The sequence below is a fragment of the Polaromonas sp. YR568 genome (genome assembly GCF_943369675.1).
In the GTDB taxonomy this organism is placed as follows: domain Bacteria; phylum Pseudomonadota; class Gammaproteobacteria; order Burkholderiales; family Burkholderiaceae_C; genus Polaromonas.
This window is the reverse complement of the sequence record NZ_CALROB020000001.1, coordinates 169403-224063: the sequence shown is the minus strand read 5'-3', so window position 1 is coordinate 224063 and position 54661 is coordinate 169403. Positions and strand designations below refer to the sequence as shown.

General features: G+C 64.8%; 54 protein-coding genes, 2 tRNA genes and 1 pseudogene (2 of these 57 cut by a window edge). 26 read left to right on the top strand and 31 right to left on the bottom strand.

The window, feature by feature from the left end; translation table 11 throughout:
• The 6 genes from ACLV8F_RS01065 to ACLV8F_RS01040 form a co-directional block, all read right to left on the bottom strand.
• Positions 1–529, bottom strand: partial view of an ROK family protein gene (locus ACLV8F_RS01065; RefSeq protein ID WP_411882392.1) — the start only. 668 nt of this gene lie to the left of the window's left edge; 529 of the gene's 1197 nt are visible here — the first part of the coding sequence; it begins with the start codon at positions 527–529; its stop codon lies off the left edge, out of view.
• 16 nt (positions 530–545) lie between these two features.
• Positions 546–1325 carry an ATP-binding cassette domain-containing protein gene (locus tag ACLV8F_RS01060; protein WP_411882391.1) on the bottom strand — a complete coding sequence of 260 codons (780 nt, stop codon included), beginning with the start codon at positions 1323–1325 and terminating at the stop codon, positions 546–548.
• A 146-nt stretch (positions 1326–1471) separates the two neighbouring features.
• Positions 1472–2602, bottom strand: coding sequence for a sugar ABC transporter permease (locus ACLV8F_RS01055; RefSeq protein WP_411882398.1), 1131 nt, complete (start codon positions 2600–2602; stop codon positions 1472–1474).
• A gap of 155 nt (positions 2603–2757) precedes the next feature.
• Positions 2758–3777: a D-xylose ABC transporter substrate-binding protein gene (gene xylF, locus ACLV8F_RS01050; RefSeq protein WP_411882390.1), complete on the bottom strand. Its 1020-nt coding sequence runs from the start codon at positions 3775–3777 to the stop codon at positions 2758–2760.
• A gap of 317 nt (positions 3778–4094) precedes the next feature.
• Entirely contained in the window at positions 4095–5144 is a 1050-nt protein-coding gene (locus ACLV8F_RS01045; RefSeq protein WP_411882389.1) for an Ldh family oxidoreductase, read from the bottom strand.
• A gap of 171 nt (positions 5145–5315) precedes the next feature.
• A complete protein-coding gene (locus ACLV8F_RS01040; RefSeq protein WP_411882388.1) occupies positions 5316–7268 on the bottom strand; it encodes a PhoX family protein in 1953 nt (650 codons plus the stop codon).
• Positions 7269–7549: 281 nt separating this feature from the next.
• Here ACLV8F_RS01040 and ACLV8F_RS01035 point away from each other — a divergent pair, with 281 nt between their 5' ends.
• Positions 7550–8218 (top strand): DsbA family oxidoreductase, encoded by a 669-nt coding sequence (locus ACLV8F_RS01035; RefSeq protein WP_411882387.1) that lies wholly within the window; start codon positions 7550–7552, stop codon positions 8216–8218.
• A gap of 15 nt (positions 8219–8233) precedes the next feature.
• Here ACLV8F_RS01035 and ACLV8F_RS01030 read toward each other — a convergent pair whose 3' ends face one another.
• Positions 8234–8578, bottom strand: coding sequence for a MoaF N-terminal domain-containing protein (locus ACLV8F_RS01030; protein WP_411882386.1), 345 nt, complete (start codon positions 8576–8578; stop codon positions 8234–8236).
• A gap of 212 nt (positions 8579–8790) precedes the next feature.
• Here ACLV8F_RS01030 and ACLV8F_RS01025 point away from each other — a divergent pair, with 212 nt between their 5' ends.
• Both ACLV8F_RS01025 and ACLV8F_RS01020 read left to right on the top strand, forming a co-directional pair.
• On the top strand, positions 8791–9519 hold the full coding sequence (locus ACLV8F_RS01025) for a glutathione S-transferase (RefSeq protein WP_411882385.1): 729 nt from the start codon (positions 8791–8793) through the stop codon (positions 9517–9519).
• Positions 9520–9675: 156 nt separating this feature from the next.
• The gene (locus ACLV8F_RS01020) at positions 9676–10641 is read left to right on the top strand and encodes a ferritin-like domain-containing protein (RefSeq protein WP_411882384.1); all 966 of its coding nucleotides are present in this window, start codon (positions 9676–9678) and stop codon (positions 10639–10641) included.
• A gap of 88 nt (positions 10642–10729) precedes the next feature.
• Here ACLV8F_RS01020 and ACLV8F_RS01015 read toward each other — a convergent pair whose 3' ends face one another.
• The 5 genes from ACLV8F_RS01015 to ACLV8F_RS00995 all read right to left on the bottom strand — a co-directional run bounded on the left by ACLV8F_RS01015 (position 10730) and on the right by ACLV8F_RS00995 (position 15317).
• Positions 10730–11062, bottom strand: a complete 333-nt coding sequence (locus tag ACLV8F_RS01015) for a hypothetical protein (RefSeq protein WP_411882383.1) — start codon at positions 11060–11062, stop codon at positions 10730–10732.
• Positions 11059–11238 carry a hypothetical protein gene (locus ACLV8F_RS01010; protein ID WP_411882382.1) on the bottom strand — a complete coding sequence of 60 codons (180 nt, stop codon included), beginning with the start codon at positions 11236–11238 and terminating at the stop codon, positions 11059–11061. The genes ACLV8F_RS01015 and ACLV8F_RS01010 overlap by 4 nt, the downstream gene beginning before the upstream one ends.
• Positions 11239–11329: 91 nt before the next feature.
• Complete coding sequence (locus ACLV8F_RS01005; RefSeq protein ID WP_411882381.1) at positions 11330–11563, bottom strand: hypothetical protein; 234 nt, start codon at positions 11561–11563, stop codon at positions 11330–11332.
• Positions 11564–11702: 139 nt separating this feature from the next.
• The gene (gene ligD / locus ACLV8F_RS01000) at positions 11703–14378 is read right to left on the bottom strand and encodes a DNA ligase D (protein ID WP_411882380.1); all 2676 of its coding nucleotides are present in this window, start codon (positions 14376–14378) and stop codon (positions 11703–11705) included.
• Between the two features lie 6 nt (positions 14379–14384).
• A complete protein-coding gene (locus ACLV8F_RS00995; protein ID WP_411882379.1) occupies positions 14385–15317 on the bottom strand; it encodes a Ku protein in 933 nt (310 codons plus the stop codon).
• Between the two features lie 239 nt (positions 15318–15556).
• Here ACLV8F_RS00995 and ACLV8F_RS00990 point away from each other — a divergent pair, with 239 nt between their 5' ends.
• The 10 genes and pseudogenes from ACLV8F_RS00990 to ACLV8F_RS00945 all read left to right on the top strand — a co-directional run bounded on the left by ACLV8F_RS00990 (position 15557) and on the right by ACLV8F_RS00945 (position 24864).
• Complete coding sequence (locus ACLV8F_RS00990; protein WP_411882378.1) at positions 15557–16018, top strand: CHRD domain-containing protein; 462 nt, start codon at positions 15557–15559, stop codon at positions 16016–16018.
• A gap of 125 nt (positions 16019–16143) precedes the next feature.
• Positions 16144–17826: an FAD-dependent oxidoreductase gene (locus tag ACLV8F_RS00985; RefSeq protein ID WP_411882377.1), complete on the top strand. Its 1683-nt coding sequence runs from the start codon at positions 16144–16146 to the stop codon at positions 17824–17826.
• A 17-nt stretch (positions 17827–17843) separates the two neighbouring features.
• Complete coding sequence (locus ACLV8F_RS00980) at positions 17844–18038, top strand: hypothetical protein (RefSeq protein ID WP_411882376.1); 195 nt, start codon at positions 17844–17846, stop codon at positions 18036–18038.
• A gap of 53 nt (positions 18039–18091) precedes the next feature.
• Positions 18092–19066 (top strand): Bug family tripartite tricarboxylate transporter substrate binding protein, encoded by a 975-nt coding sequence (locus tag ACLV8F_RS00975; RefSeq protein WP_411882375.1) that lies wholly within the window; start codon positions 18092–18094, stop codon positions 19064–19066.
• A gap of 41 nt (positions 19067–19107) precedes the next feature.
• Positions 19108–19566, top strand: a complete 459-nt coding sequence (locus ACLV8F_RS00970; RefSeq protein WP_411882374.1) for a MarR family winged helix-turn-helix transcriptional regulator — start codon at positions 19108–19110, stop codon at positions 19564–19566.
• A 43-nt stretch (positions 19567–19609) separates the two neighbouring features.
• A complete protein-coding gene (hmgA, locus tag ACLV8F_RS00965; RefSeq protein WP_411882373.1) occupies positions 19610–20920 on the top strand; it encodes a homogentisate 1,2-dioxygenase in 1311 nt (436 codons plus the stop codon).
• A 50-nt stretch (positions 20921–20970) separates the two neighbouring features.
• Positions 20971–21957, top strand: coding sequence for a Bug family tripartite tricarboxylate transporter substrate binding protein (locus ACLV8F_RS00960; RefSeq protein ID WP_411882372.1), 987 nt, complete (start codon positions 20971–20973; stop codon positions 21955–21957).
• A gap of 11 nt (positions 21958–21968) precedes the next feature.
• On the top strand, positions 21969–23240 hold the full coding sequence (gene fahA / locus ACLV8F_RS00955) for a fumarylacetoacetase (RefSeq protein ID WP_411882371.1): 1272 nt from the start codon (positions 21969–21971) through the stop codon (positions 23238–23240).
• A gap of 63 nt (positions 23241–23303) precedes the next feature.
• Complete coding sequence (locus tag ACLV8F_RS00950) at positions 23304–24482, top strand: cytochrome P450 (protein WP_411882370.1); 1179 nt, start codon at positions 23304–23306, stop codon at positions 24480–24482.
• 36 nt (positions 24483–24518) lie between these two features.
• Positions 24519–24864 (top strand): annotated as a pseudogene (locus tag ACLV8F_RS00945) (antibiotic biosynthesis monooxygenase family protein).
• A 1-nt stretch (position 24865) separates the two neighbouring features.
• On the opposite strand, the gene ACLV8F_RS00940 reads toward ACLV8F_RS00945, so the two are convergent.
• On the bottom strand, positions 24866–25264 hold the full coding sequence (locus ACLV8F_RS00940; protein ID WP_411882369.1) for a DUF2784 domain-containing protein: 399 nt from the start codon (positions 25262–25264) through the stop codon (positions 24866–24868).
• 167 nt (positions 25265–25431) lie between these two features.
• Between ACLV8F_RS00940 and ACLV8F_RS00935 the strand changes: the two genes are divergently transcribed.
• The 3 genes from ACLV8F_RS00935 (at position 25432) to ACLV8F_RS00925 (ending at position 29888) form a co-directional block, all read left to right on the top strand.
• The gene (locus ACLV8F_RS00935) at positions 25432–27822 is read left to right on the top strand and encodes a YgiQ family radical SAM protein (RefSeq protein ID WP_411882368.1); all 2391 of its coding nucleotides are present in this window, start codon (positions 25432–25434) and stop codon (positions 27820–27822) included.
• A 117-nt stretch (positions 27823–27939) separates the two neighbouring features.
• Complete coding sequence (locus tag ACLV8F_RS00930; protein WP_411882367.1) at positions 27940–28788, top strand: hypothetical protein; 849 nt, start codon at positions 27940–27942, stop codon at positions 28786–28788.
• Positions 28789–28976: 188 nt separating this feature from the next.
• Complete coding sequence (locus ACLV8F_RS00925; protein WP_411882366.1) at positions 28977–29888, top strand: DMT family transporter; 912 nt, start codon at positions 28977–28979, stop codon at positions 29886–29888.
• Between the two features lie 28 nt (positions 29889–29916).
• On the opposite strand, the gene ACLV8F_RS00920 is transcribed toward ACLV8F_RS00925, so the two are convergent.
• Together ACLV8F_RS00920 and ACLV8F_RS00915 are read right to left on the bottom strand one after the other, a co-directional pair.
• On the bottom strand, positions 29917–30615 hold the full coding sequence (locus tag ACLV8F_RS00920) for a DUF1294 domain-containing protein (protein WP_411882365.1): 699 nt from the start codon (positions 30613–30615) through the stop codon (positions 29917–29919).
• A 7-nt stretch (positions 30616–30622) separates the two neighbouring features.
• Positions 30623–31561, bottom strand: a complete 939-nt coding sequence (locus ACLV8F_RS00915; RefSeq protein WP_411882364.1) for a CoA transferase — start codon at positions 31559–31561, stop codon at positions 30623–30625.
• Positions 31562–31767: 206 nt separating this feature from the next.
• Here ACLV8F_RS00915 and ACLV8F_RS00910 point away from each other — a divergent pair, with 206 nt between their 5' ends.
• Both ACLV8F_RS00910 and ACLV8F_RS00905 read left to right on the top strand, forming a co-directional pair.
• Complete coding sequence (locus tag ACLV8F_RS00910; protein ID WP_411882363.1) at positions 31768–32337, top strand: DUF2975 domain-containing protein; 570 nt, start codon at positions 31768–31770, stop codon at positions 32335–32337.
• Between the two features lie 27 nt (positions 32338–32364).
• Positions 32365–32580, top strand: coding sequence for a helix-turn-helix domain-containing protein (locus ACLV8F_RS00905; RefSeq protein ID WP_411882362.1), 216 nt, complete (start codon positions 32365–32367; stop codon positions 32578–32580).
• A gap of 9 nt (positions 32581–32589) precedes the next feature.
• Here the strand turns inward: ACLV8F_RS00905 and pobA are convergent, their stop codons facing one another.
• Positions 32590–33759 (bottom strand): 4-hydroxybenzoate 3-monooxygenase, encoded by a 1170-nt coding sequence (gene pobA / locus ACLV8F_RS00900; protein WP_411882361.1) that lies wholly within the window; start codon positions 33757–33759, stop codon positions 32590–32592.
• A 112-nt stretch (positions 33760–33871) separates the two neighbouring features.
• Between pobA and ACLV8F_RS00895 the strand changes: the two genes are divergently transcribed.
• Positions 33872–34714 (top strand): IclR family transcriptional regulator C-terminal domain-containing protein, encoded by an 843-nt coding sequence (locus ACLV8F_RS00895; RefSeq protein ID WP_411882360.1) that lies wholly within the window; start codon positions 33872–33874, stop codon positions 34712–34714.
• A 22-nt stretch (positions 34715–34736) separates the two neighbouring features.
• Here the strand turns inward: ACLV8F_RS00895 and ACLV8F_RS00890 are convergent, their stop codons facing one another.
• From ACLV8F_RS00890 to ACLV8F_RS00850, 9 genes are all read right to left on the bottom strand, one after another.
• Complete coding sequence (locus ACLV8F_RS00890; protein ID WP_411882359.1) at positions 34737–35732, bottom strand: Bug family tripartite tricarboxylate transporter substrate binding protein; 996 nt, start codon at positions 35730–35732, stop codon at positions 34737–34739.
• An 82-nt stretch (positions 35733–35814) separates the two neighbouring features.
• Positions 35815–36546 carry an ABC transporter ATP-binding protein gene (locus ACLV8F_RS00885; RefSeq protein ID WP_411882358.1) on the bottom strand — a complete coding sequence of 244 codons (732 nt, stop codon included), beginning with the start codon at positions 36544–36546 and terminating at the stop codon, positions 35815–35817.
• Positions 36546–37295 carry an ABC transporter ATP-binding protein gene (locus ACLV8F_RS00880; RefSeq protein ID WP_411882357.1) on the bottom strand — a complete coding sequence of 250 codons (750 nt, stop codon included), beginning with the start codon at positions 37293–37295 and terminating at the stop codon, positions 36546–36548. The genes ACLV8F_RS00885 and ACLV8F_RS00880 overlap by 1 nt, the downstream gene beginning before the upstream one ends.
• A complete protein-coding gene (locus ACLV8F_RS00875) occupies positions 37288–38310 on the bottom strand; it encodes a branched-chain amino acid ABC transporter permease (RefSeq protein ID WP_411882356.1) in 1023 nt (340 codons plus the stop codon). The genes ACLV8F_RS00880 and ACLV8F_RS00875 overlap by 8 nt, the downstream gene beginning before the upstream one ends.
• Positions 38307–39170: a branched-chain amino acid ABC transporter permease gene (locus ACLV8F_RS00870; RefSeq protein WP_411882355.1), complete on the bottom strand. Its 864-nt coding sequence runs from the start codon at positions 39168–39170 to the stop codon at positions 38307–38309. The genes ACLV8F_RS00875 and ACLV8F_RS00870 overlap by 4 nt, the downstream gene beginning before the upstream one ends.
• A 9-nt stretch (positions 39171–39179) precedes the next feature.
• Entirely contained in the window at positions 39180–39806 is a 627-nt protein-coding gene (locus ACLV8F_RS00865; RefSeq protein ID WP_411882354.1) for a LysE family translocator, read from the bottom strand.
• Positions 39807–39910: 104 nt separating this feature from the next.
• Positions 39911–41098: an ABC transporter substrate-binding protein gene (locus tag ACLV8F_RS00860; protein ID WP_411882353.1), complete on the bottom strand. Its 1188-nt coding sequence runs from the start codon at positions 41096–41098 to the stop codon at positions 39911–39913.
• Between the two features lie 218 nt (positions 41099–41316).
• Positions 41317–42894, bottom strand: coding sequence for a benzoate-CoA ligase family protein (locus ACLV8F_RS00855; protein WP_411882352.1), 1578 nt, complete (start codon positions 42892–42894; stop codon positions 41317–41319).
• 90 nt (positions 42895–42984) lie between these two features.
• Positions 42985–43476, bottom strand: coding sequence for a flavodoxin domain-containing protein (locus tag ACLV8F_RS00850; protein ID WP_411882351.1), 492 nt, complete (start codon positions 43474–43476; stop codon positions 42985–42987).
• 157 nt (positions 43477–43633) lie between these two features.
• On the opposite strand from ACLV8F_RS00850, the gene ACLV8F_RS00845 reads away from it, so the two are divergent.
• The 3 genes from ACLV8F_RS00845 to boxB all read left to right on the top strand — a co-directional run bounded on the left by ACLV8F_RS00845 (position 43634) and on the right by boxB (position 47820).
• A complete protein-coding gene (locus ACLV8F_RS00845; protein ID WP_411882350.1) occupies positions 43634–44530 on the top strand; it encodes a helix-turn-helix transcriptional regulator in 897 nt (298 codons plus the stop codon).
• Positions 44531–44552: 22 nt separating this feature from the next.
• Positions 44553–46247 (top strand): 2,3-epoxybenzoyl-CoA dihydrolase, encoded by a 1695-nt coding sequence (gene boxC, locus ACLV8F_RS00840; protein WP_411882397.1) that lies wholly within the window; start codon positions 44553–44555, stop codon positions 46245–46247.
• 148 nt (positions 46248–46395) lie between these two features.
• The gene (boxB, locus tag ACLV8F_RS00835; protein ID WP_411882349.1) at positions 46396–47820 is read left to right on the top strand and encodes a benzoyl-CoA 2,3-epoxidase subunit BoxB; all 1425 of its coding nucleotides are present in this window, start codon (positions 46396–46398) and stop codon (positions 47818–47820) included.
• Positions 47821–47831: 11 nt separating this feature from the next.
• Here the strand turns inward: boxB and ACLV8F_RS00830 are convergent, their stop codons facing one another.
• Positions 47832–48218 carry a DUF488 domain-containing protein gene (locus ACLV8F_RS00830; RefSeq protein WP_411882348.1) on the bottom strand — a complete coding sequence of 129 codons (387 nt, stop codon included), beginning with the start codon at positions 48216–48218 and terminating at the stop codon, positions 47832–47834.
• A 120-nt stretch (positions 48219–48338) separates the two neighbouring features.
• Between ACLV8F_RS00830 and ACLV8F_RS00825 the strand changes: the two genes are divergently transcribed.
• From ACLV8F_RS00825 to ACLV8F_RS00815, 3 genes are all read left to right on the top strand, one after another.
• Positions 48339–48415 (top strand) — tRNA-Pro (locus ACLV8F_RS00825).
• A gap of 160 nt (positions 48416–48575) precedes the next feature.
• Positions 48576–48652 (top strand) — tRNA-Arg (locus ACLV8F_RS00820).
• Positions 48653–48795: 143 nt separating this feature from the next.
• Positions 48796–49245 (top strand): response regulator, encoded by a 450-nt coding sequence (locus ACLV8F_RS00815; protein ID WP_411882347.1) that lies wholly within the window; start codon positions 48796–48798, stop codon positions 49243–49245.
• 32 nt (positions 49246–49277) lie between these two features.
• Here the strand turns inward: ACLV8F_RS00815 and ACLV8F_RS00810 are convergent, their stop codons facing one another.
• Entirely contained in the window at positions 49278–49982 is a 705-nt protein-coding gene (locus tag ACLV8F_RS00810; protein ID WP_411882346.1) for a glutathione binding-like protein, read from the bottom strand.
• Between the two features lie 56 nt (positions 49983–50038).
• On the opposite strand from ACLV8F_RS00810, the gene ACLV8F_RS00805 reads away from it, so the two are divergent.
• On the top strand, positions 50039–50725 hold the full coding sequence (locus tag ACLV8F_RS00805) for a hypothetical protein (RefSeq protein ID WP_411882345.1): 687 nt from the start codon (positions 50039–50041) through the stop codon (positions 50723–50725).
• A gap of 19 nt (positions 50726–50744) precedes the next feature.
• On the opposite strand, the gene ACLV8F_RS00800 is transcribed toward ACLV8F_RS00805, so the two are convergent.
• The 4 genes from ACLV8F_RS00800 to ACLV8F_RS00785 all read right to left on the bottom strand — a co-directional run.
• Entirely contained in the window at positions 50745–52004 is a 1260-nt protein-coding gene (locus ACLV8F_RS00800) for an acyl-CoA dehydrogenase family protein (RefSeq protein WP_411882344.1), read from the bottom strand.
• A 52-nt stretch (positions 52005–52056) separates the two neighbouring features.
• On the bottom strand, positions 52057–53148 hold the full coding sequence (locus ACLV8F_RS00795) for a phosphotransferase family protein (RefSeq protein WP_411882343.1): 1092 nt from the start codon (positions 53146–53148) through the stop codon (positions 52057–52059).
• A 35-nt stretch (positions 53149–53183) separates the two neighbouring features.
• Positions 53184–53909: a Crp/Fnr family transcriptional regulator gene (locus ACLV8F_RS00790; protein WP_411881137.1), complete on the bottom strand. Its 726-nt coding sequence runs from the start codon at positions 53907–53909 to the stop codon at positions 53184–53186.
• A gap of 142 nt (positions 53910–54051) precedes the next feature.
• On the bottom strand, positions 54052–54661 hold the 3' portion of the coding sequence (locus ACLV8F_RS00785) for an oxepin-CoA hydrolase, alternative type (protein ID WP_411882342.1). The gene runs 170 nt beyond the window's last position; only the last 610 of its 780 coding nucleotides appear in the window; the start codon falls outside the window, past its right edge; its stop codon occupies positions 54052–54054.

The window sequence follows — 54661 nt, the reverse complement described above, 5'->3', positions numbered from 1 at the left end:
GCGGCAAAAAGTCCACGTTGCGCCAGCCAAGGTTGGGGGCAAAGCGGACCACGCCGGTGGTCTCGTCAAACGCGCCGGGTAGGCCGATGCCGACGCCCGAGAGTTGCGCGCCGCGCGACACCAGCTGCTCCTGGGCCAGCACCGTGAGCTGGGCTATCCGGCTGCAGACGTCCTGCGGCCGGGTGCTGCGCAAAGGCTCCTGCGTTGACCACAGCACCTCCCCCAGCAGGGACACGCAGGCCACACGCAAGGTGTCGACCGCCACTTCCACGCCGATCAGGCCGCGCGACCGGCCGTCGATCTGCAGGGGCGTGGAGGGCCGTCCGACGCCGCTGGCGGCGGCCATGCTGATTTCACTGAACCAGCCTTCGTCGATGAGTTCGCGCACCAGCAGGCTGACGGTCGACTTGGTCAGGCCGCTGTCGTTGGCCAGCTGCGCGCGCGAACGGCCCGGCTGGTTGCGCAGCAGGCGCATCAGCACGCTGCGGTTGATGCGCTTGACGAGTTGCTGGTCACCTGTGGTTTTCATGGCCGATGGCATGGTATCAGGCGATATGGCGCGGCGCCTGCGCGCGCCCTTCAGGTTGCTTGCCGGCGATGATCATGCCGAGAATCTGGTCTTCGTCCAGGTCGGCCGTGCGGTAAGTGCCTATCAGGCGGCCGTTTTTCATCACTGAGAGGCGGTCGCTCAGCGAAAAGACGTCCTGCATGTCGTGCGTGATCAGGAAAATGCCCACGCCTTCGGCCTTGAGCTGGAGCACCAGCCTGGCCACCATGGCGGACTCCTCCGGGCCCAGGGCGGCGCAGGGTTCGTCCATGATCAGGATGCGGGCATTGAAATAGATGGCGCGCGAGATGGCCACCACCTGGCGCTGCCCGCCCGACAGGCGCCGCACCGGGGTATGGATGTTGGTGAAGTTTTTATTCAGGCGGCCAAACACCTTGCGTGCCTGCGCCTCCATGAAGTAGTCGTCCAGGGTGTTCCATGCCGTCATTTTTTCCCGGCCCAGGAACAGGTTGGCCACGGCGTCCAGGTTGTCGGCAAGCGCCAGCGTCTGGTAGATGGTTTCGATACCCTGCTGCTGTGCATCGGCCGGGGTCCGGAGATTCACTTTCTTCCCCATCACATGGATCTCGCCGGAATCGATGGGGAAGGCGCCGGCCAGCATTTTCATCAGCGTTGATTTGCCGGCGCCGTTGTGGCCCAGCACGGCGACAACTTCGCCGGCGTACAGGTTCAGGTTCACACCGTCCACGGCATGGACGCCGCCAAAGGCTTTGCGGATGTCCTTGAACCGGACCAGGGGTTCGGTAATGGTTTGCATTTCAGTGATCCATTGCGCTGCGTGCCACCCGCGACACATGAAACCGCACGGCAAAGGCCAGGGACACCGCGGAACCGGCTTCGCCGGGCCGCTGGTGTCGCCCCCTTGAGGGGGAGGCGCCGAAGGCGCTTCGGGGGTGTTTCATCCTAGCTTTCCTGCGCCCACTTGCGATAGAGCACGTCAAACACCACCGCGACAATCAGCACCTGCCCGATGATGACCATGCGTTTTCCGATGGAGACATCCAGCAGCAGCATGCCGCTGTCCAGCGACTGCATGATGAGCGCGCCCAGGACCGAGCCGATGATGGTGCCGCTGCCGCCGGCCAGTGCGGTACCGCCGATCACGGCGGCGGCAATCACGAACAGCTCCATGCCGGTGCCCAGCGAATTGGTGCCTGCGTTCAGGCGGGCCACCGACACGATGGCCGCGATGGTGATGAGCACCCCCAGCAGGGCAAACAGCATCAGCGTGACCCGCTTGACCGGTATGCCGACCAGGATCGCGGCATCGGGGTTGCCGCCCATGGCGTAGACATAGCGGCCAAAACGGGTCCGTTGGGAGATGAAGGACATCACCACCGCCACGGCCGCCCAGATGAGCACCGGTATCGGGATGCCCTGGGGCGCGTCCTTGTTGGGGACCAGGTAGCTGTTCATGGCCGCGGCAAATGCGGCCAGCAGGGCCACAGGTGCGGCCACCAGCACCACATCCAGCCACAGGGGCTGGCTGGGCATCTCGTGGCGTGCCGAGGCGCGGCGGCGCAGCACCATGCGAAGCACCAGCACCAGGCTGACGCATGCGGTCAGGACCCAGGTGGCCGTCACACCGATACCGCCGTCATAGCCGCCGCCGAGTTGCAAAAAAATTTCATTGCTGACCGGCTGGGTCTTGCCGTCTGCGACCAGAAACGCCGCGCCGCGCAGGGACATCAGGCCCCCCAGCGTGACCACAAAAGACGGAACGCCGAGTACGGCCGTCAGCCATCCCTGGTACACCGACACAACGAGGGCCGCGGCAAGCCCGGCGAGTGATGCCGCCGGCCAGGACCATCCCAGGGTGTATTGGAGATAGGCGATGAGCACGCCGACAAAACCGATCACCGAGCCGACCGACAGGTCGATATGCCGCGCCACGATGATCAGCACCATCGCGGTGGACACAATGCCCACCACGGCGGTTTGCTGGGCGATGTTGTAGAGGTTTTCAGGCGACAGGAAAATGCCGCCCGACAGGACCTGGAATACGCCCGCCATGGCAGCGAGCACACCCCCCATGAATACCAGCCGCCAGTCGACGGCGGCGTTGCGCAGGGATCGAACGGAAAATTGCATGGTTTTGAGGATGCGGCGCTCCCAGGCAAGCGGCAGGCCGGTTGCCTTGCCTGCTTGCGCGGAACGCGGAGCGGTGGTGTGGGCCTGATTGCTTCTGATTACTTGCAGGCGGCGGCAACGTTGCCGGTGACGCCCTTGCAGAGTTCGTCCTTTTTAATCCAGCCGGCCTTCAGCACCACGTCGAGGTTGTCGCGGGTGATGGGCACGGGCTTCAGGAACTGGGCCTGCAGGGCGATTTTTTTCTCGCCTCCGTTCCAGGAGGACGCGCCGTCGACCTTTTTGCCCGCGCCCAGGTTGACCGCCGCGCTGGCCGCCTGCTTGCCAAGGTCGCGGGCATCTTTCCAGACCGACACGGTCTGGGTGCCCATGGCCACGCGGTTCAGGGCGGCAAAGTCGCCATCCTGGCCGGACACCGGCACACCCTTGAGGCCCTTGGAACTCAGCGCCGCCACGACACCGCCGGCGGTGCCGTCATTGGAGGCGACCACGGCGTCGACCTTGCCGCCGTTCCGGGTCAGGATCTGCTCCATGTTTTTCTGCGCGACTTCGGGCTTCCAGCCTTCGGTGTATTCCTCGCCCACAATCTTGATGTCACCTTTCTTGACGGCGGCCTCAATGATTTCCTGCTGGCCCTCGCGCAGGAAATTGGCATTCGGGTCGGTGGGTGAACCCTTGATCATCACGTAGTTGCCTTTGGGTTTGGCCTGGAAGACGGCACGCGCCTGCATGCGGCCGACTTCCTTGTTGTCGAAGGTGATGTAGAACACGCCGGGCGCCTCGATAAGCCGGTCGTAGGCAATGACAGGCACTTTTTGTTTGGCGGCCTTGTTCACGGCGGGCAGGATGGCGTCCTTGTCCATCGCCAGCACGATCAGGACCTTGGCGCCCTTGGCCATCAGCCCGTCGATGTCCGCCAGTTGTTTTTCAGGGGAGCCTGCGGCATCCGCGCTGATGTATTTGGCGCCCAGCTTTTCAAGTTGCCCCTTGATGGCGGCCTCATCGGTTTTCCAGCGTTCCTCCTGGAAGTTGGACCAGCTGACGCCCACCGTCACCTGCGCGAATGCGCCGGCGGCGGCCAGGCTGAGTGCCATTGCAGTGAGAGAAGTTTTTAATGTCATGGGTGTCTCCGAAGGTTCTGCCCAGATCAGGCATGTGGTTTTGAAAACTCAACTGAATCCCGGTGATCGTTCCGCTGCGAAGGCAGCACTTCCGAATTAGTTTGAACGACGCACTAATTATGTGAAGTGGGGGAATTCCGCGTGTAGGGAGAAACCCACGTGCATATGGGGCCCCAATTGGCGTTTGGACAGTTTTTCTAATGCGAAGGTTTTACCTGCCAGGCGCCGGCGGGTGTTTGCGCCTTTTGCACACGGGCGCTCCGCCAGCGGCGCGCCGGGCGGCCGGATAAGTTCTCTCGTGGAAAACCTGCTCCTCTTCAGGAGGCTGCGACCGGCTCCGTCACGCCGAGCTTGATGGCCCAGCTGGAAAGCGCCGGCAGGATGGACGGGTAGAGCGCCACGCCGGTGTCCTTTTGTTTTGCGGCCAGCGCGATACCTTTTTCGCCGGGTGTGCGCACGGCCGTGCCTTCACGCGCGGGGCGCGAGGCGCGGCAGGCGTCGGCGACGTGGCCGGTCTGCCGCTCGAAGGCGTCCAGGCCTGCGAAGGCGCGCGGGTCCATGATTTGCAGAAACACCGTGGCGCCCCAGCCTTCCTTGGCGTCGGCGCGGCCGTGGCCGGCCAGGCCGCCGGTCAGGGCCTCAACCAGCAGCGTGAGGCCGTAGCCCTTGTGGCCGGAATCCATGCCGCCCAGCGGAAGGATGGTGCCCTTGGGTTCTTCAAACAACACGGATGGGTTGTCGCTGGCAGCACCGTGGCCGTCCATCACCCAGGCGGCGGGCAGGCGTTTGCCTTCCTTGTGCAGCCGGTTGGTCAGGCCGTTGGTGGTGGCGGAGGTGGAGACGTCCATCAGCACCGGCACGCCGCCCGTGGGGATGCCGGCGGAGACAGGGTTGGGCGTGAACACCGCGTCCAGCCCGCCAAAGGGCGCGACGCTGGCGGTGTTGGGGTCCGAGCAGGCCAGCAGCATCAGCAGGCCCTGGTCGGTGGCGCGCTTGAGGTAAGCGGCCAGGCAGGCGATGTGGTGGCTGCGGCGTATCACCACGGTGCAGGTGCCCTGGGTGGCGGCGCGTTCGGCGGCCAGCGCCATGGCTTCCAGCACCAGCCAGGGGCCGGGCAGGCGGCGGCCGTCCCAGGTCATCGCTGCGGGGTGGTCGGCCAGCACGGTGGGCGCGCCCAGCTTTTCCATGGAGCCGGATTCGAGTTCGCCCAGATAGCCGGGCAGCAGCGCCAGGCCGTGGGTGTTGTGGCCCATCAGGTCGCCCTCAACCAGGATGGCGGCCACCGCTTCGGCCTTGGCCGGCTCCAGCCCTGCGGCGGTGAGCAGGGATTGCGCGTAGTGGAGCAGGTCGGCGTAGCGGTAGTGCATGGGGTTCCCGTTGGGCTGTGGTGCCCGGGCGATGGGCCGCGGACTTGCAGGGCATTTTAGGGAAGAAGGGTGCGCCAATGCGGTTCGCCCCGAGGCTGCCGGATTGTTTCGGCAAGCTCGGGGCGAACGGTAGTGAGATGGGTCGCAGCTCCTGAGAGAGCTGCTCCGCGCTTAACCCAGCTTGATGCTGCTTGGGTCGGCGGTCAGGTAGCCCACAGCCGCGCCGAAGCGGTCCTTGTAGTTCGCGCGCACCAGCGGGTCCAGCGTGGCCTGCACCTTGCCGTGCAGCGCGTTCCAGTCGCCGGGATGCTGGAAGTTGCTCATGATGTAGGTCCAGCCGTTGAGGTCGTCCACCACATGCAGGCCGGTGGCTTCGGCGCCCGCGGGCATGGACATCAGGCGCGACAGCTGCTTCGTGTCGACGTTGTAGGCCCAGACGAAGTTGTTGATGTGCGAGCCGCTGTCTTCACCGATGAAGAGGGTGCGCATTTTTTCGGAGAACTTCAGGTTGTCGGGGTTGGCGATCTTGTTGGGGTCGGCCTTGTTGCCCAGCACGTCGGCAGCGATGTCTTCGCCGATGATCAGGGCCTTGGTGTGCACAGGCATCCATTCGCTGTTGATGGCGCTGCCGCCCAGGTCTTTCTGGCCGCCTTCAAGCTTGTGCGCCATCACGCCGCCGGCGACCAGGGGCTTGTCCAGGGCGATGCCGCTGGCCGCGTTCCAGCCCTTGCCGGTCTTGACCATGGAGTCCACCATGTTCTGCAGCGCAGAGTAGGCGACCTTGTCCTTGATGTTGACGGTGGTGCCTTCCATCTTGGAAAAACCCATGCTGCCGCCCATGAGGTAGGCGTAACGGTGGGTTTCCAGGAAGGCGGCGGCTTTTTCCATGCCGGGCTTGACCTTGATCCAGTTCGGGTTGCCGTTGTAGAACACCTTGGTGAAGCTGGCGTCCGACGGGTCGGCCTTGAGCACCGTCATGATGTCGGCGGGCTTGAGCGTATCGGCCATTTTTTCGATTTCGGCGCTGTTCGCGTGGCCCAGCTTGATCCAGCTGATCTTCGCGCCCTGGTCGGCCGGGTTGACCGAGAAGCCGCTGCCCAGCTTGCCGACGTAGAGCGTGCCGGACGAGAGGTCTTTTTCGCGGTCGGCCACAAAGACGAAGAGGCCGCTGTTGGTGGCGTCGTCGCCCATCAGCACGGTGCGGTTGTCGGGCATGACTTGCACGAGTTCGTGCGAGATTCGGCCCATGTTGTAGTGCTTCTTGACGCTGCCGGTGCCGTCGGGGTGCACGGTGACTTCAGGCAGGTGGCCGTAGTGGTAGGGGTTGGCCTTGTTTTCGTCGCCGTAGACGTTCTTGCTGAACTTCTTGAACTGCGCGCTTTCGGCTGCGAAAGGCGCGTCGGGTTCGTACTCTTCGCTGGACAGGTGGGTGTTCCAGGGCGAGAGGCTGGCGCCGCAGGTGATCCACAGGCCGTGGGCCCTGGACATGTCGACGTTGTGGTACTTCACCAGGCTCAGCTTGCCGGTGGATTGGTCCTGGTCCAGCGTCAGCACGGCGATGGGCGAGGGCAGGTTGCCGTAGGCGTCGGCGCCGGACTGGTCGCGCGTGGTGTATTCAAACTGCACGACGGCGAAGACCGCCTTGCCCTTGACGCCGGGCACGTTGGCATTCGGCAGGCCCAGCAGCGAGGTGCCGTCCGGCGAGTCGGAGAAGATCTGGCGTTCCTTGCCGGGCACCGAGCGGTCGATGATGGGCTGGTTGTTGATGTCGACGTAGCCGCCGCTCAGGATGGTGCCGCCCTTGCCGTCCGGCACCATGTCGCCGGTGACGAAGAAAGGCTGGTAGGCCAGCTTGTAGCTTTGCGTGCTGTTGTCCTTGAGCTGGACCTGCAGGCTGGAGCCCACCGTGGTGGTGGCCATGGCGGCCGCGTTGGCCAGCGAAGGGGCGGCCATGGACGCGAAGCTGGACGACAGGTAGTTGCCCGCGGCGGCGGGGCCGCTGGTGGCGCAGCCCGACAGCAGGCTGCCGGAAGCCAGTGCCCCCAACGGCAGCATGGGCGCGGTCGCCAGGAACTTCAGTGCGGTGCGGCGTGAGGGGAGGGAGGGGGTGGCCAGGTCGGACATTGTTATGTTTTCCAGTGTTTCAGGTGGGGAAGGAATCGCGGAGCCGCTGCGCTGGCCACGCGCTCCGGGGGAAGGCGTGGGCATGCTGCGCTGCGGGAATCTTAGGAAGCTTGTGTGACAGTTTCTTGAAACGGGCTGCCACAGATGGCCCCGGAAGCCGGCGTGGAGCACGGATTAACCCCGTCCTGGGTACTTGAATATCCCGAAGCGAACCGCAAGCTTCCCTCTAGCGGGCCAAAATCCGGTCAGCACAGAACACAGCAACCTCCGAGGCCCATCCCATGACCACCCAACTCAAAATCGATTTTGTGTCCGACGTTTCCTGCCCCTGGTGCGCCATAGGCCTGAAGTCGCTGGACCAGGCGCTGGAGCGCGTGCGCGGCGACATCCAGGCCGAGCTGCATTTCCAGCCCTTCGAGCTCAACCCCAAAATGGTGCCCGAAGGCCAGGAGATCACCGAGCACATCACCGAAAAATACGGCATCTCGGCGGAACAGGCGAAAGCCAACCGCGAGAACATCCGCGCGCGCGGCGCGCAACTGGGCTTCAAGTTCAGCGGCGCCGACGAACCCGGCGGCGGACGCAGCCGCATCTACAACACCTTTGATGCGCATCGCCTGCTGCACTGGGCCGAACTGGAAGGCGCCGACAAGCAGAAGGCGCTCAAGGAGTTGCTGTTCAAGACCTATTTCACCGACGGCCAGAGCCCGGCCTCGCACGAGGTGCTGGTGAAGGCGGCGGTAGAGGCAGGCCTGGATGAGGCCCGGGCACGTGAAGTGCTGGCCTCGGACGAATACACGCGCGAGGTGCGTGAGCGCGAACAGTTTTACCTGACGCAGGGCATCCACTCGGTGCCGGCCGTCATCATCAACGACCGCCACCTGATTTCCGGCGGGCAGCCCGTCGAGGTGTTCGAACAGGCCCTGCGGCAAATTGCCGCCGCCGGCTAGGCGCGGGCTTCTTCTTTAGCGGCCGGCGCCCAGCACTTCAAAGGTGCCCGACTGCTGGACCCAGTCCTTGCCGTTGGAGGCAAATCCGATGGCGATGCCGGTCTCGAGGTTGAGCGCCACCGTCAGCGTGTAGCCGCTTTCCTTGGACAGATAAGACACCATGTGCACGTCGTCCGACACTTTCACGGCGGCGCTGGCGCTTTCGTGGTGGTCTTTGGAACCCGGCCCGGTGCTGCGCCAGGTGAGGGCGCCACCCTCCGAAAACGTGTGCTCAAAGGTGTGGCCCTTGGTCGGGCCGTCCTGGAAGGTCCAGCGTATGGTTTGTCCCTGCAGGGACACGGGAAGGGTGGAAGCTGTCATGTATGTCTCCGGAAAAAAGGCCTTGGTCGCGGCGGTGAGCAGGCCTGGATGGATGGGCGCCAGTTCAAATTAGTCCTGCGCCACAACGCGGCTTGTGGGATGGGGGCGAAATCTTCGTAGGACAAGGGCACGCGCCGGCTTTTGCCATGGATTCAAGCCCGGCTCTCACGCAGAATGAAATGCCAATCCAGCGCAAGCACAGGAGCTCATTCATGCCTTACGAACTTCACTACTGGCCGACCATCCAGGGGCGCGGCGAATTTGTCCGGCTCGCGCTGGAGGCCGCGGGCGCCGATTATGTGGACGTGGCGCGCGGCCCTGAAGAAGAGGGGCAGGGCATTCCCGCGACGATGCGCTTCATGGAAAGCCGCCGCGTGCAGCATCCACCCTTCGCGCCGCCTTTCCTGGTGGACGGCAAAACCATCGTGGGACAGTCGTCGGCCATCCTGCTTTACCTGGGTCCGCGCCTGGGCCTGGTCGACAAAAGCGAAACCCGGCGCCTCTGGACGCACCAGTTGCAGCTCACGATTGCCGATGTGGTGGCCGAGGCGCACGACACGCACCACCCGGTGGGCATAGGCCTGTACTACCAAGACCAGAAGAAAGAAGCGAAGAAAAGGGCGAAGGAGTTCAGGACCGCGCGCATCAAAAAATTCCTGGCCTGGTTTGAAACCGTGCTGGAGCGCAACCCGCGCGGCGGCACGCACCTTGTGGGCGGGAAACTGAGTTACGCGGACCTCTCGCTGTTCCAATTGGTTGAAGGCTTGCTCTATGCCTTTCCCAAAGCGGCGCGCCGCGCGCTCGGGAATGCGCCGCATGTGATGGCCCTGCATGACGGCGTCGCGCAGCATCGCCGCGTGGCCGCCTACCTTGCGAGTGAGCGGCGCATCGCCTTCAACGAAGACGGCATCTTCCGGCGCTATCCGGAACTCGACGCCTGAACGCTTGCGCGCAGCAGTCGTGCGCGGCCCTCTCCTACATGCCTGTCTGTGCTTGCCTGACCGCGGGGCACAACGCGGCACGCAACCATGGTGGCCTGTGTCCGGTGAATGTGATCCGGATGTTTTGCAACTGCGTTCCCTATGAAGGAGTACACCATGGCAGCCAAAGAATATGACTTGAACCTTGATCCGATCAGCAAAGAGCCGGGTGCGCACCCGGTGGGCACCGGCATAGGTGCGGCGATGGGCGGTGTTGCCGCCGGCGCGGCTGCCGGTCTGGTGGCGGGCCCCGTGGGCGCCGTCGTTGGCGGTGTGGCCGGCGCCATTGCCGGTGGCATGGGCGGCAAGGAAGCCGCCGAAGCGCTGGACCCCACGGCTGAAGAGGCCTACTGGCGCGAAAACCATACACAGGAAGCCTATTACGAAAACGGCCGCCCGTTTGACGACTACGCTCCAGCCTACCGCCTGGGCGTCGAAGGCCGCCGCGACTACCCCGCCGGTTCGTTCGAGGAAGCCGAAATGCGCCTTGCCGACCGCTGGGATAGCTACCGCGACAGCTCGACCCTGGACTGGTCGCAAGCCCGCCTGGCCAGCCGCGAGTCCTGGAACCGTGCGCACAGCCGGCTCGGCGCGTTTGAAACGACCACGGGCAATACGGTTGCAGGCGAAGTGGCCGACGACGAAGACGTGGTCGACACGCTCAATGACCTGCTCGAATCCTGCCGCGATGGTGAGTATGGTTTCCGTGAATGCGCCGAGCACACCAAGGCCGAAGACATCAAAGTGCTGCTGCATCGCCATTCCGGCGAATGCCGCGCCGCCGGCCTGGAGTTGCAGACGCTGATACGCCAGCTGGGCGGCACGCCCGACGAAGGCGGCTCCATGAGCGGTGCGCTGCACCGTGGCTGGGTTTCCGTGCGCGCGACGCTGAGCGCCTACAGCGACCAGGCCATGCTCGATGAATGCGAGCGCGGTGAAGACGCCGCGGTGGCGCGTTACCGCAAGGCCTTGAAGCAGAATCTGCCCGCAGCCATCCGGACCGTGGTGGAACGCCAGTCGCAGGGTGCCCAGCGCAACCACGACCAGGTCAAAGCCCTGCGCGACGCGCTGAAGACCCGCTAAGGCCGGGCCTTTACAAAAACAGTTTCCAGTTTCTTGCCGGCACTCGAGGCTCGGCAAACCAGGGGGCAGCAGACGCTGCCCCTTTTTTTTAGTTCTTCAACTGGTTGTCGCAGTCGACCTGGGCATCGAACTGCATGCCGCTGCGGGAATAGTCGGCATCGGTGACCTTGCAGCCCGAGGTCTTCTCAATGGCCTGCAGCAGGGCCGCGCGACCGGCCGGGCTGCTGGAGAGCTGCGTGGCGCCCGGCAAGGTAGCCGTCCAGGTGCCGGCGGTGAGCTGGCTGATCAGGTAGGTCCGGCCCTCAACGTTGACGCGTTGGGCTGGGGCATCTGCCGCGCCCGTCATGGCACAGCCGGCCAGCCAGGCGGCGCACAGCAAGGCGGAACCCGCCGCCAGGGAGTAGCGTTGAAATTGGCTCATGCAGGCGAGTGGCCGTTGAAGCGCGAGGCCACAAGTTGCGCTTGCGGCGCGGCTTGCGGCACAGCGCTTGATGCTTTGGGTTCAGGCACTTTCGGGGGTGCCTTGGGCACCTGGGTATCGGGGCAGCCCGAGACGAGCAACAGGCCGGCCAGGCTAAAGGGCAGGAAGGGGTTCATGGTGTCTCCACGCGCATCCGGTTGCGCTGCGTGAATGATAGGACGCGGGCCCGCGCAAGGCCAGTGCCTGGGATAGAGTCGCGGCGGCGACCTACACGCGGCGGCGCGGGTGCGCGTTCGCGACGCCCATGCGCTGCAGGGTTTCGCTGAGACTGCGCGCAGGGCGGTTGTTACCGGGTTGTGCGGCGCATTGCTGTTGCTGGGCTGGGGAGGATGAAGACCGGGGTTTGCCGGTGGCCTGCTGTTGTCTTGCCAATTCCGCCGCCAGCCGGCGGCCCTCGGTCTGGAGGTAAAGCGTCAGGTCCATTTCGTCGGGCTGGTTCATGGCGGGTCTCGCTACGATGCGGTGGCAACGATGTAGCGGGGCATCGCCGCCACCATCGCAATGTAAGACGGGGTCAGGCACGGCGGCGTCGGGCTACCGGCATTTCAGATGTAGGAGCCGGATGACGGTGGCTTGACGCTTATTTGGCCTGCGCCGCCGGCTTGAAACCGACCTGTTTCATCGCGGCGGCCAGGCCGTTGCGCGCGCCTTCGTAGGCGTCCCAGGGCTGGTTGCCGACGGACAGGCGGGCTCCCAGCGTTTGTGCCGTCCAGTGGGCGCCGCTGGTCAGCGAGGCGAGTTCGTCCCAGGCCACCGGCACCGACACGCCAAGCCCGGGCCGCGCGCGCAGCGACCAGGCCGCCACGGTGGTCGCGCCGAAGCCGTTGCGCAGGTAGTCCACAAAAATCTTTCCGACGCGGTTCTTCGGGCCGCTCTTGGCGACAAAGCGCTGGGGAATCACGGCCGCCAGGTGCATCACCAGTGCATGCGAGAAATCCTTCACCGTGTCGAAATCGTATTGGCGCTTGAGCGGCACCACCACGTGCAGGCCCTTGCCGCCGCTGGTCTTGAGGAAGTTGGCCAGCTTCAGCTCGTCGAGGAAGGCGCGCACCAGTTGCGCGGCCTCCTGCACCTGCGGCCAGGCGACGCCTTCGCCGGGGTCCAGGTCGAAGGTCATGCGGTCAGGTTTGTGGATGTCGCGTGTCGTGGCGTTCCAGGTGTGGAACTCGATCACGTTGAGCTGCGTGGCGGCCAGCAGGGCGGCGGTGGTCGGGACTTCCAGCAGCGGCTCATGGCCGGGGTCCAGCGCCGGGTCCAATAACTTGATGCCCGGGATCGAGCCGGCTTCGGCATGCTTCTGGAAGAACAGTTCGCCGCCTATCCCTGAGGGCGCGCGCACCAGCGAGGTCGGCCTGGCCTTGAGGTGCGGCAGCATCAGGGCCGCGACCTGCGCGTAATGCTCGACCGCGTTTTGTTTGGTGAAGCCCGTGCTGTCGTCGATCACGCGGTCCGCATGCGTGATGCGCAGGGATTTCAGCGCGGCGGGAACCGGCCTGGCGGGCGTCTTGGCAGCAGTTTTAGCGGCAGTTTTGGCGAGGGCTTTGATACTGCCCTTGGCCGACGGTTTTTCACTGGAAGTCTTTTTGGCGGGGTTCACGGCGGCGCCTTTCTTGCCGCGTTCCAGCGCGGCGGGTTTTTCACGGACGATTTGGGTGGCGGGCTTGTCGGTGCGCAGGCCCTGGAACACCGAGTGGCGGATATGGCCGCCGTGTGTCCATTCACCAAAGGCGACTTCGGCCAGCAACTGAGGCTTGACCCATTGGCCTTTCACGCCGGCGGGCAGTTTGGCCAGCGGACTGCGCTCCGTGTGGAGTTTCTGCAGCCGCGCCTTGAGGTCCTTGAGCACCTTGTCGTTAAAGCCGGTGCCGACGTTGCCGGCGTACTGCAGCGCGCCCCTGGCGTCATGCACCGCGAGCATCAGCGCGCCCAGCCCGGCGCGCGAGCCCTTGGGCTCGGTGTAGCCGACGATCACGAACTCCTGGCGCAACTGCGTCTTGAGCTTGATCCAGTCCGGCGAGCGGCGTGAGACATAGGCCGAGTCCACGCGCTTGCCGATCACGCCCTCCAGCCCGATGCGCCGCGCCGAATCGAGCAAGTCCTGCGGCGTTTCTTCAAAGGTATCGCTGAAACGTATGCTCTCCTGCGGGTGGCGGGTGACCAGCGCGCACAGAACTTCGCGGCGCTGGGTCAGCGGTAGCTGGCGCAGGTCCAGGCCGTCGAAGTACGGCAGGTCGAAAACGTAGAAAATAATGCGCGCCGTGCTGGCATGGTCAAACGCGTTTTGCAGCGCGCCGAAGTCGGGCACGCCGCGCTCGTTCATCACCACGATTTCGCCGTCCATCCAGCCGGAGGGAATCTCCAGTGCGGCGACGGCCTCGGCCAGCCTGGGCAGCTTGTGCGTCCAGTCATTGCCGTTGCGCGTCATGAGGCGCACCGAGTCGCCGTCAATGCGGGCCAGCAGGCGGTAGCCGTCGTACTTGATTTCATAGACCCAGCCCTTGGGGTCGGCGGGCGGCTGCGCCACCAGGGTGGCCAATTGGGGCGCGAGTATCTCGGGCAGTTTGGCCTCGACGGCGCCTTCGGGAATGCCGCCGTCCGCCTGCACGGCGGCCTTTTTAACCGATGCCGCGGAGGTTTTTTTCGCTGCGGCCTTGCGTGGTGCTTTGGCGGGTTTTTCCGATGCGTCGCGGGGCAGGGGCTGTCCGGAGAGCACGCTGTTGGGCAATGCCTGGCGCACGTCGTATTCTTTTTCTGGTCGCGCGTGTTCGTCGTGTTCCTTGATCAGCAGCCAGGGCTCGTGGCTTTCGTCGCCCCGGCCATGCATGCGCACCAGGGTCCAGCCGCCCTTGAGTTTTTCACCGTGCAACTCGAACTTGAGCTTGCCGGCGCGCAGGCCCTTGGCGGGGTCGCCGAGCGGCGTCCACAGGCCGCGGTCCCAGACGATCACGTCGCCCGCGCCGTACTGTTTGGCCGGGATGCTGCCTTCAAAACCCCTGTAGGAAATCGGATGGTCTTCCACGCGCACGCCCATGCGCTTGACGGCCGGGTCCAGGCTGGGGCCCTTGGGCACCGCCCAGCTTTTGAGCGCGCCCTGGAGTTCGAGGCGAAAGTCGTAATGCAGGTTGCGCGCGTCGTGTTTCTGGATCACGAAATGCAGGGACTTGTCCGAGCGCGCGCCGCCCTCCGCGGGTTCGGGCGTGCGCGTGAAGTCGCGCTTGGCGCGGTAGTGTTTCAGCGGGTCGTCGCGGGCGCCCATGGCGGTTTAAGCAGCACGCCGCCGGGCGGGGGCATGCGCGGTTGTCTTGGCCGCGGCTTTTTTGCGCGCCGGCGTTTTGGCTGCGGTCTTTGTTGTGGTTTTAGCGGCCGGCCTGGCCTTGGGTGCATCGCCGCCGCCCTTGCGCAGGCTGCGCTGCAGCAGCTCGGTCAGGTCGATGATCTTGGCGCCTGAGCGGGCTTCGGGCTCTTCGCTTTCTTCCGGCTGCACCACGTTCTCGAGCTTGCCTTCCTTGGCCTTGCGCTTGACCAGCGCCATGATGTCGTCCTTGAAGGAGTCGGTGAACTGCTCCGGGTCCCATTTGCCTGTCATGTCGTCCACCAGCTGTCTGGCCATGGCCAGTTCCTTGTCGGAGAGGCCCGCGGCCTTGGCGCCCACGGGCGGCAGGTTCAGCTCTTCCAGCGAGCGGATGTCGGCGCCCCAGCGCAGCAGGTTCAGCACCAGCACCGGGCCCGAAGGCACCAGCACGGCCAGGTGCTGCTTGGTCTGGATGATCACGCGCGCGATGCCCACGCGCTGGGTTTTCAGCAAGGTGTCGCGCAGCAGCGCATACACCTTCTGCCCCTTGTTGATGGGCGCGACGTAGTAGGGCCGTTCGAGGTAGACGAAAGGAATCTCGGTGTTGGGTACAAAACTTTCGATTTCGATGGTCTGGGTCGTTTTGGGATAGGCGGACTTGATCTCTTCTTCCGACAGCACCACGTACTGGCCGTCTTCATACTCGACGCCCTTGACGATGTTCTCTTTGGTGATTTCCTTGCCGGTGCGCTTGTTGATGCGCTTGTAGCCCACCGGGTCCATGCTGCGTTTGTCCAGCCAGTCAAAGTCGATGCCGCTTTCCGAAGTGGCCGAATGCAGCCCGACGGGGATGTGGACCAGGCCGAAGCTGATGGCGCCTTTCCATAAAACGCGAGATGCCATGGTGTTCTCTTGTTGAGCAAATAAGGGACCAGTGTGGGCGGTGTATGAGTGAGGATGTGTCGGCCTGCCAAGAGCGCTTGCGTAGGACGGCGGCTTTTGCGGGCTTCGGTATGCAATGCGGTGGGCGAGGACGCCGCATGTCGATGTCGTCCAATGCCGACTGGCCGCATGGGGTTTGTCCTACGGGGTGGCGCACGGCGCGCCGCGCACAATCGGCTGCTGTTTTCAAGGAGCCGACCATGCTGAACCGCCGCACCGCCACCCGTTTGTCCCTCGCAACCCTGGCTGTTGCCGCAGCCGCCCTCACGGGCTGCAGCATGCTGGACCGCCAGTCCAACCTGGTGCCTTTCACCACGCAGTTGCGCGGCGCCAATGAAGTGCCCGCCAATGCCACGACGGGCAGCGGCCAGGTCGATGCGGTGTTCGACAAAAGCAGCAACCTGCTGCGCTGGAAGGTCAGCTACACCGGCCTGACCGGGCCGGCGACGGCGGGGCACTTCCACGGCCCGGCCGCCATAGGCGCGAATGCCGGCGTGGCCCTGCCATGGACCAACCCGATCCGCAGCCCGCTGGACGGCAGCGCCACGCTGACCGCCGCCCAAGCCGCCGACCTGATGGCCGGCCGCTGGTACGCCAACATCCACACCGCCGCCCACCCCGCAGGGGAAGTGCGCGGGCAGATGACGATGGTGCGCAACTAGGCTTTTGTTCAGGCTGCCGGGCCTGTAAAGGGCCTGTTTAGAGGCTGCCGGCAAATGGTTGCGGGCGCAACCGGATCGGTTTATAGTTGCGAGCGCAACCATAAATAAACCGGGACAAGCGCATCGTGGAAACGCCTTCTTCTTCGGACTGTTCGAACTCTTCGGGTTCTCCTGACTGGCCGCGCCATGTGCCGGTGCTGATTGCCGGCGGCGGCCCGGTGGGCATGACACTCGCGGCGCTGCTGGCGCGCCACGGCATCGCCAGCCTGGTGGTGGAGGCCGACGACGGCTATTGCGCCGGCAGCCGCGCGATCTGCATGTCGCGCCGCTCGCAGGAAATCTTCGGCTGGATCGGTGCCGACAAGCCCCTGGTGGACAAAGGCCTGTCATGGGTGGGCGGGCGCAGCTACTTCCGCGACCAGGAAGTGCTGCACTTCCAGATGCCCAGCGAACCGACGCAGCGCTACGCGCCCATGGTCAACATCCAGCAGTTTTACGCCGAGGAGTTCGCCCACAAGGCGGCGCTGGCCCAGGGCGGCCTGGTGGACGTGCGCTGGTCCAGCAAGGTGAAGGCCGTGCGGCCCGGGGCCGGGGGCGCGCAGGTCGACATTGAAGCGCCGGACGGTGCGCACACCGTGCAGGCCGACTGGGTGGTGGCCTGCGACGGCGGGCGCAGCACGGTGCGCGAGCAACTGGGCCTGCAGCTTGAAGGCACGCAATACGAAGGCAAGTACGTGATCGTCGACGTGGTGCAGAAAACCCGCCGCGCGGTCGAGCGCCTGGCTTGGTTCGACCCGCCGTCCAACCCCGGCTCCACCATCCTGATGCACCGCCAGCCCGACGACGTCTGGCGCATCGATTACCAGATCCGCGATGACGAGGACCCGTTGGAGGCCGTGAAGCCCGAAAACGTGCTGCCGCGCGTGCAAAGCCATCTGTCCATGATCGGCGAGAACGAACCGTGGGAGCCGCTGTGGATCTCGATCTACAACGCCAAATGCCTGACCTTGCCCAGCTACCGCCACGGCCGCGTGCTGTTTGCCGGCGACGCGGGCCACCTGGTGCCCATCTTCGGCGTGCGCGGGCTTAACTCGGGCCTGGACGATGCGGGCAACCTGGCCTGGAAACTCGCGCTGGTTCAGCAAGGCCATGCCGCTGAGTCATTGCTGGACAGCTATTCAAGCGAACGCGTGCAGGCCACGCGCGAGAACATCGTCTACGGCGCCAAGAGCACCGAGTTCATGGCCCCGCCCAACCACGGCTTCAGGCTGCTGCGCGAAGCCGCGCTGCGCCTGGCGACCGAGGACGCGGCAGTGGCTTCGCTGCTGAACCCGCGCCAGTCCACGCCGGTGGAGCACGTCGGATCACCGCTGAATCTGGCCGCGCAGGAAAGCGCCTTCAGCGCTGGTGCGCGTGCCGGCATGCCCGCGCCTGAGGCGAAGCTGCGCGGTGTCGATGGTGCGGCTCATCTCACGTCATGCTTTGGCGCTGGTTTTGTCGTGCTGCATTTCAGCGCGAAGGGCGAGTTGCTGCAAGACATCGCCGCTTTGGCGACGGTGGGCCAAAGCGGCCCCGCTTCGGTCAAGGTCATCTGCATCGCCGGCCAGGGTGAGCCTGCCGTGAGCACCCTGGTCGACGAACTCGGCCAGGCCCGCGAGCGCTACGGCGCCACCGAAGGCTCGGCCTTTCTGGTGCGACCCGACGGCTACCTCATGGGCCGCTGGAGATCGGCCTCGGCCGCAGACATCGCGGCCGCCCTGAAACCGTTCCAGCAGCAGCTTGCCGCCGGCGCGTCCAACGCGTCCTGATGATTCCGGAGACAACCATGAACCCAACCCTTGCCCAAACCGGCGACCTGGACCGGGCCTACACGGCGCTCGCGGAAGCGACCGCCCGCGTGGGCGAGGCGAAAACTCCGCTGCTCCTGGCCACGCTCGCGCTCGCGTTGCTGAGCCGCGAGGTCGACGTCGCGGACGCCTTGTTGTTGATCGCCCAGGCCGAGCGCCTGGCAGCCACCTGATTTTCGATTCCCCCTTTTTTCCATAGCGCATTCATTACCCGGAGACAAAAAACATGCACCGCCTTCCCGCTACCTTTCGCCGCCTGCTTGCCGTCCTGGCGCTGGCTGCCACGGCTGCTTCCGCGCAGACATATCCCACACGCCCCATCGAATGGGTGGTGCCTTATCCCGCGGGCGGCGGCTCCGACGTGGTGGCGCGCGCGCTGACCGAAGCCATGGGCCAGGCGCTGGGCCATCCGCTCATCATCAACAACAAGCCGGGCGCCGCGACCAACATTGGCGCCGAGTACGTGGCCCATGCCAAACCTGACGGCTACACCGTGCTGACGGGCGACACCGCCACGCTGGCCGCCAACCCGGCGCTGTACACCAAGCTCAACTACAGCGCTGAAAAAGACCTGGCGCCCATAGGCCTGCTGGCGCGCTTCCCGATGATCCTGGTCGTCAACCCGGCCGTGCCGGCCAAGAACCTGGCCGAATTCACGGCCTGGGCCAAGACCCAGAAGGGCGGCGTGAGCTACGCCACGCCGGGCGCCGGCAGCCCGCACCACCTGGCCACCGAGCTGTTCCGCGGCAAGACCGGCATCAACCTGGTCCACGTGCCTTACCGCGGCGCTGCCCCGGCCGTGCAGGACGTGGCGGGCGGCCAGGTGCCTTTCATGTTTGTCGACACCGCCAGCGGCATGGCTTTTATCAACGCCGGGCGCCTGCGCGCCATCGGCATCGCCAGCCCGCAGCGCGTGAAGAACTTCGAGACCATCCCCACGCTGGACGAGCAGGGCCTCAAGGGCTTTGAAGCCTACGCCTGGCAAGGCCTGGCCGCGCCCGCCGGCACGCCCGACGCCGTGGTCGCCAAGCTCAACAAGGCCCTGGTCGATGCGCTGAACTCTACGCCGGTCAAGGCGCGCTTCCAGGTGCTGGGCCTGGAGCCCACCCCGAGCACGCCGGCGCAGATGGCGAGCTATGCCAAGGCCGAGCGCGAAAAATGGGCGCAGGTGATACGCGCCAGCGGCATCAAACTGGACTGAGTGGCTGAGAATTGGGGTCCTAGCCAACGAGGTAAACGCCGATGATCAAGCTCGACAGAACCCTGACCTACCGCCTGCACCTGCTGCACAAGCTGACCGACCTGGAAAGCCAGCGCGCCTATGTGGCCGGGGCCGGGCTGTCGATGAGCGACGGGCGCTGCCTCACGGCGGTCGGCACCTTCGCGCCGCTGTCGGTCAACGACCTTGCGCAAAAAGCCAACCTCAACAAAGGCCAGGCCAGCCGCGCCGCGCAGTCGCTGGTGGAGCAGGGCCTGGTCGTCAAGGCCGCCAGCCCGACCGACGGGCGCGGCGTGGTGCTGACCATGACGCCCAAGGGCAAGGCTGCCTGGCAGCGCGCCATGCAGGTGGTGGGCCGGCGCAACGAGGATATTTTTGGCGTGCTCAGTGAGGCCGAGCGCGAGCAGCTCAGCGATTTTTTCGACCGCCTGATTGAAACGGCCAGGGGCGACGGCGCCGCGCTGGATGAGGCCGAAGAATGACGTCATCCACACACCCGGCTCTGGAATCTTTGGAGAAACTGCAATGAACACGACGACCGCCACCTTGCGTTACCAGTCCGGCTTCGGCAACGAATTCGCCAGCGAAGCCGTCGCCGGCGCCTTGCCTGAAGGCCGCAACAGCCCGCAGCGCGCGCCGCATGACCTGTACACCGAGTTGCTCTCGGGCACGGCCTTCACCGCGCCGCGCGCCGAGAATCGCCGCACCTGGCTGTACCGCCGCCAGCCCTCGGTCATGGCCGGCGGCTACCAGCCTTACGCGCAGCCGCAGTGGACCACCGGCGCCGCGGGCGGCGTGGCCGTGCCGCCCGATCCCTTGCGCTGGAGCCCGTTCGCGATTCCCGCGGAGCCGCTGGATTTTGTCGACGGCATGCGGACCGTGGCGGCCAACGGCGACGCCGAGGCGCAGACCGGCATTGCCGCGCACCTATACGTCGCCAACCGTTCCATGGCGCGGCGCGCGCTGGTCAATGCCGACGGTGAAATGCTGCTGGTGCCGCAACAGGGCCGGCTGGTGCTGACGACCGAGCTCGGCATCCTGGAGGTCAAGCCCGGTGAAATCGCCGTGCTGCCGCGCGGCATGGCCTTCAGCGTGGCCTTGCCCGACGGCGCCTCGCGCGGCTACGTCTGTGAAAACTACGGCGCGCATTTCCGCCTGCCAGAGCTGGGCCCGATAGGCTCCAACGGCCTGGCCAATGCGCGTGATTTTCTGGCGCCGGTGGCGGCTTTCGACCAGGACGATGAGTCCGGCAAGGGTTACGAGATCATCAAGAAGTACGGCGGCCGTTTGTGGTCGGCGCAGCAGCCGCGCAGCCCTTTTAATGTGGTGGCCTGGCACGGCAACCTGGTGCCCTGCAAATACGACACGGCCCACTTCATGACCATTGGCTCCATCAGCTACGACCACCCGGACCCGTCCATCTTCACCGTGCTGACCTCGCCCTCGGACACGGCGGGCACGGCCAACTGCGACTTCGTGATCTTCCCGCCGCGCTGGATGGTGGCCGAGAACACCTTCCGCCCGCCCTGGTACCACCGCAACCTCATGAGCGAGTTCATGGGCCTGGTCTACGGCCAGTACGACGCCAAGCCCGAGGGCTTCAAACCGGGCGGCGCGTCGCTGCACAACAGCATGGTGCCGCACGGCCCGGATACCGAGGCGTTTGAAAAAGCCAGCACGGCCGACCTCAAGCCGCACAAGCTGGACAACACGCTGGCCTTCATGTTTGAAAGCCGCTACCGCTTCATCCCCACGGCGTATGCGATGCAGGGCGGCTCACTCGACCCCGCGTATGCGGGCTGCTGGGCTGGGCTCAAGGACCAGTTCAAGGGCTGAGCCTTCTTCTCTTTTTCCCTTTTTAATCCCCTCACAACAAGAGACAAACCATGACGACATCTTCCTTCCCGCGCCGCACCGGCCTCGTTTGCCTTATTGCCCTTGCGTGCCTGGCAGCGCCGCTGGCCGCATCGGCCGCCGACTACCCGGCCAAGCCCATACGCTTCATCGTGCCCTACACGCCCGGCGGCACCACCGACCTGGTGGCGCGCACTGTCGGTCAGAAGGTGTCGGAAAAGCTCGGCCAGCCGGTGCTGATCGACAACCGCGGCGGCGCGGGCGGCAACATCGGCATGGACGCGGTGGCCAAGGCGCCGGCCGACGGCTACACCATCGGCTTCGGCGCGATCTCCACCAACGCGCTCAACCCGCACATCTACAAGTCCATGGCGTTTGACCCGCGCAAGGATTTCAGCGCCATCAGCCTGCTGGGCACCTCCACCATCGTGCTGGAAGTGCCGGCCGTCTCGCCCATCAAGTCGGTGGCCGACCTGATCGCTGCCGCCAAAAAGCAGCCGGGAATGCCTTATGCCACGGCCGGCGCCGGTACCTCCATGAACCTCGCAGGCGTGATGTTCGCGCAGATGACGGGCACGGAACTCACGCACGTGGCCTACAAGGGCAGCGGCCCCGGCATCAATGACATGCTGGGCAACAACATCGGCCTGATGTTCGACAACCTGCCGGCCTCGCTGCCGCACATCCAGGCCGGCAAGCTGCGCGCGCTGGCTGTCGCGGGCCCGCGCCGTTCGGCCTCGCTGCCCAATGTGCCGACCATGGCCGAAGCGGGCCTGGCCGGTTATTCGATCGAGCCCTGGTTCGGTGTCTATGGCCCCGCGGGCATGCCGGCGGCAGTCGTGCAGGCGTTGAACCATGCCTTTACGGAAGCGCTGGCCTTGCCCGAGGTGAAAGACAAACTCGCGCAGGCCGGTTTCTCCGCGCGCGGCTCAACGGCGCAGGAACTCAGCGCGCTGACCCAGTCCGAGTACCAGCGCCTGGGCGAGGTGGCGCGCAAGGCCGGCATGACGGCCGACTGAGGCGCATATCCATGAAAACTTCCCTCAACGCCACCCACGACCCGCATCTGCGCAGCTGGGTCGCATCTGCCAATGAGGCGGGCACCGATTTCCCCATCCAGAACCTGCCCTTTGGCACCTACAGCCGTGGGCCGCGCCATGACCGCAGAATCGGCGTTGCCATCGGCGACCGGGTGCTCGATTTGCGCATGGCAAAGTTGATCGACACTGATGACATGAACGAGTTGATGGCGCAAAGCCCGGCGAAGATGAGCGCGCTCAGGGCCGCCATCTCGCAAGGTCTGGCAGAGGGCAGCGCCCGGCAAGCGGAGTGGGAAGGATGTTTGTCTCGCCAATATGCGGTCAACCTGCACCTGCCGTGCCGCATCGGCGACTACACCGACTTCTACACCGGCATCCACCATGCGACCACGGTCGGCAAGCTGTTCCGCCCAGACGCGCCGCTGCTGCCGAACTACAAATGGGTGCCCATCGGCTACCACGGACGCGCGTCGTCGATAGCCGTGAGCGGCCAGCAGTTTCCCCGGCCGTTGGGCCAGACCAAAGGTCCGAATGACGAGGCGCCGGTCTTGCGGCCCAGCCAGCGCCTGGACTACGAGCTCGAACTCGGCGTGCTGGTGGGGCAGGGCAATGCGATGGGCGAGCCCGTCGACATGGCGCAGGCCGAGGCCCACGCTTTCGGCATGGTGCTGCTCAACGACTGGTCGGCGCGCGACGTGCAGGCCTGGGAATACCAGCCGCTGGGCCCCTTCCTGGCCAAGAATTTCGCGAGCACGATCTCGCCGTGGATCGTCACCATGGAGGCGCTGGCGCCGTTCCGCGCGCCGTTCACGCGTCCCGAGGGCGACCCGCAGCCCTTGCCTTACCTGGATTCGCCGGCCAACCGTGAGCAGGGCAACATCGACGTGGAACTCGAAGTCTGGCTGGAGACGCAAGCCATGCGCGATGCCGGCGTGGGCCCCGAGCGCCTGTCGCAATCCAGTTTTCGCGACGCCTACTGGACGGTCGCGCAAATGCTCACGCACCACACCGTCAACGGCTGCAACCTGCAGCCCGGCGACTTGCTGGGCTCGGGCACGCAATCGGGCGCGCGGCCAGAACAGGCGGGCTCGCTGCTGGAGCTGACTTCGGGCGGCAAGAACGCCCTGACGCTGGCCAACGGCGAGACGCGCACCTTTTTGCAGGACGGCGACGCCATCATCCTGAGTGCCTGGTGCGAGCGCGAGGGTTTTACACGCATAGGTTTTGGTGAATGCCGGGGGCAGGTGCTGCCGGCGCGTTGAACACATTCATGCTTCGCTCGTCAGCGAAGCATGGGGCAGGGGTTTCAGGCAAGAATGATTGCCATGAACCCCGACCAGAACCCGGAACACATCCTCGCGGCCTCCGCCCACCGCAATCCCTATCCGTATTACGCGGCGCTGGCCGCGGGCCCCGCGCTGGTGTTTGACGCGCCGCGCAAACTCTGGATCGCGAGCAGTGCCGCGAGCGTCAAGGACGTGCTGGGCAACCCGGCCTGCCGCGTGCGGCCTGTCGCGGAGCCGGTGCCCACGGCCATCGTCGGCTCGGCGGCCGGCGAGGTCTTCGGCCACCTGGTGCGCATGAACGAAGGCCTGCGGCATGACGCGCCCAAGCTCGCGCTTCAACGCTTTCTGGCGGGTGTCGACCTGGACCGCGTGCAGGCCAGAACCGGGGCACTGGCTTTGCAAACGGCGGGGCAAGGCGCTCTGCGGGGCGCGGCGCTGTCACGCTGGGCTTTTGAGGTGCCCGTGATGGCGGTGGCCGATATGCTGGGCTTTGAAGAGGCCGAGTTGCCGCAGGTAGCGCTCTGGATGGCCGACTTTGTTGCCTGCCTCTCGCCACTGAGCACGCCTGAACAGCTCGCGGCGGCGGGTGAAGCGGCCTCAGCTTTGCTCACGCGCTTTTCAGGGCTTGCGCAAGCGGCACCTGCCCAGCCCGGCAGCGCGCTGGCACGCCTGCAACACGAAGCGGCGCAGGCCGGCTGGCACGATGCGCAGGCGCTGCTGTGCAACGCGGTCGGCCTGCTGTCGCAAACCTATGAAGCCACGGCGGGCCTCGTTGGCAACAGCATCGTCGCCTTGGCCACGCAGCCCGGCCTGCTGGATGCCATGGGCCGCGAGCCCGGCCCACTGCTGCAAATGGTCAACGAGGTCAGCCGCCACGACCCCTCCATCCACAACACACGCCGTTTTGTGGCCGAGGCCACGCAGGTGGCAGGCGTTTCGCTACAGGCGGGTGATGTGGTGCTACTGGTGCTGGCCGCCGCGGGCCGCGACCCTTTGTGCAATGCCAGGCCCGATGAATTCCTGCTGGAGCGCCTGGATCGCGAGGTGCCCGGCTTCGGCCACGGCGCGCACCAATGTCCGGGTCAGGCCTTGGGCTGCAGCATCGCGGCGGCCGCTGTTCGGGCATTACTCGTATCGGGCCGGCTCAAGGATGCCGCATCGTTCAGCTGGCAGTACCGTGCCTCCATGAATGCCCGCATTCCGGTTTTCACCGCTTGATGCCACCATCTGTCTCATCCGAATTAAAAGGCTCCCATGATCGCGATTATTTTTTGAAGTCCTGCCCGCCGAGGGCCAGAAGCAGACTTACCTCGACATCGCCGCGGCGCTCAGGCCGCAACTCAAAAAAATCGACGGCTTTCTTTCCATCGAGCGTTTTGAAAGCCTGAGCACGCCCGGCAAGCTGCTGTCGCTGTCATTCTTTCGCGATGAGGCCGCCGTGCTGGAATGGCGCAAGCTGGAAACCCATCGCCATGCGCAAAGCCGGGGACGCGGCGGCGTGTTTGAGGATTACCGGCTGCGCGTGGCCCACGTGCTGCGCGACTACGGCATGACCGAACGCGACGAGGCGCCGGCGGACAGCCGGCAGGTTCACGGTTGATTCAGCGTGCGCGGCGCGGCGGCCACCACCACCAGCTCAGCAGCACCAGCACACCGAACGCGGTGTAGGCCGCGGCAAAAACCCAGGCCGGCGCGTTGAAAAAGATCAACCTCGAAAGCCAGTGCTCGATAAACGATTCGGCATACGCGTTTTGCCCGGCCTGCAATCGCAGCGACTGTTCCCAGATTGTGAGCGGGCAGGTCTGCCCCAGCCAGCTTTGCAGCACGACAAAGGCAATCAACGCCAGGTGCGCAAGACGCACCCACAACTTGCGCACCCAGGCCCAGCCGCTCAGGCCGCCGGCCATGAACAGCAGCTGGCCCAGGACGGCAAAGGCCACGATGGCCACGTGCAGCAGCAACATCAGGTCGGCAAGCCAGCCGGCGAAAGAAGGTGTCATCAGGTGCCAGGGGCGTGGTTTGGAGCGAAAAACAGTGCAATCCGTGGTCACAGGGCCACTTTAACCACGCTGGGGGCCGCTAGTAGCGTCTTTGTAGGGCTTAAATGCCGGATAAAGAGGCACAGCTCAGGGTAAACCTTACAATCGAGGGTTACCCAAAGACCCCCATGAACGCCCCCGTCGACGTCTCCTTCTTCACGCGCGCCGCCAAGCCGCTCACCAGCTACCGCAAGTACTGGGCGGCCCGCTTCGGCACGGCCAAGTTCCTGCCCACCAGCCGGGCCGAAATGGACGCGCTTGGCTGGGACAGCTGCGACATCATCGTGGTCACGGGTGACGCCTATGTGGACCACCCGAGTTTCGGCATGGCCGTCATAGGCCGCATGCTGGAGGCGCAGGGCTTTCGCGTCGGCATCATCGCCCAGCCCGAATGGCAAAGCGCCGATCCCTTCAAGGTGCTGGGCAAGCCCAACCTGTTCTTCGGCGTGACCGCCGGCAACATGGACTCGATGATCAACCGCTACACGGCGGACCACAAGATCCGCAGCGACGACGCCTACACCTCCGGCGACATAGGCGGCAAGCGCCCCGACCGCGCGGCCCTGGTGTATTCGCAGCGCTGCCGCGAAGCCTATAAAGACGTGCCCATCATCCTGGGCGGCATCGAAGGCTCGCTGCGCCGCATCGCGCATTACGACTACTGGTCGGACAAGGTGCGCCGCAGCGTGGTGGTCGATTCGAAATGCGACCTGCTGCTCTACGGCAATGCCGAGCGCGCCATCGTCGAGATCGCCCACCGCCTGGCAGCCAAGGAACCGGTGGCCAACATCACCGACGTGCGCGGCACGGCTTTTATTCGCCGCAGCGGCGACGAAAGCGCCCAGGGCTGGTTCGAGATCGACTCCACCAGCGTGGACGCGCCGGGCCGGGTCGAGGCGCACGTCAACCCGTATCTGATGATTTCCGACCAGGCGCGCGAGCAGGGCGCGACCTGCGCGCGTGAGGACGAGGCGACTGAAGTAGCGGTCAAGGCCGAATCGGTGGGCTCTCCCGTCGTGGCGAAGGCTGCGGCCAATCCGGCCATCAAGCCGCTGACCTTTGTCGCCAACCCCAACTTGCCGTCAACCGTGCAGACCGCGCAAGGCAAGATCAAAGTCCCGCCGCGCGACCGCTCGGTGATTCGCCTGCCGTCTTACGAACAGGTGAAAAGCGATGCGGTGCTGTACGCCCACGCCAACCGCGTGCTGCACCTCGAAACCAACCCCGGCAATGCCCGCGCGCTGGTGCAGGCGCATGGCGAAGGCGCCACGGCGCGCGACGTGTGGATCACGCCGCCGCCCATCCCGCTGACCACGGCCGAGATGGACTACGTGTTCGATCTGCCTTACGCGCGCTCGCCGCACCCGCGTTATGCCGACGAGAATGGCAGCCACGACGGCGCGACCAAGATTCCCGCGTGGGAGATGATCCGCTTTTCGGTCAACATCATGCGCGGCTGCTTCGGCGGCTGCACCTTCTGCTCCATCACCGAGCATGAAGGCCGCATCATCCAGAGCCGCTCTGAAGACTCGGTGATCCGCGAGATCGAGGCGATCCGCGACACCGTCAAGGGTTTTACCGGCGCGATCTCCGACCTGGGCGGGCCCACCGCCAACATGTACCGCATAGGCTGCAAGTCGCCCGAGATCGAGGCCGCCTGCCGCAAGCCTTCGTGCGTGTACCCGGGCATCTGCTCCAACCTCAATACCGACCACAACCCGCTGATCAAGATGTACCGCCGCGCGCGGGCCTTGAAGGGCGTGAAGAAAATCCTCATCAGCTCCGGCCTGCGCTACGACCTGGCCGTGCAAAGCCCCGAGTACGTGAAAGAGCTGGTGACGCACCACGTGGGCGGCTACCTCAAGATCGCGCCCGAGCACACCGAGCAGGGCCCGCTCACCAAGATGATGAAGCCCGGTATCGGCAGCTATGACAAGTTCAAGCAGATGTTCGAGAAGTACAGCCTCGAAGCCGGCAAGAAGCAGTTCCTGATTCCCTACTTCATCGCGGCCCACCCGGGCACCAGCGACGAAGACATGATGAACCTGGCGATCTGGCTCAAGAAGAATGGTTTTCGCGCCGACCAGGTGCAGACCTTCTACCCCAGCCCCATGGCCACGGCCACGACCATGTACCACACCAACAAGAACCCGCTGCGCAAGGTCACGCGCGACAGCGAGACGGTGGACATCGTGCGCGGCGAGCGCCGCCGCCGGCTGCACAAGGCCTTCTTGCGTTACCACGACCCCAACAACTGGCCGGTGCTGCGCGAGGCGCTCAAGGCCATGGGCCGCGCCGACCTGATCGGCAACGGCAAACACCACCTGATCCCGACCTTCCAGCCCCTGACCGACGGCAGTTACACCAGCGCGCGGCGCAAGAACTCGACGGGCACCGCTACGGCCACCACGGTCAAGGCCTCGCCAGTGGTCAAGGGCCGCCTGCTGACACGCCACACCGGCCTGCCCCCGCTGGCGCAGGGCGCCGGCGGCAAGCCTTCGGGCCGCAAGGGTCGCTAAGCCCTGAACCGCCGCCAGTAATCTCTTCTGGCAAGATGGCCCAGGGCTGCGGCGGGCGAAGTGATCGCCTCGCGGCTTCGGCGAATACATCTCTGATCACAATCCCGGGGAGATCCCATGCACATCGCACGCAAAGCCCTTGTGGCTTTCACCATGGCGGCCGTCACGGCCTGCGCCTGGCTGGCGCCGCTGGACGCACCGGCCATGCAGCAGGTCGATGCGGGCCTCAAGCGCGCGCTGGTCAGCTTCGCGACCGCGCGCCTGCTCAATGCCGTGATCTCCGTGGCGCAGGGCACCGAGGCCTCGGTCCAGCCTTTCGGCGTGGGCGTGACCTTCACGCCGGGGCAGATCCTGGACCCGGTGAACGACCTGGTCGAGCAGTTCTCGCACCTGATGCTGGCGGCCAGCGTCGCCTTCGGCATCCAGAAGGCGCTGATCAGCATAGGCAGCTACTGGCCGGTGTCGCTGGCCTTGAGCGCCGTCGCGCTGGGCTGGTGGTGGTGCCAGTTGCGCAGGCCGCAGGTGCCGCCATGGCTTTCAAGGCTGCTGGTGATTTTGTTGATGCTGCGTTTTGCGGTGCCTGTGGTCACCCTGGGCAGCGACCTGCTGTGGCAAAAATTCCTGGCGGCCGATTACGCGGCCAGCCAGCAACTCATAGACAGCACCACGGGCCAGGCGAATCAACTCAACCCCGCCGGTGTCGCCACGCCCGACAACCGCGGCCTGATCGACAGCATGAAAGACTGGCTCGCCAAAAACGGCGACGTGGGCAAGCATGTCGACAATCTCAAGCGCGCCGCCGAGCAGGCCACGGAACACATCATCAAGCTCATCGTGATCTTTGTGCTGCAAACATTGGTGATTCCCTTGTTGCTGCTTTGGGCCCTGTATGCCTTCGTGAGGCAAGTCTTTGAGCGGCCTGCGCGAGGCAACGTGGTTTACGCCGGCGCAGCTCCTTCGTTATGATGCGACTCATGCAACTCCAGCTTTCGCCTCCCTCCGTCATCCTGTGATGCACCCGGCTTGATGCCGGGCTGCGCCCTTCGGCCGTGCCTGTTCTTGTGGAACAGCGCGCGGCCTTGAGTTGACGCGCCTGTCTGCTTTTTTCGCGGCGAACCCGCCTGCGGCCGGCGCATGGACGGAGAAATTTTTTCATGAAAACCCAAACATCGGCCACCCTGGCCTGGGGCGGTGTCTTGCTTGCGGGCGTCTTGTGGGGCGTGGGCGCCCTGGTCGCCCAATCCGTGATGGCCGGGGGCATGGCGCCCTACAGCCTGTCTTTGGCACGCTTCGCGTTGGGCTTGCCACTCTTGTGGTGGTGGCATTGGCGGCAACTGCCGGCCGCATCGCACACGGCGCACTGGCGCCATCTGCCCGGCCGCGGCAAAGCGCTTGTAGTCGGCACGGGCCTGGCCATGGCGCTGAACGTCACGAGCTGGTTTATCGCCATGGGCTACATAGGCGCGGCGCTGCCCACGGTGATCTCGATCTGCTGCGCGCCTGTCATCGTCGCACTCCTGTCGGTGCTGCGCGGTTATGAGCGCGCGAGCGGCCGGCTGTTTCTCGCGCTGGGTCTGGCCTTGCTGGGCGTGGGCCTGATCGCCATGCCCGGCGAGGGCCTGAGCCTGCCGGCCCACTACGCGGCAGGCCTGGCCTGGTCGCTGGCGTCGGCCGGGCTGTATTCGCTGGTGGTGCTGGGCAACGCCCGTATGCCCGCGCAGGTGCCGGCCGTCACGGCCTCGGCCTGGAGCATGAGCGCAGCCGCGCTGCTGATGCTGGCCATCGCTGTCTCGCAAGGCATCACCTGGCCGCAGCACACCACCGCCTGGCTGCAGGTGGGCTACACCGGCGTCTTCACCACCTCGATTGCCTACCTGGCGTTTGCCTGGGGCGCGCGGCGCCTGTCGCCGACCGCGACGGTGATAGGCACGCTGGTGGAGCCACTGGTAGCCGCCGTCGCGGCGGCCTGGCTGTTTGCCGAGCCGCTTAGCGCGCAGCAGGGCGTGGGCGCCTTGCTGCTGGGGGCGGCGATGGTGGTGCTGGCGCGGCGGGCTTCGTCAGCTTGAAAGGTTCGGGCGACCTGCCTGTCTGCAATTACAGCCAGGCGAGGAGAGCCGCCCTGAGAGGCGGCCAGAACAGCCACGCCCCGAGAAGCAGGCCATGCGCCAAAACCATCAGCCAGTAAACCGCCCGGAAAGCCGCCTTGCTCGACTTGTGCCGCAGGACCTGTTGCGCGAGCCACGCGCCGGGCCAGCCGCCCGCCAGGGCGAGCAGTTGCAATGTGCTCTCCGGTGTGCGCCACTGGCCGGTTTGCGCCGCGCGCTTGTCTACCCAGTACATCCAGAACGTCAGCAGGTTGAGGACAAACGACGCCGGCAATACCCACCAGGGCAATAGCGATCGCCACACAGCCCAGAGCATCAAGCCGCCGTAGGCCGTGATGACGATCAGCATGGCGCCGAAACCTTGCGCGGCAGCCGGAGCGGCGGCTTGCCTTTGTGGGCGGCGACGCGGGGTGTGCCTGTCTTCAACACGGGAACGGGCAGGGCTTGGCGGCTGGGCGCGGCCGGAGGCCAGACCCGGCGTCGCGCCCATCGCTTCAACCGCCATCGCGCGCGGCCCTTTACCGCCTACGTGAATTTCCTCGAAGGTAACAAGCATCCCTTCGCGCGGTTGCAGGCCGCCGCGCAAATCCCGCAAATGAAAAAAGACATCGGCGCCTGCCGCCGGGCCGCGGATAAATCCAAACCCTCGGCCTGCGTCCCAGCGTGCAATCGTTCCCTGCTTCCTCATGCGCGTATTACCGTGCCAGCGTATGCAGCGGAATGTCTTTTTCCGCGGCCAGCGCGTCGAGCTCCTTGCGCGTCTTGCCTTTAAGCCAGGTCTCAATCGCCGCATGCGTGGCCGGCGCGAACATCGCCTTCATGCCGGCGGCCTGCACACCCGCGGCGGCACACAGGCTGGCCGCGAAATGCGGCTCCAGCGCCGCCATCGCGACGCGGCCGTCCTTGCAGGCATAGAGGCGGTAGCCCGCATGGCCGCCGCCTACGGCCGCGCCAGGCTGCGTGAGGCCCCAGCTGCGTGGCAGGGCCAGGTAGCCGGCGGCGGCGGAGAGTGCAACCTCCAGATAGACGCCTTTGCTCTTGGTGCGCTGGTGCAGCACGGCCTGAAGCACGGCTTCGCTGGCCATCAGTGAGCCGCCCATGTCGGCATACAGCGTGGCGGGCAGGTCCAGGCCGGTGACCAGGTCGTTCTCAGCCAGGTAGGTGAGGTCGTGGCCGGGCTCTTCGGCGCGCTCGCCCAGGCTGCCGACGATGGCGACTTGGCTCAGCTGCGGGTGCTGCTTGTGCAGCGCCTTCCAGGTCAGGCCCAGCTTCACCAGCGCTGAAGGCCTGAACGAAGTGAGCAGCACGTCGGTCTTTGCGAGTTCGCGGTGCAGCAGCTTCTGGCCGCGTTCGGTCTTGAGGTCGGCTGTGGCGGTGCGCACGCCTTCATGCAGGGCCGCGTAGGCCGTGAGGTTGTAGAGCTTCATCGGGTCGCCCGAGGCGCCGGCCGGCGCGCCTGTGGGCGGGGGCGGCTCGAGCTTCACGCAGTTCGCGCCCATTTGGCGGCAGCGCATCAGCGCCGCCGGGCCGGGCAGGTTGAGCGCCAGGCTCAGCACGCGCACGCCTTTGAGCGGCTGGATGGTGGCGGGTGAGGAGGGCGTTTTGCGGGCGGCGGGTGATTTGGAGGTGGGCATGAAGCGGTGGGAGCGTGAGGAGAGGGCCGGCGCGGCTGGCCGGGCGTGCAGGCAATTTACCCCAAAGCTTTGCCGGCGCTAGCGCGGGTTGTCGCTAAAGCGCCAAAATTCATCGAGATAATTACTGTTTGAAAGATATTAATTATTGTTTTACAGCAATTATTCTGCGACACTGAAATCCTCTTCACAAGACAAGAGGTGCGCCCTTGAAACATATAGCAACTCCCCTGGGCCCGGCCGGGCCTGACGTGCAGGGCATCAGCAGCGTGCTGGCCTGGGCTTGCGCCTTGCTCGCGGTGGCGTTACCGCTGGCGGTGGCCTACCACCTGCTGAGCACGCCGGTGGACAGCCTGCTGCTACGCGCGGGCCTCTCGCTGCAGGCCGCGCAGGCCGCGGCCATGGACATCACGCTGGGGCAAAAATGCCTGGTCGTGCTGCTGGGTGTGTTGCCGGTGTGCTGCGCGTCTTACGGCCTGGTGTGCGCCATGCGCTGTTTCTCGGGTTTTTCGCAGGCCGAATATTTCAGCCTGCGCACCGTCAAATACCTGCGCGGTTTTGCCGCCGGCATTTTTGCGTCGGTGGTCACCGGCGTGGTGGCCTCCATGCTGATCACCGTGGTGCTGACTGTCGGCGCGCCGGCCGGGCAGCGCGCGCTGTCGCTGGGCCTGGGCAGCAACGAATTGCTGACCCTGCTGTTCGCCGGCATGGTGTGGCAGATCGCCGCCGTGATGGCGCGGGCCGTGGCGCTGGCCGAAGAGAACGCGCAGTTCGTTTAAATTTTCCGCTTTTTAGCTTTTCCGCGCGTGCCCATCGTCGTCAAACTCGATGTGATGCTGTCCGAACGCAAGGCCAGGTCCAAGGACCTGGCCGCCTACGTCGGCATCACCGAAGCCAACCTCTCTTTGCTCAAGCAGGGCAAGGTCAAGGGTGTGCGCTTTGACACCTTGATGCGTATTTGTGAATTTCTCGATTGCCAGCCCGGGGACCTGCTGGTTTCCCGCCGTGACAAGGCCGGTTGAAAAGCGCCGCTACAGCGGCAGCCCCACATAGTTCTCCGCCAGCGAAGTCGCGGCCGCCGGCGAATGGATCAGGTAGTCGAGTTCGGCCTCCTGCAGCTTGTGGCCGAATTCGCCGCCGTCCGGGAACTGGTGCATCAGCGAGGTGAACCACCACGAAAAGCGCACGGCCTTCCAGACGCGGTGCAAGCAGGTGTTGGAATAGTTGTTGATGCCGGTTTCGTCACCCGCATAAAAACTGGCCAGCGCGCGTGCCAGGTAACGCACGTCGCTGGCCGCCAGGTTCAGGCCCTTGGCGCCCGTGGGCGGTACGATGTGGGCGGCATCGCCGGCCAGGAAGAGCCGGCCGAAGCGCATGGGCTCGGCCACAAAGCTGCGCAGCGGGGCGATGCTTTTTTCAATCGAGGGGCCGGTCACCAGGCTTTCGGCGAGTTCGGGCGCCAGGCGGCGGCGCAGTTCGTCCCAGAAGGCGTCGTCGCTCCAGCGCTCGGCCTTGTCGTCGAGCGCGCATTGCACGTAGTAGCGGCTGCGCGTGTGGCTGCGCATGCTGCACAGCGCAAAGCCGCGCGCGTGGTTGCTGTAGACCAGTTCATCGGCCACGGGCGGCGTCTCCGACAGCACGCCCAGCCAGCCAAAGGGGTAGATGCGCTCAAAGGTTTTCATCGCGCCGGGCGGCACGCTGGCGCGGCTCACGCCGTGAAAGCCGTCGCAGCCGGCGATGAAGTCGCATTGCACTTCGTGTGCCACGCCGTGCTGCACATAGCGCACCCGGGGCTTTGCGCCGTCGAAGTCGTGCAGGCTGACCTGTTCGGCCTGATAGGCGGTGGCCAGGCCCGCGGCGGCGCGCGCGTCCATGAGGTCGCGCGTCACCTCGGTCTGGCCGTAGACCATGACGCTTTTGCCGCCTGTGAGCTGCTGCAGGTCGATGCGGTGGTGGGCGCCGCCGAAGCTCAACGAGATGCCGCCGTGCACCAGGCCTTCGGCATGCATGCGGCTGCCGACGCCGGCCTCGTCGAGCAGGTCGGTGGTGCCTTGCTCGAGCACGCCCGCGCGTATGCGGCCCAGCACATAGTCCTGGCTGCGCTGCTCGATCACGATGGCGCTGATGCCGGCCTTGTGGAGCAGCTGGCCGAGCAAATGCCCGGCGGGGCCGCCGCCCACGATGGCAACCTGTACACGCATGTCTTGTCCTCGATGAATCCGTTCACTTGAGGGTAGGCTGGCGGCCACGGTGACGCCAGCGGGACCAAACGCCTTTGCACGATGTTTGGCATGTTTGTGCGATGATCGCGCAATGGTCACCTCCCGCACCGCAGTGAAACCCGGCGCCTTTGCGATCGCCAAGGCCGACATGATCGAAGGCATGGCCAAGGGCATGGCCGTGCTGGAGAGTTTTGACACGCAGCGCCAGCGCCTCAATGCCACGCTGGCCGCCGAGCGCGCCGGCATCACGCGCGCCGCGGCGCGGCGCCACCTGCTCACGCTCACGCACCTGGGTTACCTTGAAACCGACGGCAGTTATTTCTGGCTTGCGCCCAAGGTGTTGCGCTTCTCAGGCAGCTATCTCGCGACAGCGCGTTTGCCGCGCGCCATCCAGCCCGCGCTGAACCGGCTGGCCGCGCAGACGCAGGAATCGTTTTCGGTCGCGGTGCTGGACGGCGACGAGATCGTCATCATCGGCCGCAGCGGTTTTGAGTGGAAGTCTTCGGCCGATGCCAAAACCACGCAGGCGCGGGTGCTGGCTTACGGCCTCCACCTGGGCGCACGTTTGCCGGCGCATGCCACCTCCACCGGCCGCATCCTGCTGGCCGCCAAGACAAAAAGCGAATTCGGCGCCTGGCTGAAAGCCAAAACCGAAAGCGGCAACCTCGCGCGGCTGACCTTGCACACGGTGACTGATGCGCGCAAGCTCAAGGCCCTGGTTGAGCAGGTGCGGCTGGACGACTACTGCGTGGCCAGTGAAGAGCATGAACTGGGGGTGCATGCCCTGGCCGTGCCGCTGCGCGACATGCGGGGGCACACTGTGGCCGCGCTGAACGTGGTGTCGTCGCCGCAGCGGCTGCGGCCTGAGGCGATGCAGCGCGAGCTGCTGCCTTTGCTGCTGGATGCGGCGAGGGAATTGCGCTCCTTGCTGTAGCGCAACAGCTGCAGCAACAGCCTTACTGCGGCACCAGCCCGGCCGCCTTCACCAGGTCGGCATGGATGCGGATTTCTTCCGAAATCACCTGTGCCAGGGGTTTGGCTTCATCGACGGCCGGCTCCATGCCGATTTCAATGAAGCGGTTCTTGGCGTCGCCGCGCAGCATGGCCTTCACGGACTTGCCGAGGCTGTCCAGGATGGGCTGGGGCGTTTTGGCGGGGGCCAGCAGGGCGATCCAGGCCGACAGCACCACATTGTTCACGCCGCCTTCCTTCAGCGTCGGGATTTCCGGCGCCGAAATGGCGCGCTTCTCGCTGAGCACGCCCACCGGGTGCAGCTTGCCGGACTTGATGTGCGGCAGCGCCTCCGGCAGCGGCGCGAAAGCCATGTCCACCACGCCGCCTATGAGGTCGGTGATCGCCGGCGCGCCGCCCTTGTAGGGGATGTGCAGCAGCTTGACGCCGGTCTGGCTTTCAAACATGAGGCCGGCCAGGTGCTGCGGGCTGCCGTCGCCCGAGGAGGCATAGGTCAGCTTGCCCGGGTTGGCTTTGGCCGCCGCCAGCACAGCGGCCGGTGTTGCGTACTTGGCCTTGTCACGCACCACCAGCACCATGGCCTGGTTGACCAGCTTGGTCACGGGTACAAAGTCGGTTTCCGGGTTGTAGGGCAGGGTCTTGAAAATGCTCTTGTTGGTGGTCAGGAAGGACGCCGGCGACACCATGAGGGTGTAGCCGTCCGGCGGCGCCTTGGCGACCACCGGTACGCCGATCTGGCCGGACCCGCCCGCCCGGTTGTCCACCACAAAGGGCTGGCCCAGGTCGGCCGTCAGCTGCTGGCTGATCTGCCGCGCCACCATGTCCACGCTGCCGCCTGCCGGCAGCGCGACGATGACTTTGACCGGCCGGCTGGGGTAGGCGTCCTGCGACCGGGACGGCGTGGCGAACAGGCTGGATGCGGTGCAGAGTGCCGCGAGGAGGAACGGGCTGGCAGCGCGGATTGAGCGGGTGGAAGGCATGGCTTGCTTTCGGAGGGGAAGGGGTGCGCAACTTCAGCAAGTTGCGTACCAGCCTCTCCTCAAGCCACGGGACTAGACGGTACTAAACGCCCAGGTATTGCGCCAGCAGCTCAGGCTTGGCGTGCAGCTCGGCCGAGCTGCCCTCGAACACGACCTGGCCCTTGACCAGGATCACGTTGCGGTCGGTGATCTGGGTGACGTGCTTCCAGTTCTTGTCGACGATCACGCTGCTGATGCCGGTCTCGCGGATCAGGCCGCAGATGCGCCAGATGTCGCGCGCGATCAGCGGCGCCAGGCCTTCGGTGGCCTCGTCGAGGATCAGCACGTCCGGGTTGGTCATCAGCGCCCGGCCTATGGTCAGCATCTGCTGCTCGCCGCCCGAGAGCTGCTGGCCGCCGTGGCCCAGGCGTTCCTTCAGGCGCGGAAAGGTGTCGAGCACGCGGTCGTATGTCCAGTCGCGCTGGCCCCGGGTGCCGGCGCGCGCCGCCATCTTGAGGTTTTCCACCACGCTGAGGTTGCCGAAAATGCCGCGGCCTTCGGGCACGTAGGCGATGCCCTGGCGGGCGATCTCGTAGGGCGCAGCGCCCGTCATGGGCCTGCCGTTGATCGCAACCGAGCCCGAGCGCGGCTTGACCAGGCCCATGATGCTTTTGAGCAGCGTGCTCTTGCCCATGCCGTTGCGGCCCATGAGGCCTATCGTCTCGCCGCGCGCGACGTGGAAGTCGATGCCGCGCAGCACGTGGCTGGCGCCGTAATAGGTGTTGATGTCCTGCGCGCCTATCAGGATGTCGATCTGTTTCTCGGGGGCGTTCATCAGTGCTCCTCGCCTAAATACGCGGCCTGCACGCCCGCGTCGGCGCGTATCTGCGCGGGCGTTCCGCTGGCGATCACCTGGCCGTTGACCATCACGGTGAGCTTGTCGGCCAGTGTGAACACCGCGTCCATGTCGTGTTCGACCAGCAGGATGCCGTGGTTTTTCTTGATGGCCAGCAGCAACGCGACCATGCGCTCGGCCTCGGCCACGCCCATGCCGGCCAGCGGCTCGTCGAGCAGCAGCACCTGCGGCTCGGTGGCCAGCGTCATCGCGATTTCAAGCTGGCGCTGCTCGCCGTGGCTGATGGTGCCCGCGATGCTGTGCTTGCGGTTTTGCAGGCCGGCCAGTTCCAGCGCCTGTTCCGCGCGGGCGTTGACGGCCGCGAAGCTTGTCGCTCGCTTGAGCCAGTGCGCGGCATGCGGCGCGCGCGACTGCGAGGCCAGCCGCACGTTCTCCCAGACGCTGAAAGGCAAAAAGATATTGGTCTTCTGGTAGCTGCGGCCCAGGCCCTTGCCCGAGATCTTTTCGGGCGTCCAGCCGGTCACGTCGTGGCTGCCCAATGTCACGGTGCCTGAAGTGGGCAGCAGGTCGCCCGACAGCAGATTCGTCAAGGTGGACTTGCCGGCGCCGTTGGGGCCGATCACCGCGTGGATGTGGTTGCGCCAGAGGTCGACCGAGACGTCGTTGACGGCAGCCAGGCCACCAAATCGTTTGGTCAGGTTTTTTGCGGAGAGCAGCACTTCACTCATGGCCGGCCTCCGTCTTGTTTTTGCGCTGGGTGAATTTTTCGACCAGGCCCAGGATGCCGCGCGGCGCGAAGGTGACGAGCAGCACGATGAACAGGCCCATCCAGAGCTGCCAGTGTTTGCCCAGGTTGACGCTGCCGACCTGCGGCAGGTCCTTGAAGATATGCAGCAGGTATTCAAACGCGAAGGCGCCGACGATGGCGCCGGCAAAGTTGCCCATGCCGCCCAGGATCACCATCATGATGGCGTGCGCGCTCATGTGAAAGCCCATGAGTTCGGGGTTGATGTAGCCGGTCTGCGTGCCCCACAGGTAGCCGGCCAGGCCCGCGAGCGCGCCGGCCAGCGTGAAGGCCGACAGCTTGTAGCCGAAGCTGCCGAAGCCCATGGCGCGCATGCGGTGCTCGTTGACGCGGATGCCGGCAAGGGTGCGTCCGAAGGGGCTCCAGAGCAGGCGGCGCAAAAAGGCGTAGACCAGCAGCATCGCGCCCAGCGTGAAGTAATACAGCGTGACCTTGTTGTCCAGGTCGAAGGGCACCCAGCCGAAGATGGCCGCGCTGGGCTTGAAGTTGACGTAGAGGCCGTCGGAGCCGCCCAGGACTTTGTTGTCGAAGAAGAGATAGAACACCATCTGCGCAAACGCCATGGTGACCATGATGAAGTAGATGCCGTGCGTGCGCACCACAAAAAATCCGATGATGAGCGCGGCCAAGCCCGAGGCCAGTACCGCCACCGGCAGCGTCCACCACAGGCTCACGGGCGCGCCTGCGGGTGTCAGGAAGGCCAGCGCATAACCGGCCAGGCCGAAGTAGGCCGCGTGGCCCAGCGACACCAGGCCGGTCACGCCCAGCAGCAAGTCCAGGCTCATGGCAAAGATCGCCATGATCATCATGCGCGTGACCATCTGGGTGTAGAAGTCGGCGCCGACAAAAGGGAAGGCGACGAGCGCGACCAAGCCCAGGCCCAAGGCCACCTGCACGCCGCGCGGCAGGATTTCAAGATTTGCTTTTGCCGAGCTCATTGTTTAAACAAACCTTCTGGTTTCCAGAGCAGCACGGCCGCCATCAACATATACACCAGCATGCCCGCCATGGAAGGCAACAGCACCTTGCCGAAGGTATCGACCAGGCCGACCAGCAGCGCGGAAATCAGCGCGCCGCGCACCGAGCCTATGCCGCCAATCACCACCACCACAAAACACATGATGAGCACCTGCGAGCCCATGTTGGGGTAGACGCTGGCGACAGGCGCGGCGATCATGCCCGCCACGGCGGCCAGGCCCACGCCGAGTGCGAAGACCACGGCGTGGATCAGCTTGATGTTGATGCCCAGTGATTCGGCCATGTCGCGGTTGAAGGCGCCGGCGCGTATCTTCATGCCCAGGCGGGTGCGCGAGATCATCCAGTACAGGCCCAGCGCCAGCGCGATGCAGACGCCGGACATGAAGAGGCGGTAGACGGGGTAGGAGAGGTTGTCGGTCAACGGGATCGAGGCGCTCAGCAGGTCAGGAATCGTGACGCCGTGCACGTCGTCACCCCAGAGGATGGAGCGCAGCTCTTCAAAGATGTAGATCAGGCCGAAGGTCAGCAGCACCTGGTCCAGGTGGTCGCGTTTGTAGAAGTGGCGAAACAGCAGCCACTCCAGCGCCAGGCCGAAGATGATGGACAGCACCGCGCCCAGCAGGATGGCCAGCGTGAGGCTGCCCGTCAGCGTGCTGAGCGACCAGGCCAGGTAGGCGCCCAGCATGTAGAAACTGCCGTGGGCCAGGTTGACCACGCCCATGATGCCGAAGATCAGCGTGAGGCCGGCGGCCAGCATGAACAGCAACAGGCCGTACTGGACGCTGTTGAGCAGCTGGATGAGAACGTTGGCTAAATCCATAAATCAGGTTCAGGTGTGGCGGCGGGTGAACAAAAGAAGGCTGCCCATCAAAGTGAAGAGTCCACCGGAGACCCGGTTGAACCAGCGCACGGCGCGGCTGGAGCGCAGCAGCGGCGCGATGCGCGAGACACCGAGCGCGCAGCATGTGAGCACCGTGAACTCAAAGGCCATGAAGGTCAGGGCGAGGATGGCGAACTGCGGCACAAAGGGCGCGGCCGGGTTCAGGAACTGCGGGAAGAAGGCCGCGAAAAACAGCACGGCCTTGGGGTTGCTGGCGCCGACGAGGAAACCGCGCAGGAAGAAGGAGCGGCGTTGGGCCGGCGCTTCACCGGCCGCAGGATCAAAGACGGCCGCTTCGCTGCGAAAGGTCTTGATGCCCAGCCAGATCAAATACGCCGCGCCAATGACCTTGGCCACCGTGAACGCAGTCTCGGACGCCGCCAGCAGCGCACCCAGGCCCATGGCCGACAGCAGCATCACGCACAAAACCGCAGCCACGCTTCCGGCCACCGAGGTCATGGCCTTGCGCGGGCCGTGGTTGAGCGCATTCGTCATGCACATCAACATGGTGGGGCCCGGCGTGAGGATCAGCAAGGCGACCGCGGCGACGTAGAGAAGATAGGTAGTGAGCGTCATGGACGTGAAGATAGCATTTGCCAGAGGCCGGTCAGCATGGTCCGTGCCAGCTATTCAAAAAAATGGGAGGCCTGAAGACCTCCCATTGCGCCGGTCTGAAATGATCAGGCCATCTTGCAGCCGGCGCCGGAGTCTGCCAGGGCCTTGGCGGCAACGCCGATCACCTTGTTTTCCTTGTTCTCGACCACGCGCAGGTACATGTCCTGCACCGGGTTGTGCGACGGGCTCATGGTCCACTTGCCGCGCGGACTGTCGATGACGGCGCTTTCCATGGCTTTGTACAGGGCCGGTTTGCTGCTCAGGTCGCCCTTGACGGCGTTGGCGCCCTGGATCAGCAGCAGGCCGGTGTCGTAGCCCTGCACCGCGTAGACGTCGGGCTGCAGCCTGAAGGTCTTGGCGTAGCTCAGGCGGAACTGGCCGTTGCGCTGCGTCGGCAGCGAGTCGCTGTAGTGCATGGTGGTGATGATGCCGTTGGCGGCGGGGCCGGCCGCGTCGAGCACGCCTTCGGTCAGGAAGCCGGAGCCGTACAGCGGGATCTTGTCCTTCAGGCCCGCGGCCGCGTAGTCCTTGATGAACTTGGCGGCGCCGCCGCCGGCGAAGAAGCAGGCCACGGCGTCAGGCTTGAGCGCGGCGATTTCGGTCAGCAGGGCCTGGAACTCGACCTGCGGGAAAGGCAGGCCCAGTTCCTTGACGATGGTGCCGCCGGCTGCGGTGTAGCTTTCCTTGAAGCCTTCAAAGGCCTCGTCGCCTGCGGCGTATTTCCAGGTGATCCAGACGGCTTTCTTGTGGCCGCGGTCCACCATGGCCTTGCCCAAGGCCCGGGTCGGCTGCGAATTGCTGAAGGAGGTGCGGAACACGTTGGGTGCGCACAGGCTGCGCGTGGCGGCATGCACGCCGGCGTTGGGGATCAGGCTCAGCACGCCGGTGTCGCGCGCGACTTTCTGGATGCCCATCTGCACGCCCGAGTGCACCGTGCCGATCAGCACGTCGACCTTGTCGCGCTGCACCAGCTTGTTGGCGTTTTCAATGCCCTTGGACGGTTCGGACTCGTCGTCCACCTTGAAGTATTCGATTTCGCGGCCGCCCAGCTTGCCACCCTGTTCGTTGATTGCCATGCGGAAGCCGTTTTCGATGGCCACGCCGAGCTGCGCGAATGTGCCGGTATAGGGCAGCATGAAGCCCACACGCACCTTGGCGGACTGCGCACGCACGATTTCGGGCAGCAAAAGGCCGGTGGATGCGGCGCCGATCACGGCGGCGCTACGGGTCAATACAAGTCGGCGTGAAGTCATGGAATAGCTCCTGGTTGAGACTGAAGACAGTTAGACGAATAGTAAGCGTGCGTTGTGTGGGCGAGCCTAGTGTAAAACCCGAGATTGAGGATTAAATTGTTTACATCTAAAGCAATAGCTGTGCCCGGTTTGGGCCTGCCGGCAGGTTTTTTGGCGCTGAATTCCTGCCGCGCGGCGCGCATGGGCGTGTCGGTGGCGTTCCGTTTTCGTGTCCGGGTTCAACGCGGCTGCCGCAGCTTGAAGCGCTGGATCTTGCCGGTGGCCGTTTTGGGCAGCTCAGTGACGAACTCTATCCAGCGTGGGTATTTGTAAGGCGCAAGCTGCTGCTTCACATGGGCCTTGAGTTCGTCCATGGTGGCGCTCTGGCCGGCCTTGAACACCACATAGGCTTTGGGCTTGATGAGCTCGTCGGCATCGGCCAGGCCGATCACCGCCACTTCGAGCACCGTGGCATGCGTCATCAGGCAGGCTTCGACCTCAAAGGGCGAGACGTAGATGCCGCCGACCTTGAGCATGTCGTCGCTGCGCCCGCCGTAGGTGTAAAAACCGTCGGCGTCGCGGGTGTACTTGTCGCCGCTCTTGGTCCATTCGCCGGCGAAGGTGGCCTTGGTTTTGGCGCGGTTGTTCCAGTACATGATGGCGGCGCTGGGGCCGCTGATCTGCAGCTCGCCGATCTCGCCGTCGGCGCATTCGCGGCCGTCGTCGCCGATGATGCGCAGCGCATAACCCGGCACCGCCTGGCCGGTGGTGCCGTAGCGCACCTGGCCGGGCCGGTTGGACAAAAAGATGTGCAGCATCTCGGTGGAGCCTATGCCGTCGAGGATTTCGCAGCCGTAGTGCGCCGTCCACTTCTTGCCGATTTCGGCGGGAAGGGCTTCACCGGCGCTGGTGCAGACGCGCAGGCGCAGTTCGGACTTCGCCGGCCTGGCCGGGTCGGCCAGCAGGGCGGCGTACAGCGTGGGCACGCCGTAAAAAATCGTCGGCTGGTATTTCCTGAGCAGGGCGAAGACCTCGGCCGGCGCCGGGCGCGCGGGCAGCAGCACCGTGGTGGCGCCCACGCTCATCGGGAAAGTCAGCGCGTTGCCCAAGCCGTAGGCAAAAAACAGCTTGGCGGCTGAATACACCACGTCGGACTCGCGTATGCCCAGCACGCCGCGGCCATAGAGTTCGGCCGTCTGGATGAGGTGGCTGTGCAGGTGCACCGTGCCTTTGGGCGCGCCGGTGGAGCCGCTGGAATACAGCCAGAAGCAGGCGTCGTCGGCGCAGGTGGCCGCGACGTTTGGGGTGGTCGGCGATGCACGCAGCAGGGCGGCGAGGGTGGTGTGCCCCGCGGACTCTTCAACACCCGCGACGATGAGCGATTTGAGCGTGTCTATCTTGCCCAGCAGCGGCTCAAAGGTCGGCAGCAGGGCGCTTGAAACGACCAGGCCCTGGGCGCGCGAATCGCGCAGCATGAATTCGAAGTCCTGCGTGGTCAGCAGGGTGTTGGCCGCCACGGGCACCACACCCGCCAGGATGCAGCCCAGGAAGGCGACAGGCCACTGCGGCGTGTCCAGCACGGCCAGCAGCACGCGGCTTTCGGGCGCGAAGCCCTGGGCGCGCAGGGCGTTGGCAAAGCGGTGGGATTGTTCGGCGAGTTCGCCGTAAGTCAGCTGCTCACCGCTCAGCGCATCCATGAACGCGACCTTGCCGGCGCGCGATGCGTTGCGCTGCAGCAGGTCGTGCGCGGCGTTGTAGTCGCGCGGGATGGTCACCAGGGGCGGGCTTGCCGAGTGGTCTGCGCTGCTTGCTTGCATGCTTGTCTCCAGATTGCTATTGTTTTTGGTAGCTGCTTGCGCACGCTCATCAAGCGCTACGGGGGTCGGGGTCTTCTAACTTCTAACGCCTCAGGCGGTGGCGGAGTTCGCTCCCAGTGTCTGCAAGGCATGGGTGAGCCACTGGCGGCACCACTCGGTGCCTTCCGTTTCCGGCATGGTGCCGCTGCTCGCGTCGTGGCACCAGACTTCGCCGATGCGCTGTGCGCCCAGGTCCTGCAGGCGCTCGTCGAATTTTTTGCCGCCGAAGCAGAAGGTCTGCATATAAGTGCGGTCGCCCAGCGCGATGACGCCGTAGCGCACATGGCCGAGGAATTGGGGGTTGGCGCCCAGCGACTCATACAGGGCGCGGGCATTGTCGGGCACGTCGCCCGAGCCGTAGGTGGAGCTGCAGATGAGATAAAGTGCATCTTCCGCCTTGGCGGCGTCGAAAACGCTGATGTCCAGCTTGTCCATCAGTTCGATCTCAATGTCGCTCACCAGGTCGGCGCAGTCCATCTGGATTGCCTGCGCCACATAGTCGGCGGTGCTGGTCATGGTGCCTACAAGGATTCTGAGTTTCATATGTGTTCCGATCATCCTGAACGTGTCGAAGGGCGGATAAAGATGCAATAAACTGCTTGACATCGATTTAACCTGAAGTATACTGCAATTTATCGAAAACGCAACCGCCAAACCCCGCTTCACCGGACTTTTTTGACACAGGTGCTTCTTGGAAATCATGTCTGAACAGGAATCGAAAGCCACGCTCAGTGAACTGGGCGCACGTGTTCGCGCCTGGCGTGCCCGCCGCGGCATGACGCGCAAGCAGCTGGCTTCCGATTCGGGCCTGAGCGAACGCTTCCTGGCCGACGTGGAAAGCGGCAAGGGCAACGTCTCCATCAACTCCCTGGAAGCCGCGGCCCGCGCGCTCAACATCTCCATTCTTGAACTGTTGCAGGACGCCCCGCGCCCGGCACTGGCGCGCGTGCAGGGTTTGCTGGCGCGGCTGGACGACACCCAGCTGGACCAGGCCTACGGCATGCTGGGCAGCAGCTTCGGCCTCAACGACTCCCAGGGCCGTGAGCGGCGCATTGCGCTGATAGGCCTGCGCGGCGCCGGCAAGTCCACCTTGGGCAGCCAGCTGGCGGCCGAGCGCGGCGTGCCTTTTATCGAGCTGGACCGCGAGATTGAACGCGAGGCCGGCACCAGCATGAACGAAATTTTGCTGCTGCACGGGCAGGCCGGTTACCGGCGCTACGAGCGGCGTGCGCTGTTCCGCATTGCCGAGGACCACCCGGCCGGCGTGGTCATGACCACGGGCGGCAGCATCGTGAGCGAGCGCGAGACTTTCGACCTGCTGCAGAGCCGCTTTTACTGCGTGTGGCTCAAGGCCAGCCCGGAAGAGCACATGGCCCGCGTGGTGGCGCAGGGCGACATGCGGCCTTTTGACGCGACGCGCGGCGCGACCAGCGAGGCCATGGACGACCTGCGCCGCATCCTTTCCAGTCGCGAGGCGCTGTATGCCCGCGCCGACGCCGTGGTGGATACCGCCGCGCGCACACTGAAACAAAGCCTGAAAGACCTGGAACGCGCCGTTCCCAAAACAACCGTCCGCGAACAAGCCGAACGGACCTAACCGGAGACACCCCATGAACGCCATGACAGAACCGCTTTTATTCAAACAGGTCATCGAGGGCCAGGAGCGCGAGCTCGTGAGTTTCTCCACCCACCCCAGCAAATACCAGCACTGGACGCTGAGTGTGGAGGGCGACGTTGCACGCCTGAAGCTCGACATCAACGAAGACGGCGGCATCAAGCCCGGCTACAAGCTCAAGCTCAACAGCTACGACCTGGGCGTGGACATCGAACTGCACGACGCCATCAACCGCGTGCGCTTCGAGCACCCGGCCGTCAAGGTGGTGGTGTTCGAGTCGGGCAAGGAAAAGATCTGGTGCTCGGGCGCCAACATCTACATGCTCGGCCTGTCCACCCACGGCTGGAAGGTCAACTTCTGCAAGTTCACGAATGAAACCCGCAACGGCCTGGAAGATTCTTCGCGCCATGACGGCCTGAAGGCGATTGCCTCGGTGACGGGCGCCTGCGCCGGCGGCGGCTACGAGCTGGCCCTGGCCTGCGACCGCATCATCATGGTGGACGACCGTTCTTCCACCGTCAGCCTGCCCGAAGTGCCCTTGCTGGGCGTGCTGCCCGGCACAGGCGGCCTGACCCGCGTGACCGACAAGCGCAAGGTGCGCCGCGACCTGGCCGACATTTTCTGCACGACCTCCGAAGGCGTGCGCGCCGACCGCGCCAAGGACTGGAAACTGATCGACGCCCATGCCAAACCGCAGCAGTTCGGTGACTTGCTGGCCGGAGAAATTGACGCGCTGCGCGCCAAGTCCACACGGGCCGCGGGCAGCAAAGGGATTGAACTGACGCCGCTCAAGGCGCTGATCGACGACGCCGGCTACCACTACAGCGTGGTCGACGCGCAGGTGGACCGCGAAAAGCGCATCGCCACGATCACCATCAAGGCTCCGGTGGCAGCCATTGAAGCCACACCCGAAGCGATTGAAGCGGCCGGCGCCAACTGGTACCCGCTCAAGCTGCAGCGTGAACTCGATGACGCCATCCTGAACCTGCGCACCAACGAGCTGGAAACCGGCACCTGGGTCATCAAGACCACCGGCGATGCCGGCCAGGTGATCCGGATGGACGAAACGCTGGCCAAACTGAAGGACCACTGGCTGGTGAAAGAAACCACGGGCGCGCTGCGCCGCACGCTGGCACGGCTGGACGTCACCAGCCGCTCGCTGATCGCGCTGGTCGATGCGGGCTCCTGCTTTGCCGGCACCTTCTACGAACTGGCCCTGGCCTGCGACCGCATCTACATGCTCGATTTGCCCGATGCCCCCGACAGCGCGCCGGCGCTGCAACTGAGCCCGGCCAACTTCGGCTGGTTCCCGGCCGTCAACGGCCTCACGCGCCTGCAGACGCGTTTTTGCGAAGACGAAACCACGATTTCCCAGTTGCAAAAACTCGGCGACAGCCCGCTGCGCGCCGACCAGGCGCTGGCGCTGGGCCTGGTCACTTTGACGCCCGACGACATCGACTGGGAAGATGAGATCCGCATCATGCTTGAAGAGCGCGCTTCGCTATCGCCCGACGCCATGACCGGCATGGAGGCCTCGCTGCGCTTCCCGGGCAAGGAGACCATGGAGACGCGTGTGTTCGGCCGCCTCTCGGCCTGGCAGAACTGGATATTCATTCGGCCGAATGCGGTGGGTGAGGACGGTGCGCTCAAGCTCTTCGGAACCGGCAAAAAAGCCAAGTTCGACTGGAAACGCATTTAATTTTTTCTTCCTCCCTCTCCCTCTGGGAGAGGGCAGGGGTGAGGGCTCCCCGCGCCCGCTTTTTAGCGCCGTCGGCCCTCACCCTAACCCTCTCCCAGGGGGAGAGGGAACAAGACACCGAGTTACCTGGATTTTCAAGGACCTGATCATGAGCACCATAGACCTCCAAGCCCTCATCCCCAACAACGTCCACCTTGGCGAAAACCGCCAGCTCCAGCGCGCGCTGGAGCACTGGCAGCCGGCCTTCCTGAACTGGTGGGACGAGATGGGCCCCAGCGATTTCAAGGCCAAGGAAGTCTATTTGCGCACCGCCGTGGGCGTGGACGCTTCGGGTTGGGCCAGCTACGGTTACACGCCGATGCCGGACTATCGCTGGGGCATCTTCCTGGCCGACAAGGAAGAGGGCCGCAAGATCGGCTTTGGCGACCACATGGGTGAAGAAGTCTGGCAGGAAGTGCCTGGGGAATACCGCTCCACCTTTCGCCGCCTGATCGTCACGCAGGGCGACACCGAGCCGGCTTCCGTCGAGCAGCAGCGCCTGCTGGGCCACACCGCGCCTTCGCTGTACGACTTGCGCAACCTGTTCCAGGTCAATGTGGAAGAAGGCCGTCACTTGTGGGCCATGGTGTATTTGCTGCACGCGCATTTCGGCCGCGACGGCCGTGAGGAAGCCGAAGAGCTCTTGATGCGCCACAGCGGTGACGCCGACAAGCCGCGCATCCTGGGCACCTTCAACGAGCCCATGGACAACTGGCTGAGCTTCTTCATGTTCACCTATTTCACCGACCGGGACGGCAAGTTCCAGCTCAAGTCATTCGCGGAATCCGCTTTCGATCCGCTGGCGCGCACCACGCGTTTCATGCTGACCGAAGAGGCCCACCACATGTTTGTGGGTGAAACCGGCGTGGGCCGCGTCATCAAGCGCACGCTGGAAGTGATGAAGGAGCTGGACACCGACGACGTCGCCACCTTGCGCAAGGCCGGCGTGATCGACCTGCCTACCGTCCAGAAATTCATGAACTTCTGGTTCACTTCCTCGCTGGACCTGTTCGGCTCGGAAGCCTCGTCGAACGCGGCCAACTACTTCAGCAACGGCATCAAGGGCCGGCCGGACGAAGCCAAGTTCACCGACCACGTGGAACTCGAAACCGAGATGAGCATCGTGGTGCCGAACGGGCAGGGCGGCATCAAGAATGAAACGATTTCGACCCGCAACGGCATGAATGAAATCACGCGCCTCGAATACGTCAAGGATTGCAATGTCGGCGTGACGCGCTGGAACATGGGCATCAAGCGCGCCGGTGTGGATTTCGAGCTGACCTTGCCGTCCATCCGTTTTCGCCGCGCGGTCGGCGCCTGGGCCGGCAACTTCACCGACCCGCTGGGCAACCCGATCAGCGCCGCCGATTTCGAGGCGAAAAAAGACCAGTGGCTGCCCACGCCGGCCGACACAGCCTTTGTCAAAAGCCTGATGAATAAGGTCACTGAACCCGGCAAGATGGCGGCGTGGATCGCGCCGCCGGATCGCGGCATCAATGCCAATCCGCTCGAATACGAGTACGTCAAGCTGTAACGGGCTTCGGGCTACTCAAGGAGCGCGCCGCGCTCTTTGAGCAGGTCCCGCAGCAGTGAACGATGGCAGCGCGCTTCGTTCTCGCAGTAGCAGCCCATCGCGAAGTTCGTGTTGTGCGACAGGGCCGCGAGCACGTCGAGATTGCGGCTGGCGTCCGCTTCATTCATCTCGGCGCGGTACTGTTTGCTGAAGGCGGCCCAGTCCCTGTCGGATTCCGCCGCTTGCCCCAGCTTCATGGTCTCCGTGCTCGGCGCGAGGTTGGGATACCACACGTCATACCAGTCCTGCGAGGCGAACTCGGTTTTCGGCACGCCGCGCGGCGGCCTGCGCACCGTGCCTATGCGCAAGCCTTCGTTGGCACTGCGCGCGGTCCCCAGTCTCACGATCCTGATCGCCATGGCCGTCTCCTTGTTGGCGGGTGATTTTGGCAGGCTTTGGGTGATTGCCGTCCCCGTGGTACAGAAAGTTGGGCTTCACCTGAAAAGTGCGCCAGGTTCGGGCTATAATATTTGACTAGTCGGAGTGTGGCGCAGTCTGGTAGCGCACCTGGTTTGGGACCAGGGGGTCCAAGGTTCGAATCCTTGTACTCCGACCACAATTTCCCCCCAAAAAGCCCACGCAAGTGGGCTTTTTCATGTCTGCCTTGTACGGCTGTGCCGGGCGATGGATACGCTGTATCGGCGAGGTATGATGCGCGACGAACTGGAAACGGCGGGCGCCAACACGGCTTCGCCCCGGTTTTTAGATACAAGAGACTGCCCGTAGCTCAGTCGGATAGAGCATCAGCCTTCTAAGCTGAGGGTCGGGGGTTCGATCCCCTCCGGGCAGGCCAAGTCAGCCGCGTCGAGCCACGCGCGCCCATACACCAGCGAACTTTGCTTACACGGCCACTCAGGGGCCGCGGTCTATATTGGTTGCTTAGGCCACGCGTCAATCACGCGTCTAAGGCCAAAAAGACCAAGGAGGCAAACAAAAATGCCCAGACCCACCCTGCTGCTGGTAGAGGACAACCCCGATCATGTGGAACTCACTACGGTGACGCTGCAGGAAAACGGCGCGGACCACGAAATCATCGTCGCCCGGAACGGCACCGAAGCCCTTGATTACCTTTTCTGCGAAGGCGCTTACAGTGGCCGTCCGCACGACCAGCCGCCCGAGCTGGTCATGCTGGACCTGGACCTACCCGGCATCAGCGGGCTGGAAGTCATGCAGCGCATGCGGGGCGACCCGCGCACCTTTTTTGTTCCCGTCGTCATGTTGACTTCCTCGCCGGAAAGCTCAAAGGCCGTGATGGCCTTCAAGGGCGGGCTCAACAGCTACGTGCGCAAACCGCTGCACTACCGGGATTTTGAGGAAAAGCTGGAGCAGGTGCGCGAATACTGGCGCACGTCCAACTTTGCGCCCCTGGTGAACCTGGGGCTCTGAATCGTCAGCCGGCCGGCTCGCAGTCCGCCGGCTCAGCGCTTTTCGTATTGCGTCTTGCCGAACAGCACTTCGCGTGCCTTGTCGTCGGTGATGGGTTTGCGCAGGTCGGCCAGCACCTTGACGCCGCGTTGCACGGCGGGGCGTTCGCTGATCAGGTCGAACCATTTTTTGAGATGCGGGTAGTCAGCCCAGTCTATGCCGTGGTTTTGCCAGTTGCGCAGCCAGGGGAAGATGGCGATGTCGGCGATGCTGTATTCGTCGCAAGCGATGAATTTGCTGCCCGCCAGCTGCTTGTTCATCACACCGTAGAGCCGCTTTGTCTCGTTGGTGTAGCGGTTGATGGCGTAATCGATTTTCTCCGGCGCGTACTGGCGGAAATGGTGAGTCTGCCCGATCATGGGGCCGACGCCGCCCATCTGGAACATCAGCCACTGCAGCACCTGGAACTTGAGGCGGTCGGTTTTCGGCAGGAACTTGCCGGTCTTCGCGGCCAGGTAAAGCAGGATGGCGCCGGACTCGAACACTGAGATCGGCTTGCCGTCCGGGCCCACCGGGTCGACCAGGGCCGGGATCTTGTTGTTCGGGCTGATGGTGAGGAATTCGGGCTTGAACTGGTCGCCGGTGCCGATGTTGACGGGAGTGGCCTGCCAGTCGCGGCCCAGGCTCAGGCCGCATTCTTCGAGCATGATGTGGACTTTGTGGCCGTTGGGCGTGGGCCATGAGTAAACGTTGATCATTGGGACTTCCTTGATTACTATGATGTTTGCTGCACTTTAAGAGAAAAGCAAAAACCATGTTCGAGCGCTTGAAGAAAGTCTTTGGTAGTGACAAGCCGGATGCCGGTGATTCCGCCGCATCCGACGAAGCGGTGTCCGAGTGGGCGGGAACCCGTGGTTTTTCCTTCACCGGCATGGGGAAGGGCAAGGGCTTTGCGCTCAAAGGCAGCGTAGGCAACAAGCCCTGGAAGATGGAGCGGTCCAGTCCCTCGCGCGACTACATACACGGCGAAGAGCTGCGCGCCCGGGGCGAGATCAAGGTCAATGACGACGTCACGGTCCTTGTCATGAACCGGGCCCTGAAGGACGCACTGGAGAAAAAGGCCTACCAGGCCTACACCGACACCCTGCAGACCACCGCCGACCACAACATGCCGGAAGAAGTGCGCTGGCTGGCCATGTATCCCGAGGTCGGCTGGGAAAGCCTGCCCAAGCCTTTCTGGCAACGCTACGCGGTAATGGCCGACCATCGCTCCCACGCACTGGCCTGGCTGGACCCGCACCTGGTCGAGTTGATGATGTCCTGGCCCGAGCCTTCACCCGACGCACAAGTGCCTTTTATCCTGATGGTTCTGCGCGGCAAAGCCTATTTGCGCATGCAGTACACCCCGGCCGACATGCCCACGCTGGAGCATGCCGCGCTGATCTTCACCACGGCCTGCGAATCGGCGATTGCCGGCCTCTCCAACGACATCACGCTGTAAGAGGCGGCTGCTCCGTGCTTTAACTGCCGCGTGTAACCGGCATCTCCACCTCGCCGGGCATCAGCAGGTGTTTGGCCAGCTCCAGCTTGGCCAGCGAAGCGCGGTGCACCTCGTCCGGGCCGTCGGCCAGGCGCAGGGTGCGCTGGCTGGCATAGGCGTAAGCCAGCGGGAAATCGTCCGACACGCCACCGCCGCCGTGCGCCTGGATGGCCCAGTCGATGATCTGGCAGGCCATGTTGGGCGCCACCACCTTGATCATTGCGATCTCGGCCTTGGCGACCTTGTTGCCCACGGTGTCCATCATGTAGGCGGCCTTGAGCGTCAGCAGGCGGGCCTGCTCGATCATGCAGCGGGCCTCGGCAATGCGTTCGTGCCAGACCGACTGGCTGGCGATCGGCTTGCCGAAGGCGACGCGTGTGTTCAGGCGCTTGCACATCAACTCGAGCGCGCGTTCAGCAATGCCTATGCTGCGCATGCAGTGGTGGATGCGTCCGGGGCCAAGGCGGCCCTGGGCGATTTCAAAGCCGCGGCCTTCACCCAGAAGCAGGTTGCCAACCGGCACGCGCACATTGGTCAGGCGCACTTCCATGTGGCCGTGCGGGGCGTCGTCGTAGCCGAACACTGTCAGCGGGCGCAGCACTTCGATGCCGGGCGCGTTGGCGGGCACCAGGATCATCGATTGCTGCTCGTGGCGGCCGGCGTCGGGGTTGGTCTTGCCCATGACGATGTAGACGGCGCAGCGCGGGTCGCCCGCGCCGGACGACCACCACTTCAGGCCGTTGAGCACATAGTCGTCGCCGTCGCGTTCAATGCGGCACTGGATGTTGGTGGCGTCGGACGAGGCGACCTCGGGCTCGGTCATCAAAAAGGCTGAGCGGATCTCGCCCTTGAGCAGCGGGTCCAGCCACTGGTCCTTGTTGGCTTCGGAACCGTAGCGGGCGATGGTTTCCATGTTGCCGGTGTCGGGCGCCGAGCAATTGAAGACCTCGGCCGCAAAAGGCACGCGGCCCATGATTTCGCACAGCGGCGCGTATTCGAGGTTGGACAGGCCTTCCGGAGCGCGCGGCGAGTGCGGCAGGAACAGGTTCCACAAGCCGGCGGCGCGGGCCTTGGGCTTGAGCTCCTCGACCAGCGTGGTCGGGACCCAGGCATTGCCCTTGGCGCGGTTCTCCGCGATTTCGCGGAAGAAGCGGGCCTCGTTGGGGTAAACATGCTCGTCCATGAACTTGAGCAGGCGGGCCCGCAGTTCCTGTACTTTGGGGGTGTAGTTGAAGTCCATGAAATCTCCAGAAAAGGGGGTGAGGCGATGTTGTTGTACGGGTGGGCGGCTGTCAGCCCTGGCTTTTGAGGGCAAAGCCCCAGGCCATTTTGGCCAGCAGCGGCGCGCCGGCGGCTGAGCTCACGGCCTGGGCGCTGGAGGCGGTTCCAGCTTCGACCCGCTTGGCAATGCCCTGCAGGATGGCCGCGATGCGAAACAGGTTGTAGGCCATGTAGAAGTTCCAGTCGGCCTTGAGCGCTTCGGGCGTGGTGAGGCCGGTGCGCTCGCAGTAGCGGCGTATGTAGTCGGATTCGGTCGGAATGCCCAGGCTTTCGACGTCCAGCCCGCCTATGCCGCGGAAAGCGCCCGGCGGGATGTGCCAGGCCATGCAGTGGTAGCTGAAATCGGCCAGCGGATGGCCTAATGTGGACAGCTCCCAGTCGAGCACGGCCAGCACGCGCGGTTCGGTGGCGTGGAACAGCAGGTTGTCCAGGCGAAAGTCGCCGTGCACGATGGACACCATGCTTTCATCGCGCGCGCTGGCCGGGATGTTGGCCGGCAGCCATTGCATCAGGCTGTCCATCTCGGCGATGGGCTGGGTAATCGACGCGGCGTATTGCTTGCTCCAGCGGCCGATCTGGCGCTCAAAGTAGTTGCCGGGCTTGCCGTAGTCGGCCAGGCCTCGTTCGGCGAACTTCACCTTGTGCAGGGCGGCGACAACGCGGTTCATCTCGTCGTAGATCTCGCCGCGCTGGGTTTGGCTCATGCCGGGCAGGGACTGGTCCCAGAGCACGCGGCCCTCGACGAACTCCATAACGTAGAAAGCGCGGCCGATCACGGACTCGTCCTCGCAGAGGCAATACATCTTGGGCACCGGCACGTCGGTGCCCTGCAGTCCTTGCATCACCTTGAATTCGCGCTCCACCGCATGGGCCGACGGCAGCAGCTTGGCCACCGGGCCAGGCTTGGCGCGCATCACGTAAGAGGCACTCGGCGTGATCAGCTTGTAGGTCGGGTTGGACTGGCCGCCCTTGAAGATCTCCGCCGTCAGCGGGCCTTTGAACCCGGGCAGGTGGCTGTCCAGGTAGGCGGTTAGGGCGGCGATGTCAAACGCGTGGGCGCCGGACACGGCCCGCGTGCCTACAAAGTGATCGAAGTTGCTCATGCTCAAACGTGTTGTCTCTGTCTGTTTTTGCTTGTTTACTTGTCGATTTCAGCTTCAGAAATGCGCATCAGGGTTTCGCGGTTGCGCACCACCAGGCCGCCCGGCTCTATGCGTATGGCTTCCTCGCGTTCCATGGACTTGAGTTCCTGGTTCACGCGCTGGCGCGAGGCGCCCAGCAACTGGGCCAGTTCCTCCTGCGCCAGCTGCAGGCCTATGCGCACCTCGCCGCCGTCCGCCAGGCTGGGCACGCCGTAGCTGCGCACCAGGTGCAACAGCTGCTTGGCGAGGCGGGCGCGCAAGGGCAGGGTGTTGAGGTCTTCCACCAGGCCGAAGAGCTGCCGTATGCGGCGCGCGTGCAGGCGCAGCAGGGCTTCGTAGAGCTCGACGTGCTGGGTCAGGATCTTGCGCAGGTCGGCCCGCGAGACGCACAGCAGCGTCGTCTCGCCATGGGCATAGGAGTCGTGGGTGCGCCGTTCGCCGTCGAAGATCGCCACGTCGCCGACCCACAGGCCCGGCTCCACATAGGTCAGCGTGACCTGCTTGCCCGAAATCGAGGTCGAGCTGACGCGGATGGCCCCGCGCGCGCAGGAAATCCATTCTTCCGGCACATCGCCGCGGGCGCTGATGAGTTCGCCGTCTTTGTAGCGTTTGACGTAGGCGCATCGAAGTATGTCGTGCCTCAGGGATGGGGACAGGGATGAAAACCAGCGGCCGTTGTTGATGGCCTCTCGTTCCTCTATCGTAAGAATGGGATCGTCCATGGGCTGTCTTTTGAGTGACTAACAAGACGTCCATTGTCGCTTGAGGGACCCGCCGGGCGCCAGCGGGCTGTCGCATGGGTGTCCCCTGGCCGGAAGCCGGGGATTGCGGCTGGCGGGCTGCGACTGGCCCGCTGCGCAGGGCTTAGCGGTAGTGCGGCGTGCGCTTGTTCAGGAAGGCGTCTATGCCTTCGCCGGCGTTGGCATCGTGCAGGTTGCGCACGAAATGCTCCTGCTCGCGGGCCAGTTGCTCGTTCAGCGTGCTGCCGGCTGCCTCGTTGATGAGCTCCTTGATGCTGGCCAGTGCGTTCGGCGCGCGCGCATTGAGGCTGTCCGCCAGCTGCAGGGCCTGTGCCAGGGCTTCGCCGGGCGCCGTGACGCGGTTGACCAGTCCCAGCTCATGCAAGCGCCGTGGGCCTATGCGCTCGCCGGCCATCAGCAGTTCGCTGGCCAGTGCGCGCGGCAGCGCGCGCGCCAGGGCCCAGCTGCCGCCGCCGTCAGGCGACAGCGCAACGGTGCTGTACGACATCACAAACACGGCGTTGTCCGCCGCCACGACAAAATCGCAGGCCAGCACCAGCGAAAAGCCGGCGCCGGCGGCCGGGCCTTCGACGGCGGCAATCACCGGCTTGGGATAGGTGCGTATCGAGTCGATCCAGTTGTGCAGGCCTTCGATGCTCTGGGCCTGCACCTCCGGCGCTTCGCGGCGGTTGGCCTCCAGCCGCTGCAGGTTGCCGCCGGCACAGAAAATCGCG

Excerpts from the sequence above, each read along its gene's own strand:
- ACLV8F_RS01060 (WP_411882391.1), bottom strand. The coding sequence starts at position 1,325 with ATGCAAACCATTACCGAACCCCTGGTCCGGTTCAAGGACATCCGCAAA.
- ACLV8F_RS01055 (WP_411882398.1), bottom strand. The coding sequence starts at position 2,602 with ATGGGGGGTGTGCTCGCTGCCATGGCGGGCGTATTCCAGGTCCTGTCG.
- xylF (WP_411882390.1), bottom strand. The coding sequence starts at position 3,777 with ATGACATTAAAAACTTCTCTCACTGCAATGGCACTCAGCCTGGCCGCC.
- ACLV8F_RS01045 (WP_411882389.1), bottom strand. The coding sequence starts at position 5,144 with ATGCACTACCGCTACGCCGACCTGCTCCACTACGCGCAATCCCTGCTC.
- ACLV8F_RS01040 (WP_411882388.1), bottom strand. The coding sequence starts at position 7,268 with ATGTCCGACCTGGCCACCCCCTCCCTCCCCTCACGCCGCACCGCACTG.
- ACLV8F_RS01035 (WP_411882387.1), top strand. The coding sequence starts at position 7,550 with ATGACCACCCAACTCAAAATCGATTTTGTGTCCGACGTTTCCTGCCCC.
- ACLV8F_RS01030 (WP_411882386.1), bottom strand. The coding sequence starts at position 8,578 with ATGACAGCTTCCACCCTTCCCGTGTCCCTGCAGGGACAAACCATACGC.
- ACLV8F_RS01025 (WP_411882385.1), top strand. The coding sequence starts at position 8,791 with ATGCCTTACGAACTTCACTACTGGCCGACCATCCAGGGGCGCGGCGAA.
- ACLV8F_RS01020 (WP_411882384.1), top strand. The coding sequence starts at position 9,676 with ATGGCAGCCAAAGAATATGACTTGAACCTTGATCCGATCAGCAAAGAG.
- ACLV8F_RS01015 (WP_411882383.1), bottom strand. The coding sequence starts at position 11,062 with ATGAGCCAATTTCAACGCTACTCCCTGGCGGCGGGTTCCGCCTTGCTG.
- ACLV8F_RS01010 (WP_411882382.1), bottom strand. The coding sequence starts at position 11,238 with ATGAACCCCTTCCTGCCCTTTAGCCTGGCCGGCCTGTTGCTCGTCTCG.
- ACLV8F_RS01005 (WP_411882381.1), bottom strand. The coding sequence starts at position 11,563 with ATGAACCAGCCCGACGAAATGGACCTGACGCTTTACCTCCAGACCGAG.
- ligD (WP_411882380.1), bottom strand. The coding sequence starts at position 14,378 with ATGGGCGCCCGCGACGACCCGCTGAAACACTACCGCGCCAAGCGCGAC.
- ACLV8F_RS00995 (WP_411882379.1), bottom strand. The coding sequence starts at position 15,317 with ATGGCATCTCGCGTTTTATGGAAAGGCGCCATCAGCTTCGGCCTGGTC.
- ACLV8F_RS00990 (WP_411882378.1), top strand. The coding sequence starts at position 15,557 with ATGCTGAACCGCCGCACCGCCACCCGTTTGTCCCTCGCAACCCTGGCT.
- ACLV8F_RS00980 (WP_411882376.1), top strand. The coding sequence starts at position 17,844 with ATGAACCCAACCCTTGCCCAAACCGGCGACCTGGACCGGGCCTACACG.
- ACLV8F_RS00975 (WP_411882375.1), top strand. The coding sequence starts at position 18,092 with ATGCACCGCCTTCCCGCTACCTTTCGCCGCCTGCTTGCCGTCCTGGCG.
- ACLV8F_RS00970 (WP_411882374.1), top strand. The coding sequence starts at position 19,108 with ATGATCAAGCTCGACAGAACCCTGACCTACCGCCTGCACCTGCTGCAC.
- hmgA (WP_411882373.1), top strand. The coding sequence starts at position 19,610 with ATGAACACGACGACCGCCACCTTGCGTTACCAGTCCGGCTTCGGCAAC.
- ACLV8F_RS00960 (WP_411882372.1), top strand. The coding sequence starts at position 20,971 with ATGACGACATCTTCCTTCCCGCGCCGCACCGGCCTCGTTTGCCTTATT.
- fahA (WP_411882371.1), top strand. The coding sequence starts at position 21,969 with ATGAAAACTTCCCTCAACGCCACCCACGACCCGCATCTGCGCAGCTGG.
- ACLV8F_RS00950 (WP_411882370.1), top strand. The coding sequence starts at position 23,304 with ATGAACCCCGACCAGAACCCGGAACACATCCTCGCGGCCTCCGCCCAC.
- ACLV8F_RS00940 (WP_411882369.1), bottom strand. The coding sequence starts at position 25,264 with ATGACACCTTCTTTCGCCGGCTGGCTTGCCGACCTGATGTTGCTGCTG.
- ACLV8F_RS00935 (WP_411882368.1), top strand. The coding sequence starts at position 25,432 with ATGAACGCCCCCGTCGACGTCTCCTTCTTCACGCGCGCCGCCAAGCCG.
- ACLV8F_RS00930 (WP_411882367.1), top strand. The coding sequence starts at position 27,940 with ATGCACATCGCACGCAAAGCCCTTGTGGCTTTCACCATGGCGGCCGTC.
- ACLV8F_RS00925 (WP_411882366.1), top strand. The coding sequence starts at position 28,977 with ATGAAAACCCAAACATCGGCCACCCTGGCCTGGGGCGGTGTCTTGCTT.
- ACLV8F_RS00920 (WP_411882365.1), bottom strand. The coding sequence starts at position 30,615 with ATGAGGAAGCAGGGAACGATTGCACGCTGGGACGCAGGCCGAGGGTTT.
- ACLV8F_RS00915 (WP_411882364.1), bottom strand. The coding sequence starts at position 31,561 with ATGCCCACCTCCAAATCACCCGCCGCCCGCAAAACGCCCTCCTCACCC.
- pobA (WP_411882361.1), bottom strand. The coding sequence starts at position 33,759 with ATGCGTGTACAGGTTGCCATCGTGGGCGGCGGCCCCGCCGGGCATTTG.
- ACLV8F_RS00895 (WP_411882360.1), top strand. The coding sequence starts at position 33,872 with ATGGTCACCTCCCGCACCGCAGTGAAACCCGGCGCCTTTGCGATCGCC.
- ACLV8F_RS00890 (WP_411882359.1), bottom strand. The coding sequence starts at position 35,732 with ATGCCTTCCACCCGCTCAATCCGCGCTGCCAGCCCGTTCCTCCTCGCG.
- ACLV8F_RS00885 (WP_411882358.1), bottom strand. The coding sequence starts at position 36,546 with ATGAACGCCCCCGAGAAACAGATCGACATCCTGATAGGCGCGCAGGAC.
- ACLV8F_RS00880 (WP_411882357.1), bottom strand. The coding sequence starts at position 37,295 with ATGAGTGAAGTGCTGCTCTCCGCAAAAAACCTGACCAAACGATTTGGT.
- ACLV8F_RS00875 (WP_411882356.1), bottom strand. The coding sequence starts at position 38,310 with ATGAGCTCGGCAAAAGCAAATCTTGAAATCCTGCCGCGCGGCGTGCAG.
- ACLV8F_RS00870 (WP_411882355.1), bottom strand. The coding sequence starts at position 39,170 with ATGGATTTAGCCAACGTTCTCATCCAGCTGCTCAACAGCGTCCAGTAC.
- ACLV8F_RS00865 (WP_411882354.1), bottom strand. The coding sequence starts at position 39,806 with ATGACGCTCACTACCTATCTTCTCTACGTCGCCGCGGTCGCCTTGCTG.
- ACLV8F_RS00860 (WP_411882353.1), bottom strand. The coding sequence starts at position 41,098 with ATGACTTCACGCCGACTTGTATTGACCCGTAGCGCCGCCGTGATCGGC.
- ACLV8F_RS00855 (WP_411882352.1), bottom strand. The coding sequence starts at position 42,894 with ATGCAAGCAAGCAGCGCAGACCACTCGGCAAGCCCGCCCCTGGTGACC.
- ACLV8F_RS00850 (WP_411882351.1), bottom strand. The coding sequence starts at position 43,476 with ATGAAACTCAGAATCCTTGTAGGCACCATGACCAGCACCGCCGACTAT.
- ACLV8F_RS00845 (WP_411882350.1), top strand. The coding sequence starts at position 43,634 with ATGTCTGAACAGGAATCGAAAGCCACGCTCAGTGAACTGGGCGCACGT.
- boxC (WP_411882397.1), top strand. The coding sequence starts at position 44,553 with ATGACAGAACCGCTTTTATTCAAACAGGTCATCGAGGGCCAGGAGCGC.
- boxB (WP_411882349.1), top strand. The coding sequence starts at position 46,396 with ATGAGCACCATAGACCTCCAAGCCCTCATCCCCAACAACGTCCACCTT.
- ACLV8F_RS00830 (WP_411882348.1), bottom strand. The coding sequence starts at position 48,218 with ATGGCGATCAGGATCGTGAGACTGGGGACCGCGCGCAGTGCCAACGAA.
- ACLV8F_RS00815 (WP_411882347.1), top strand. The coding sequence starts at position 48,796 with ATGCCCAGACCCACCCTGCTGCTGGTAGAGGACAACCCCGATCATGTG.
- ACLV8F_RS00810 (WP_411882346.1), bottom strand. The coding sequence starts at position 49,982 with ATGATCAACGTTTACTCATGGCCCACGCCCAACGGCCACAAAGTCCAC.
- ACLV8F_RS00805 (WP_411882345.1), top strand. The coding sequence starts at position 50,039 with ATGTTCGAGCGCTTGAAGAAAGTCTTTGGTAGTGACAAGCCGGATGCC.
- ACLV8F_RS00800 (WP_411882344.1), bottom strand. The coding sequence starts at position 52,004 with ATGGACTTCAACTACACCCCCAAAGTACAGGAACTGCGGGCCCGCCTG.
- ACLV8F_RS00795 (WP_411882343.1), bottom strand. The coding sequence starts at position 53,148 with ATGAGCAACTTCGATCACTTTGTAGGCACGCGGGCCGTGTCCGGCGCC.
- ACLV8F_RS00790 (WP_411881137.1), bottom strand. The coding sequence starts at position 53,909 with ATGGACGATCCCATTCTTACGATAGAGGAACGAGAGGCCATCAACAAC.